Here is a 56,858-nt window from a genome sequence, read left to right on the forward strand (position 1 = left end):
GTGCCCGCCGCGCGCTCCCCGCCGGGTCCCGCCCCGCTGTCCGGGGCGCCGGGGCCCGCCTGTTCGCGGTCGGCCTCACCCACGGTGTCACTGGTCGTCACGCGGGCCATCGTAGGGATCGCGGGGGCGCTGTGCTCGGGCGCGTCGCCGCCGCTGCGAGGATGGGCGGGTGACTGGAACGCTCGTGCTCGCCGGCACCCCCATCGGCGACCCTTCCGACGCCCCGCCGCGACTCGCCGCCGAGCTGGCCGCCGCCGACATCGTCGCCGCGGAGGACACCCGGCGGCTGCGCAGGCTCACCCAGGCGCTGGAGGTGACGCCGGGCGGGCGGATCGTCTCCTATTTCGAGGGCAACGAGTCGGCGCGTACGCCCGAGCTGGCCGAGGCGCTGGCGGGCGGGGCGCGGGTGGTGCTGGTGACGGACGCGGGCATGCCGTCCGTCTCCGACCCCGGCTACCGGCTGGTGGCCGCGGCGGTGGAGCGCGGGGTGCGGGTGACGGCCGTGCCGGGGCCCTCCGCGGTGCTCACGGCGCTGGCGGTCTCGGGGCTGCCCGTGGACCGCTTCTGTTTCGAGGGGTTCCTGCCCCGCAAGCAGGGCGAGCGGCTGGCCCGGCTGCGGGAGGCGGCCGACGAGCGGCGCACCCTGGTCTACTTCGAGTCGCCGCACCGGGTGGCGGCATCGCTGGCCGCGATGGCACAGGTGTTCGGCGAGGAGCGCGAGGCGGCGGTCTGCCGGGAGCTGACCAAGACCTACGAACAGGTGCGGCGCGGCCCGCTCGGGGAGCTGACGCGGTGGGCGGCCGAAGGCGTCCGCGGCGAGATCACCCTCGTCGTACGGGGCGCCGAGGCGGCAGCGGCGGGCGCACCCGACGCCGCTGAGCTGGCGCGCCGGGTCGCCGTCCGCGAGGAGGCGGGCGAGCGGCGCAAGGAGGCCATCGCCGAGGTGGCCCGCGAGGCGGGTCTGCCCAAGCGGCAGGTGTTCGACGCGGTGGTCGCGCACAAGGACGCGGTGGTCGCGCACACGAAGGCGGAAGGGCCCCGGTAGCCCGGCGGGGGCCCCGGGCGGCCGGTGGCCCGTCTACTTGGCGGCACGGCGGCACGGCGGCACGGCGGCACGGCGGCCCGGCGGCACGGCGGCGCGGCGGCCCGGCGACCCGGCGACCCGGCGGCACGGCGGCCCGGCGGGTAAAACACCCGCGCGTTCAGGCATACGCGCAGGCAAAGGGAAGCCCCATGGAGCCCCCCGCACCTTGACGCTTGCCTCAAATCTCTCCAAACAGACAGAAAGCTCCGCCGGCTTTCCTTCCGGTGTGCTCGTAGGAGGAGTGCACTGGGGTGTGGGCGTACCACTCACCCTCCCCCGCCTTCGGCCGGGAGGTGCCCCGGGAAGGAGCTGCCATGAAGCGCGAGAGCGGCATCGACAAGGACATCGCCACCACCCGCCACGACACGGTGCGCGAGGCCTACTCGTTCGCCTGCATGCGGTGCGGGCACGGCTGGGAGCAGGACTACGAGATCCAGCACCTCGAGTACGCCGACGGCAGGCCCCTGATCGTGTACTACGCGGACGGCGAACGCGTCCCCTCGCCGCTCACCCGGCCCACGTGCCGTTTCTGCGACGGACACGTGGTGCGCATCATGCGCTCCGGGCGCGTCTCGACCGCGGACGCGGCGCTCCCCGGCCACTGGGAGCGGTGACACACCGGCGCCTTATCATCGCCGGTATGTCCCCCTCCGCGACCCCGAACACCACTGCGAACAGCGCCGCGAAGGCCCGGGCCGCACAGGCGCCCCCGCCGCCGCCCGAGCCGCTCACCCACCCGGTCGCGGACTCCCACACGCACCTGGACATGCAGGAGCCGTCCGTCGCCGAAGCCCTCGCGGCGGCGGCGGCCGTCGGTGTGACGACGGTCATCCAGGTCGGCTGCGATCTGGAGCGCTCCCGGTGGGCCGCCGAGACGGCCGCCGCCTGGGAGCCCGTCTGGGCCGCCGTCGCCCTCCACCCCAACGAGGCGCCACGGCTCGCCGCCGAGGGCGGGGACGCGCTGCTGGACGAGGCGCTGGCCGGCATCGAGGAACTGGCCGCGCTCCCCCAGGTGCTGGCGATCGGCGAGAGCGGCCTGGACTACTTCCGCACCGGCGAGGACGGCGTCGCCGCCCAGCAGCGCTCGTTCCGCGCCCACATCGAGCTGGCCAAGCGCACGAACAAGGCCCTGGTCATCCACGACCGCGACGCCCACGCGGACGTGCTGCGCATCCTTCAGGAAGAGGGCGCGCCCGAGCGGACCGTCTTCCACTGCTACTCGGGGGACGCCGAGATGGCACGCGTGTGCGCGGACAGGGGCTACTTCATGTCGTTCGCGGGGAACGTCACCTTCAAGAACGCGCAGCCGCTGCGCGACGCGCTCGCCGCGGCGCCGCCCGAGCTGCTGCTGGTGGAGACGGACGCCCCGTTCCTCACCCCCGCCCCCTACCGCGGCCGCCCCAACGCGCCGTATCTCGTTCCTGTCACCCTGCGGGCGATGGCGCGGACCAAGGACATGCCCGAGGAGACCCTGGCCCGCCATGTGGCCGCGAACACGGCGCGGGCCTTCGGGTACTGAGCGCACCGGCGTCCGGCCCGGCTCTTAGACTGTCGCAGTGAGCGCAGCCCCTTCCGATCCGCCGTCGGCCCCGTCCGAGGGCCAGGCCGAGCCCGCCTCCGACGCGTCGGCCGCCCCACGGGCCACCGGCCAGGCGGATCCCTTCGACCATCCCGCCGACTCCCTCGCCAACGGCGTGCTGCTCGGGCCCGCCGACGTGCGGGAGCTGGCCGGTGCGCTGGGCGTGCGGCCCACCAAGCAGCGCGGCCAGAACTTCGTCATCGACCCGAACACGGTGCGGCGCATCGTGCGCACCGCCCGGGTGAGCGCCGACGACGTCGTCCTGGAGGTCGGCCCCGGGCTCGGGTCGCTGACGCTGGCGCTGCTGCGGACAGCGGCACACGTGACCGCCGTCGAGATCGACGACGCACTGGCCGCCGCCCTGCCTGCCACCGTCGAGGCCCGGCTGCCCGAGCGCGCCGCACACTTCTCCCTCGTCCACCAGGACGCCCTGCGGGTGTCCCGGCTGCCAGGGCCCGCGCCGACCGCCCTGGTGGCCAACCTGCCCTACAACGTGGCCGTCCCCGTGCTGCTCCACCTGCTGGCCACCTTCCCCGGCATCGAGCGGACGCTGGTGATGGTGCAGTCCGAGGTCGCCGACCGGCTGGCCGCGGCGCCCGGCTCGAAGGTGTACGGAGTGCCGTCGGTGAAGGCCGCCTGGTACTGCGAGGTGAAACGGGTCGGCGCCATCGGACGGAACGTCTTTTGGCCCGCGCCCAATGTCGACTCCGGTCTCGTCTCGCTCGTGCGCCGCCCGCACCCGCCGCACACCACGGCAGGGCGCGAGGAGGTGTTCGCGGTGGTCGACGCGGCCTTCGCCCAGCGCCGCAAGACCCTGCGGGCCGCGCTCGCCGGCTGGGCGGGCTCCGGCGCCGCCGCCGAGGAGGCGCTGCGGGCCGCCGGAGTGTCCCCCAAGGCGCGCGGCGAGGCGCTGACCGTCGCGGAGTTCGCCGCCATCGCGGAGCACCGCCCCGGTGCCCGCCCCGCCGAGCGCCCCCTGTCCCGGCCTTCCGACAGCAACTGAGGAGCACCGCCCGTGTCCCAGCCAGCCGCAGCACCCGCCCGGACGGTCACCGTGCGCGTCCCGGCCAAGGTCAACGTCCAGCTGTCGGTCGGCGGGCTGCGGGCCGACGGCTTCCACCCGCTCGCCAACGTCTTCCTCGCCGTCGGCCTCTACGACTCGGTCAGCGCCACCCGCGCCGAGACGCCCCGGCTGACCGTCTCGGGACCCGACGCCGCACTCGTCCCGCAGGACCGCAGCAACCTGGCGGCGCGCGCCGCCCGGCTGCTGGCCCAGCGGCACGGCATCGAGGCGGCCGTCCACCTCCACCTCGCCAAGGACATCCCCGTCGCGGGCGGCATGGCGGGCGGCAGCGCCGACGCGGCGGGCGCCCTGCTGGCCTGCGACCGGCTGTGGGGCCTGGACACGCCGCGCGAGGAACTGCTCGCCCTGTGCGCCGAACTCGGCTCCGACGTGCCGTTCAGCTTCGCGGGCGGTGCCGCACTCGGCCAAGGGCGCGGCGAGGTGCTGACGCCGCTCGAGGTGGGCGGGGACTTCCACTGGGTGTTCGCCGTCGCGGACGGCGGACTGTCCACGCCGGACGTCTACCGCGAGTGCGACCGGCTGCGCGAGGCGGAGGGCACCGGGGCCGCCGACACCGACGTTCCCGAACCCGTCGCGTCCGAGGCCCTGCTGGCGGCACTGCGCGGTGGCGACCCGCAGGCGCTGGCCGCCACCGTGCACAACGACCTGCAGGCCGCCGCCCTGTCCCTGCGGCCCGCGCTGGCCGAGACCCTCACGGCGGGCCTGGAGGCCGGCGCCCTGGCCGGGCTGGTCTCCGGCTCGGGCCCGACCTGCGCCTTCCTGCTGCCCGACGCGGACTCCGCCGCCCGCACCGCCCACGCCCTCACCACCTCGGGCACCTGCCGCGCGGCCCGGCCGACCTCGGGGCCCGCACCGGGCGCGACGGTGGTGTGAGCGCCCGCCGTCCCGACGGCGTCACCGCCCACTGACGCCGACGGGCCGCACTGCCGTCAGGCCGCACTGCCGTCAGGCCGGGGTCACCGTGCGCAGTGCCCTCACCAGTGCCTGGGCGCGGGGATCGCTGGTGACCGAGCGGTGCAGGGTCCCGGTGACATAGCCGAAGGAGAGGGCGGACTCCGGGTCGGCGAAGCCCAGCGAGCCGCCGCGGCCCGGATGCCCGAAGGAGCCGGGGCCGAGCATCGGGCAGGCCGAACCGTGCAGCATGTAGCCGAGGCCGAAACGGGTGCCCACGATCAGCACCCGGTCGGGGCCCACCGCCTCCTGCGACCGTGCCTGGGTGAGCGTCGCGGGCGTGAACAGCCGGCGAACGCCCTCCCGCACGCTCCCACCGGAGCCGGAGTCCGTCCGGGAGCCGGCCGCATCGGCGGACTCGGCGGACTCGGCCGGCACAGGGCCCATCAGCGCCGCGTAGAAGGCGGACAGGGAGCGGGCCGTGGCGATGCCGTTCGCGGCGGGGAGTTCGGCCGCGCGGTAGGCGGGGGCGTTCTCGTCGGGCCGGGGCTCGACGGCGTCGAAGGCGCGGCGGGTGAGCGAGGACGGATCGGCGTAGGCGTCGGTCACCGCGCGCTTGGGCCGGGTCCGCAGCGTCCCCGGGGCGGGCTCCGGCGCCGTCAGCTCGGCGACCCTGGCCACCCGCCCGGAGGCGGCCACCTCCTCGGGCAGCCCGATCCACAGGTCGAGCCCCGCGGGGCCTGCGATCTCGTCGGCGAACCAGCGGCCCAGGCTGCGGCCGCCGCTGGCCCGGCGCACCAGTTCCGCCAGCAGCCAGCCGAAGGTGTGCGCGTGGTAGCCGTGCCCCTCCTCGGGGCGCCACTCGGGCGCCTGCGCGGCCAGCGCGCGCGGCCCGGCCGACGGGTCCAGCAGCTGCTCGGGGGTCAGCGGGACGTCCACGGCGGGCAGACCCGCACGGTGGGCGAGCAGATGGCGGACGAGGACGCGTTCCTTCCCGGCGGCTTTGAACTGCGGCCAGTACGCGCCGACGGGGGCGTCCAGATCGAGCTGGCCGCGCTGGTGCAGCAGGTGCGGGACCGCCGCGGCGAGCCCCTTGGTGGCCGAGCGGACGACGACGGCGGTCTCCTGGCTCCAGGGCGCGGCGCCGGGGTCGGCCGGATCGGTGCTGCCGCCCCACAGGTCGACGACCTTGCGGCCCTCGTGGTGCACGGCCACGGCCGCGCCCCGCTCACCGCGCTCGGCGAAGTTGCGTACGAAGGCGTCCCTGACGGGCTCGTACCCCTTCGCCACCGTGCCGTGCACCGTCACCGCCGTGCCCGCCGCCGCTGCCGGCGGACCGGGCACCGCCGTCGTTGAGTGAACGACCTTCGCCACGTCTGATTCGCTCCTGTCGCCTTGGGGGCGCCTGTCGCCTTGGGGCGTTGCCTGTCGCCTTGGGACGGTTTCGTGCGCCGCGCCCCCATGGTCCTACGCGCCCGCGGACGCTATGCGACGGGGGCTGTCACCGAACGGGGGTCGAAGCCGAAGGGCAGCTCCAGACGGTGCGCGCGCATCAGCTCCGTGTCCGCCAGCAGTTCCTGCGTGGTGCCGTCGGCCACCAGGACGCCGTCACCGAGGACGACGGAACGCGGACACAGCTGAAGCGCGTACGGCAGGTCGTGGGTGACCATCAGCACCGTCACCTCCAGCGCCCCGAGGAGATCGGCCAGCTCGCGGCGGGCCGCCGGATCCAGGTTGGAGGACGGCTCGTCCAAAACGAGGATCTCCGGACGGGAGGCCAGCACGGTGGCCACCGCGACGCGTCGCCGCTGCCCGAACGAGAGGTGGTGCGGCGCCCGGTGGGCGTGCTCCGCCATCCCCACCCGCTCCAGCGCCTCCTCGACCCGCTCTCGAAGCTCCGCCCCCCGCAGTCCCGCGGCGGCGGGGCCGAAAGCGACGTCCTCCTGCACGGTGGGCATGAACAACTGGTCGTCGGGGTCCTGGAAGACGATGCCCACGCGGCGCCGGATCTCCGCCAGGTTCGCGCGGGTGGCCGGCAGCCCGGCGACCGTGACCGAACCGGCACCCGGCGTCAGGATGCCGTTGAGGTGCAGCACCAGCGTGGTCTTGCCCGCGCCGTTGGGGCCGAGCAGGGCGACACGCTGGCCGCGCTCCACCGTCAGATCGACACCGAACAGCGCCTGATGGCCGTCCGGATAGGCGTAGGCCAGCCCCCGCACCTCCAGGGAGGGCACAGCGGCGCCGTCGGCGGGGTAAGCGGCACGGTTCACAGAGTCCATCCCGTCACACAGATCGCGAGAGCGGCGAGCGGCAGCGCCGCCGAGCGGGCCCACTGCGCGCCGGCCGCGGGACCGTCGCCGAGAGCGGGCGGCATGGTGCCGGTGTAGCCGCGGCTGAGCATCGCCAGGTGCACCCGCTCGCCCCGCTCGTAGGAGCGGATGAACAGCGACCCGGCCGACTTGGCCAGCACCGCCCAGTGCCGTGGGCCGCGCGCCTCGAAGCCGCGCGAGACGCGGACGGTGCGCATCCGGCGCATCTCCGCGCTGATGACGTCCGCGTAGCGCACCATGAACGTGGCGATCTGGCACAGCAGCGGCGGCATCCGCAGCCGCGCGAGCCCCAGCAGCAGCGCGTTCAGCCCGGTCGTCGAGGCGAGCAGCACCGACGCCGCCACCCCGAGCGTGCCCTTGGCGAGCACGTTCCACGCGCCCCACAGCCCCGACTCCGACAGCGACACTCCCAGCACGGTGACCCGCTCCCCCTCGGCGACCAGTGGCAGCAGCACCGCGAACGCCACGAACGGCACCTCGATCGCCATGCGCGTCAGCAGGTGCCGCGGCGGCACCCGCGAGACCGCGGCCACGGCCGCGAGCAGCGCCGCGTACGCGCCGAACGCCCACACCGCCTCGCGCGGCGTGACGACCACGAGGACGACGAAGCAGAAGACCGCCGCCAGCTTGCAGTGCGCGGGCAGCGCGTGCACGGGCGATCGCACGTCCTTGTAGAGCTTGTGCGCGTGTCCCGTACCCATCTCGCCGCGGCCCCGCTGCTCAGCGCTCGGCGGACACGTCGGCCGGCTGCTTGGCCTCCGCCGACACGCTCCCGTCGGCGCCTCGGCGCCGACGGCGCAGCACCACGAACACGCCCGAGCCCACCGCGAGGGTGGCGCCGGCTCCGATGACGCCCGCCAGCCCACCGGACAGGCGGCCGTTGGCGATGTCCTCGACGCCGTAGTCGGCCAACGGCGAGCCCTCGGCGGCGTGGTCCTCCGCCTTCTCGTCGATGCCGTTGTCGGCGGCGACCTTCTCCAGCCCGTCGGGGCTGGCCGACGCGTAGAAGCTCAGCCCGCCCGCGCACACGACGGTCACCGCCAGGCCGGCGAGCCAGAGGGAGCGGGCGGAACGGCGGGACGGGGCCTTCGCGGACGCGGGTGCGGGTTCCCGCGCGGGTGCGGTTGTTCGTTCCGGTGTGGGCGCGAGTGGGGAGGGGCGGAGTTCCAGGCGGACGGACAGGCGGTCACGGGCGGCGTACACCAGGTCGGGACGGACGGCCACCACCGCGCCCACCGTCGCCGCCGTGATCACGGCCTCGCCGACACCGATGAGCACGTGCACCCCCACCATGGCGGCGAACACCTTGCCCAACGACACGTCGGTCGTCCCGCCCAGCGCGTACAGAGCCGTGAACGCCACGGCGGCGGCCGACACGGAAACCAGAGCGGCGACGAACGACGCGACCGTCACCGCGGAACGCCTGCGCGGCAGCACCCGCAGCAGCGCGCGGAAGAGGCCGTAAGCGACCAGGACGGTCACCACACCCATGTCCGTGATGTTCGTCCCCAGCGCCGTCAGCCCACCGTCCGCGAACAGCACCCCCTGGAGCAGCAGCACGACGGACACGCACAGCACGCCCGTACAGGGGCCCACGAGAAGGGCGGCGAGTGCCCCGCCGAGCAGATGCCCACTCGTCCCGGCAGCCACCGGGAAGTTGAGCATCTGCACGGCGAAGATGAACGCCGCGACCAGGCCCGCCAGCGGCGCCGTCCGCTCCCCCGCCTCGCCGAGACCGCCACCGAGTTCGCGCCGGGCGCCACGCAGGGAGGCAGCGACAGCCACGGCGGCGAACACGCCCGTACCGGCCGAGACGGGGGCGTCGATGAATCCATCAGGCACGTGCATGGGGAGGCACCCCTTCTCACGACGGCACAGCCGGTGACGGCTCAGCTTTCTGAGAATAGCGCTCACATGCAAAGAACTTGCAAGAGGGAGAACAAGCAAAGAGAAGAAGTCCGACGCTGTGGCAGAGCTCACCAGGCCCCCCGGGTGACTGACCGGCCGTCCCACGCGTCTGACAGGGCGAAGGGGCAACCCGGCCCGAGCGATGAGCGGACCGGGAGTCCCCGACCCAGAGGAGCAGACGTGTCACAGGTCATCACCCGCACCGTGCCGGCCCAACTGATCACCCGGCCGCCCGCCACCCGTCCCCTGACACCCGCTCTTCGCTACGACTCGGCCGACCCGCTCGCCGTGCACCTCGTCTTCCCCGCCGACATATCCCTCGACGGCGAGGAGGTCACCTGGACCTTCTCCCGCGACCTCCTCGCCCAGGGGGCGTGCGGGCCCGCCGGGGAAGGGGACGTCCACGTGTGCCCCTTCGGGCAGGAGCGGACCGTGATCGAGTTGCACGCGGGGGAAGGGGTGGCCCTTCTGGAGTTCTCCAGTGCGGACCTGTCCGCGTTCTTGCAAAGGTCGTACGCGGTTGTTCCCGCTGGGTGCGAGAGTGGCTTCCTCGATCTGGAAGAGGGGTTTCGTTCTCTGCTCCGCGGAGTGTGACCTCCGCTCCTCCTGGGGCGGGCCCCCCATACCTCCCCCTTTACCAGTGGGGCCAGCCCACCCCCGAGTGGCTGCTCTCTCCCTGAGGGGCTCCGCCCCCCAGACCCCCGGCCCCTCGCCGGGGAGGCTTTGGGGCGGCGCTGCCCCCCAAAGGCCCCCCGCTACGGGGGCTCCGCCCCCCTAGGAACCCCCGCCAAGGGGCTCCGCCCCCAGGACCCCCACACAAGAGAGCACCACAGAACCTCAGTGCTGGGCCGACTCACGCTAGAGGGGAACTGGCTCTCCTCCAGGGGGCTCCTAGGGGGGGCGGAGCCCCCCGTAGCGGGGGGCAGTTGGGGGGCGGAGCCGCCCCAACGCCCGGCCGGCGAGGCCCGGGGGTTTGGGGGCGGAGCCCCCAACCACGGCCGAGGGCACCTCAGCGAAAGAAGGGGAAGACCATGTCGAGGGGGGCAGGGGGCGCAGCCCCGAGGCATCGGCGATGGCGAGGGCGTCATGTCACGACTTGCCGAAGGCCCCCGTGGCCCGAACCATAGGAGGGATGACCGACGACGCCGCCTACCTCCGCTACCCCCACCTGCACAGCAACCACCTCTGCTTCGTCGCCGAAGACGACCTGTGGCTCGCCGCGCTGCCCGCGGCGGGGGAACCGTCCGAGCGGGCGTGGCGGCTGACCGTCGACCGCACGCGCGTCGGCCATCCCCGCTTCTCCCCGGACGGGAGCCGCATCGCCTTCACCACGTGGCGCAGTCTCGACCCGGAGGTCCATCTGGTGCCGGTGGAGGGTGGCCCCGCGCGGCAGCTGACGTACTGGGGCGCCACGGACACGCGGGTGTGCGGCTGGACCCCGGAGGGTGACGTGCTGGCGGTGGCCTCGCACGGCGAACCGTTCGCGCACCGCGCCTGGTCCTACCGCATCCCCGTGGAGGGCCCCGACGGGCCGCCCGCAGGCCGTCCGGACGCCCCCTGTCCTGGCAGCAGGCTGCCGTGGGGGCCGGTCTCGGACATCGCCGTCGCCGAGCAGGAGGGCGAGCGGCGCACGCTGCTGCTGACGGGTACGCCTCCGCACGAGCCGGCGAGCTGGAAGCGGTACCGGGGCGGCGCCACGGGGCGGATGTGGTTGCAGGGCGAGCGGCTGCTGCCCGGCCTGGAGGGGCACCTGGACGCGGTGATGCTGGTCGGCGGGCGGGTCGCCTTCCTCTCGGACCACGAGGGCGTCGGCAACCTGTACTCCTGCCTTCCCGACGGCTCGGACCTGCGCCGCCACACCGATCACGACACCTTCTACGCCCGGCACGCCGCCACCGACGGGCGGCGGGTCGTCTACCAGTGCGCGGGCGAGCTGTGGCTGGTCGACGACTTCGCGCGGACGGCTCGCCCGCGCCGGCTCGACGTGCGGCTGGGCGGACAGCGCACCGGGCGGCGCCCCTACCAGGTGCCGGCGAGCGCGCACCTGGACGGGCTGGCCGTCGATCACACGGGGCGGGCGAGCGCGGTGGCGGTGCGCGGCAGCCTGTACTGGCTCACGCATCGCGACGGTCCCGCGCGGGCCATCGCCGACGCCCCGGGGGTGCGGTCGCGGTTGCCCGAGATGCTGGGCGGCACCGGCCGGATCGCCTACGTCACGGACGCGGACGGCGAGGACGCCATCGAGATCGCCGACCTTCCCCGCGCCTCCCGGCAGCGGCCCGCCTACCGGGTGGCCGGCGGGCGGCTCGGCCGGGTGCTCGAACTGGTGGCCGCTCCCTCGGGGGAGCGGCTCGCCGTCGTCGCGCACGACGGGCGGCTGCTGATCGTCGACGTTCCCGACCTCGACGAGGACACCTCCGCGCCCGAGGCCGCGATCACCGAGGTCGTACGGTCGCACAACGGGCCCGTGCACGATCCCGCCTTCTCCCCCGACTCGCGGTGGCTGGCCTGGGCGCACCCCGGGGTGGGGCGGTCGCTGTCCTGCATCAGGCTGGCGAAGGTCGCCGACTGGCAGGGGCCGGAGGCGGAGCGGACGATCCTCGACGTGACGGACGGGCGGTTCGAGGACGAGCAGCCCGTCTTCACCCGGGATGGGCGCTATCTCGCCTTCCTGTCCTGGCGCGGTTTCGATCCGGTCTACGACGTGCACACGGGTGATCTCTCCTTCCCGCTGGGCTGCCGCCCCTATCTGGTGCCGCTGGCGTCGGCGACGCTCTCACCCTTCGCGCTCACCCCGGAGGGCCGCCCCGCCGCCGGCGGACTCGACCCGCAGGACCGGGTGGGTGCGGGCGGTGACGAGGACGGGCCGGAGGTGACGGTGCTCGTGGAGGCGGAGGGCCTGGCGAACCGCGTGACGCCCTTCCCGGTGACCGCGTCCAAGTACACGGCGCTGTGTCCGGTGGCGGGCGGCGGGCTGATCTGGCTGCGCTTCCCCATCTCGGGCGCCCTGGGCGAGACGTTCGTCAACCCGGCCGACACCTCGGGCCGGCCCACGCTGGAGCATTTCGACCTGACCACCGCCAAGCGCACCGAGTTGACCAGCGACATCGACTGGTTCGCGCTGAGCGGCGACGGCACCCGGCTGGTCGTGGCCGACGAGGGGATACTCCGCGTCGTCCCGGCCGAGCAGCAGGCCGACTCCGACAGCACCACCTACATCGACATGCGCCGCGTCCTGCACGACGTCGATCCGGCCGCCGAGTGGCGGCAGGCCTACGCGGAGGCCGGGCGGCTGATCAGGGCGTACTTCTGGGATCCGGGCATGAGCGGGGTCGATTGGGACGCCGTCTTGGACCAGTACCGCCCGCTGGTCGAACGCGTCGCCTCGCCCGACGAGTTCGCCGACCTGCTGCGCGAGGTCCTCGGCGAACTCGGCACCTCGCACGCCTACGTCACCCCGGCGCGGCGCGACGAGGGCCCGCCGCACTACCAGCGGCCCATCGGCTTCCTCGGCGCCGACCTGATCCGCACCCCCGAGGGCGACTGGCAGATCGGCCGCATCCTGCCGGGCGACTCCTCCGACTCGCGCGCCCGTTCCCCGCTGGCCGCCTCACCCGTGCGCGAGGGCGCGCTGCTCACCCACGTCGACGCCCGCCCCGTCGACCTGCACAGCGGTCCCGCGCCGCTGCTGGCCGCGGCGGGCGGCACCACTGTCGAGCTGACCCTGGAGCAGGCGGGTCCGCGCCGGGTCGCCGTCGTCCCGCTGATCGACGAACGCCCGCTGCGCTACCAGGACTGGGTGGCCCGCCGCCGCGCGGTGGTCCGCGAGCTGAGCGGCGGGGAGTGCGGCTACCTGCACATCCCCGACATGGGCGGTTCCGGGTGGGCGCAGTTCAACCGCGACCTGCGCCTGGAGGTCTCCCGGCCCGCGCTGATCGTGGACGTGCGGGGCAACGCGGGCGGCCACATCAGCGAGCTCGTCCTGGAGAAGCTGACCCGCACCATTCTCGGCTGGGACCTCACCCGCAACGCCGAGCCCGTCTCCTACGCAAGCAACGCGCCGCGCGGGCCCGTGGTCGCCGTCGCCGACGAGGCCACCGCCTCCGACGGCGACATGATCATCGCCGCGTTCCGCCAGCTCGGCCTCGGCCCCGTCGTGGGCGCCCGCACCTGGGGCGGCGTCGTCGGCATGACGGGGCGGCACCGGCTCGGCGACGGCACGGTGATCACCGTGCCCATGAACGCGGCCTGGTTCGAGGGCTTCGGGTGGTCGGTCGAGAACCGCGGCGTCGACCCGGACATCGAGGTCCTGCGCACGCCCCTCGACTGGGCCGAGGGGCGCAGTTCCGTCCTGGGGACCGCCGTGACCACCGCGCTCGACCTGCTGGAGCGGCATCCCGCCCGCACGCCGCCCGGCTACGGGGACGTTCCGGACCGGTCGCGGCCGCCGTTGCCGCCTCGTCCCTGAGACGGCCGCCACCTCCGACACGATGCCCCTTTTGGCGCGGAATGCACTATTCGCACCGGCGTGCGAGGGTGGAAGGAGCCCTTCAGGACAACACCGAAGGAGTACCGATGGGCCTCGCAGACCAGTTCAAGGACAAGATGGGGCAGCTCCAGCACAAGGGCAAGGAGAAGAGCTCCGGTGAGAAGTCGTCCGACGACCGCGGACAGCAGGTCCGCGAGAAGGGCGAGGAGATGAAGGACAAGGCGCAGGACCGCGCGCAGGAGTGGCAGGAGAAGCGGGACAAGGGCAACCAGTAAGCCCTCGCACCGCTACCCCGCGCCCCTTCTCGTGACGGGTGCGGCCGGGCCCCCGGAGCCAGGCAGGCAGGGGGCCCGGCCCCCGTCGCCCGGCGCCCGGCGCCCGGCGCCCGGCGCCCGGCGAAGAGGGAAGCGAAAGCCGGCCCGAGGGCAGTACCGCTAGCGGGAGGCGCGGGACTTCTCGTCCGCCTCTCCGCCCGCCCCCACCAGGCCGGTGGCCACCCCGCCCGCCGCCTCGATGCGGCCCGCCACGGCCTTCATCTCGCGCTGCCCCAGCGGGCCCCCGATGAGCGACCCGAGATACCCGCGTATGCCCTGCATGCCGCGCAGCCACCACTGGCCGTACACGTGGGGCGAGCGGCGCTCGACGCCGTCGACGAGGCGGTCGACGGCGGGACCCAGCGGGTAGGTCTTGTTGGTGGGCCACGGCAGCCGCTGCCGCACGTCGCGCATCACGTCGTCGGCGTCGGCCCCGCGCACCATGTCGGTGTCGGTCCAGCTCAGGTAGCCGACGCCGACGCCGACACCCTTGTAGCCGACCTCGGCGCGCAGGCTGTGCGCGAAGGCCTCGACGCCGGACTTCGAGGCGCAGTAGGCCGTCATCATCGGCGCGGGCGTGATGGCCGCGAGTGAGGCGATCTGGAGGAAGTAGCCGCGGGACTCCGCCAGGACGGGCAGGAAGGCGCGTCCGGTGACGGCGCCCCCGATGAGGTTCACCTCGATGACGCGGCGCCAGGAGACGGGGTCGGAGTCCATGAAGGGACCGCCGGTGGCGACCCCCGCGTTGGCGACGGCGATGTCCACCTTGCCGAAGCGGTCCTTGACCTCGCGGGCGACCTCGGCCATGGCCTCGTGGTCGGTGACGTCGGCGTGCCAGTAGGCGGATTCGGTGTGGAGGGAGTCGCTGACCCGCTTCAGCTCGTCGGGCTCAAGACCGACGAGGGCGATCTTCGCGCCCCGTGCGGCCATCTTGCGGGCCAGCAGCGCGCCCACGCCGCGTGCCGCACCCGTGATGACGGCGACCTGTCCCTCGAGCCTGACCCGGGTCATGCGCTCTTCTCCTTCGTCGTGGCGGCGGCTGCGTGCGTGGCCGCGTCCGCGGCGGCGGCCGTGGCGGCGTGCGGGGCGACGGCAGCGGTGAGGTGGTGGCTGACGAGCCCGGCGAGCACCTCGCTGACCGTCTCCGGCTCCTCCAGCGGCGTCATGTGGCCGCGCCGCTCCAGGCGGTGGACGCCCGTGCAGTCGGGCAGCAGCGCGGCCATCCGGTGGGCGTGCGGGAGGGGGGTGAGCCGGTCGTGGGTGCCGATGACGACGGCGGTGGGCGCGTCCAGGTGCGGCACCTTGGCCGACAGGTCGAGCCCGGCGAGCACCCCTCCCCACGCGGCCCGTACGCCCGTCGGGCAGGCGTGCACGATGCGCGCGGTCGCCTCGACGGTGGCGGGTTCCGGCCGCGGGCCCAGCGTGCCGTAGGCGAGAGCTTTGCGCGTCAGCGCGGTGACCGGGCCGAGGGGGGCGCTGGAGCCGAGCAGTGCGCGGTGGGCGTGGTGGCGCAGCCGCTCGGAGCGGAACGGGATCACGCGCGCCTGTCCCGTCAGGTGCTGGGCGCCGGTGCTGCACAGCATGAGCGCGGCTGCGTGCGAGCGCAGTTGCGCGCGGCCCGCCGCCGCCATGAGCGTCATACCGCCCATGGAGTGGCCGCCGATGACGGCCTTCTCGCCCGGTGCGAGCGCGGCGTCGAGGACGGCGCACAGGTCGTCGGCGAGCATCGCGGTGCTGTAGACCGCGGGGGTCGCGGCGGCAGGGCTGCGGCCGTGCCCGCGCTGGTCGTAGACGACGACGCGGTGCCCCGTGGCGGTCAGTTCGCGGATGACCGGAGCCCAGAACAGGGTCGAGCAGGTCCAGCCGTGGGAGAGGACGACCGCGGGGTCGCTGTCGCGGCCGTGGATCTCGACGGGGAAGGTCACACCGTCCCCGGAGCGCGCGGTCACCTCGCGCGCCGGCGTGGGCGGCGCGTAGCGCCCCGTGAGTCCGTCGGTCGTGGTGGTCAGGCGGCTCATCGTGCGTCCTCCCGTGCGTGGCCCGGCATGTCCTCCGCCGTGTGGAAGGCGTGGGCGGCCGCACCCCTGCTGACGCTTCCGGCGAGCAGCGGCGCCTTGCGGCGCGCACCCGTCCTTCCGGCGCCGGACCGCCGCAGCACCTCGTACTCCTCCAGCCACACCTCCCGCGTGATCTTGCGGAACTCGGCCGTGGTGCCGGGCCACACGGCCACCGGGCGGCCCTGCGCATCCAGGTACCAGCTGGTGCAGCCGGTCTCCCACACGCTGGAGCTGATGCGTTCGCGCAGCTTGGCGTTGTAGGTGTGCTGGGCGATGGGCCGCACGTCAAGCGCCGCCTTGTCCCCGCCGCCGAGGGTGTCGAGCTTGCGCAGGTAGTCGACCAGGTAGTTGAGCTGGGCCTCGATGATCAGGATCATCGAACTGGTGCCCAGGCCCGTGTTCGGACCGATGACGAACAGGAAGTTGGGGAAGCCCGTCGTCGTCGTTCCGCGCAGCGCGTTCATGCCGTCCTCGGCCCAGGACTCGGCCAGCGTCTCCCCGTCAGCGCCCTTGACGAGATCGGCGACCGGCATGTCGGAGACGTAGAAGCCGCTGCAGAAGACGATCGCGTCGACCTCCGCCTCACGCCCGTCGGCGGAGACGAGCGTGTTGCCGCGGATCTCCTTGAGCCCGGAGTCGATGACGTGCGTGTTGGGCTGCGCGAGCGCCGGGTAGTAGTCGTCGGACACGAGCGTGCGCTTGCAGCCGACGCGGTAGTCGGGTGTCAGCTTCCTGCGCAGCCCGGGATCCTTGACCGCGCGCTTCATGTGCAGCGTGGAGAGCTTCTCCACGGCCGGCAGCAGCTTCGGGTACTTGGCGAAGACCTGGGTCTCCAGCTCGTGCACTCCCCACAGGGCGAGGCGGCGCAGCTTCTGGGTGGCCGGGAAGCGGGCGTGCAGCTTCTGCTCGGCCTTGGTGATGCGGCGGTCGTTGCGCGGCACCACCCAGGCGGGAGTGCGCTGGAAGACGGTCAGTTCGCCGACCACGGGCTGGATGGCGGGGATGATCTGGATGGCCGAGGCCCCGGTGCCGATGACCGCGACGCGCTTGCCGCGCAGGTCGTAGCCGTGGTCCCAGGTGGCCGAGTGGAAGACCTTGCCCTCGAAGGAGTCGAGGCCGGGGATGTCGGGCAGCTTGGGCTCGGAGAGCGGCCCCGTCGCGGAGACGACGACGTCGGCGGTCAGCGCACCCCGGGAGGTCTCCACCCGCCAGTGCAGCTCCTCCGCGTCCCAGGTCATCTGCTGGACCTCGGTGTCGAAACGGATGTGCTGGCGCAGCCCGAAGGTGTCGGTGACGCGCTCCAGGTAGGCGCGGATGTCCGGCTGGGGTGAGAAGCTGCGCGGCCACTCCGGATTGGGCGCGAAGGAGAACGAGTACAGGTGCGAGGGGATGTCGCACGCACACCCGGGATACGTGTTGTCGTGCCAGGTACCGCCGACGGCCCCCCTGCGCTCCAGGAGGACGAAGTCCGTCACCCCTGCGCGGCGCAGCCGCACGGCGGCTCCCAGGCCGCCGAATCCGGTGCCGATCACCGCCACCCGTACGTGCTCCTGCTCGTGCTCGGCCGCCATGCCGCCGCCTCCCGAGATCTGTCGCATCCGTGCGCTGAGCGCTGTGTGCCGTGTGCTGTGTGCCTTGTGCTGCGTGCTGCGTGTCGAGTGCTGCGCGCTGTGCGGTGTCGCACGCACCGCGAACCGCGCCAGTAATCACTGGCACGGTCTGAGAGTAGAGCAGCCGCATACTCATGGGTAGGGGGCGGCGGGGAGAAAGTTACCGGCGGTCGCACCGGGTCGCCGGACGGCGGGCGACACCTGGCTGCGGCCGCGCAGTCATGGCAGCCGAAGCCATGGCAGCCGCAGTCATGGCAGCTGGAGTCCTGGGCGGGCAGGGGCGGGCACGGCTCGCTGGTGGCGGGCGCGTTGCCGTAGTGGGCGGCCGGGGCCTTGGGGCGCTCGGACCGGCTGAGACCCCACCCCGCACTCGACCGCATGACGACTTCGCCCGGCGGGCGCTCTCGGACGTCTCAGCCGCGGCCCGCGGACGCCCCTTACAGGTCGAGGACGTCGGCCAGGTCGCGCAGACACTCTTCGAAGACGGGTTCCAGGTCGGAGTAGGCGAAGTCCAGCTGATGCAGGACCTCCATGCACAGCAGGCCGTAGAGCCTGGTCCAGCAGGACAGGAAGACGTGCGCGGCCTCGGGTGGCAGGCGCCCGTCGATGCCGGCGGAGTACGCGGTCAGCTGCTCGCGCAGTGACTCGGGAAGGTCGGCCAGTTCGGGCACCGGAAAAGGTCGCGTCCTCCACAGCTCGACCGTCAGGTCCAGCAGAACGTGTTCGAAACGCTGCCCGGCCTGGTGGCGGTCCGAGTCCGGCTGCCGGTTGGGCGGGGCGATCGGACTGGCGAAGATCCAGCCGAACTCGGCGGGGTGGGTGCTCGCCCAGGCGCGCATGGCTCGGCAGACCGCGAGGATGCGCTCGCCGACCGGCGCGGCGGCGTGGGCGTCACGGGCGTGTTCCATGGCGGTGGCCAACTCGTGGAAGAAGTCCGCAGTCACCGCGCCGACCAACGCGTCGTGGCCGGCGTAGTAGTGGTACAGGGCCGGGCCGCTCATGCCCACCTGCCTGGCGACGGCGTTGATCGTCACCGCAGCCGAGCCCTGCTCGACCAGGAGGTTGCGCGCCGCCGTATGGATCTCCTGGAGGGTCGCCCGGCGCAGCCTCTGCCGTCTGCTGCTGGCTTCTGCGGCCATCTCGCCCCTCCAGTCACTCCGTTGACCCTGCCGGTCGTTGGCTCGAGCCCTGCCGGCCGATGCCTTCGGGCCTGTTGGCCATTGGCGCCGGGCCCTGTGGACCGATGGCTTGGGGCCTGTTGGCCGTTGGCGCCGGGCCCTGTGGACCGTTCGCTCTGTTGACATCCTATGACACCTATGGTTCCTTATCATCTCTAAGCCAGCCTAGACCATCTAAGGAGTGGGTGTGGAGCACTGGTTGTGGATCCTTTTCGTGGTGTTGTTGCTCGTCACAGCCGTGTGGTGGGGGTTGTCCAGGTCCGCCCACGTCCGCCGCGACGCGCGCCGACCCCAGGACACGACGACCGCACGGGGGGCCCGGCGATGAAGGCGGTCATCGTGGGGGGCGGCATAGGCGGGCTGACCGCGGCCGTCGCCTTCCACCAGCGTGGCTGGCAGGTGGAGGTGCTCGAACGCGCTCCTGAATTCACCGAGATCGGGGCGGGTGTGTCACTCCAGCCCAACGGCCTGCGCGCGCTGGACACGTTGGGCCTCGGGGAATCCCTGCGTTCCGGCGGGCCGGCCGATCCGCCGGCGGGCATCCGCTGTGCGGACGGGCGCTGGCTGATCCGCAACGACATCGACGGCCTCAAACGCCGCTTCGGCCAGTGGGCGACCGTGCACCGGGCCGCCCTGGTCGACCTCCTGCGCGCGGCCGTGCCCGCGCAGGCGCTGCGAGCCGGGACCGAGGTGCGCGACGTGCGGCCCGATGGGACGGTCCGCCACAGCGGTGGCACCTCCACCGCGGATCTCGTGGTGGGCGCCGACGGCGTGCACAGCGCGACACGGCGTTCCCTCTGGCCGCACATTCCCGGCCCGCGCTACGTCGGGTACACCACCTGGCGTTTCCTCACGCCACCCCAGCCCATCGAGGGGAGCGTGGAAACATGGGGCCGGGGTGAGCGATTCGGGCACGTACCGATGCCGGACGGCCGCGTCTACTGCTACGCGCTGGCCAACGCCCCCTCCGGCTCCCGCACCCACCTGGACCGGCTGCGCGAACGCTTCGCGCACTGGCACTGTCCCATCCCCGAACTCCTGGCCCTCGCGGACGAGGACGCGGTGTTGCAGCACGACACGTACGAGCTGCCGGAATTGCCCGCCTACGTCTCCGGCACGGTGGCGGTGATCGGAGACGCCGCGCACGCCATGACGCCCAACCTGGGGCAGGGCGCCTGCCAAGCGCTCGAGGACGCGGTCACCCTCGCCGCGTCCGTGGACACTCTCGGCGTGGGTGCGGGGCTGCGGGAATACGACCGCGTCCGCAGACCGCGCACCCAGACGATCGCCCGCCGCTCCCGGCAGGCCGGCGCTCCCGCGCACTGGAGGTCCGCACCCCTGACCACCCTGCGCGACGCGGCTCTCCCCCTCCTGCCCCACGCCCTCCTCAGCCGCGCGGTCACCGACGCCTACACCTGGACGCCCTGACCCCCACCCCGGACGCCCTGACGCCCCGACGCTCTCGCACCCCACCCCCGACGCCCTGACAAGTCACCTTCGGGAAGACTCCCTCCGCCCGGCTCCGCGAAAGCGCGCCCCGGCTCCGCGAAAGCGCGCCCCGGCTCCGCGACAGCGCGCCCCGGCTCCGCGAAAGCGCGCCGTCCCCGGGACACAACGAACCACGAGAGGCCCTCCTCATGCCCCTCCCGCGCCTGCTGATCGCCCTTGTCGGAGCGATCACCACGGTCAGCGCCGTGCTCGCCGACCTCGTCATCCCCGACCTGGCGGCCCAGCACGCCTTCAACCCCGGCTGGCCGCCCCACGCCAAGTTCCACGACGCCCAGTACATGCTGATGACGGTGCTCCTCGGCCTCATCGGCCTGGCCCTCTCCCTCCGGCAGGGCCGCAACCCCCGCGGTCGGCTGTTGTGCGCCGCCGCGATCCTGGCCACCCCCTGGCTCAGCATGATCGGCGCACTGCTGTTCCCCGGCACCGCCACCTACGACCCGGAGTTCTCCACCCGAACGCTCTTCGTCCTCGGGGTGCACGGCCAGGTCGTCATGGCCCTCGTCCTCACCCTGGTCCTGCTTGCCGCGACAGCGGCGACACTGCGCACGCCCACACGCCCCACCACCGGACGACAAGCCGCCGACTGAACTCCGCCTCCCCCGAGGACGTGGACGGGGCGGAAGGCCGGCCGTGTGCAGCGCGGACAGGCCGGCGGCCGTCGGCCTTCGACCGGGGGATCCAGCAGGCCCCGCGAGCCTCTGCGCGAGCCTCTCGTTCGGACCCCGCCGGACCCGCTACCTGACCCAGCCGAATCCAAACGGAACACCCTAGGCTGTGGCACGTGGCGAGCGCGAACGAGCAACACACGACGGACGAGCCGGACAGCCGGCGCACCAGCCCCGCAGGCGGCGGATCCACCCCGCCCGAGCGGGAGTTCCGCGCCCACGAACTGGCAGCAGCGGCCGGCATCACCACCCGCACGCTTCGCTTCTACCGCGAACGCAAACTGCTTCCGCCGCCGCGCCGCGAGGGCCGCATCGCCTGGTACGACGCACACCACCTCGCCCGGTTGCGCAGCATCACCGCGCTGCTCTCACGCGGCCACACCCTCGGCGGCATCGCCGACCTGCTCGACGCCTTCGAGAAGGGCCGCGACGCCCGTTCCGCCGCCGAGGTCATGGGCCTGGACTCCGCCGTGGTCACCCCCTTCTCCGAGGAGACCCCCGTCCGCCTCACCCCGGAGGAACTCGCCGACTACTTCCAGGGCCAGGTGACCGTCGACAACCTGGCCGCCTCCCTGGACATCGGCTACGTCGCCATCGACGGCGACGAGTTCGTGCACACCAGCCGCCGTCTGCTCGACGGGTCGGCGGAACTCGTCGCCAAAGGCATCCCCCTGGCCGACGTACTGGAGGCAGGACGCGCACTGCGTGAGCGCACCGACGAGATCGCCGCCCTCTTCGCCCGCCTCTTCCGCACCCACCTTCTCCCCCGCCAGGAGAGCAGCGACCCGGCCGCCCTCAACGACCTCCTCACCCGCGTCGCCCCCTCCGCCAGACAGATCGTCGAAGCCGAACTGGGCCTCGCCCTGGACCGCCGGGTACGGGCGGAGCTGGAGGATTGGCTGAGTGACCACCGCACGGAGCGGGAAGAGCGCGACCGCGCGGACGGATCCGAGAGCTAGGCACTTCCCCGTTGGGGACGGACCGCTACCGGGGTAGAAGGCACGTCGGGAAGGGCCGCTGGACCGGCAGTGGGGCGTCAGGACGCCCCGGGCCTCCGGGGCGGCCACGACGTCAGGGAAATCAGGGACGTCCGGGGCGCCAGGGACATCCAGGACGCCAGGGACGTCCGGAGTGTTCAAGGCATCGGCACCATCAGGGGCCGAAGTCGACCGTCACCGGAGCGTGGTCGCTCCACCGCTCCGTGTGGGTGGCAGCACGCTCGACGTACGCCTTCAGCGCGCGCTCCGCCAGCCCAGCCGTGGAGACGTGGTAGTCGATGCGCCAGCCCGTGTCGTTGTCGAAGGCCCGCCCCCGGTACGACCACCACGAGTAGGGCCCCGCCACCTCGGGGTGCAGCGAGCGGACCACGTCCGTGTAGCCGCCGTCCTCGGGGTCGAACACCCGCGAGAGCCAGGCCCGCTCCTCGGGCAGGAACCCCGAGTTCTTCTTGTTGCCGCGCCAGTTCTTCAGGTCGGCCTCCTGGTGCGCGATGTTCCAGTCACCGCAGACCAGTACCTCACGCCCGGACGCCGCCGCCCGCTCCCTGAGGTCACACAGGTAGGGCAGGAAAGCCGTCATGAAGCGTTCCTTCTCGTCCTGCCGCTCCGTACCGACCTCGCCCGAGGGCAGGTAGAGGCTGGCGACGGTCACGCCCGGCAGATCGACCTCCACGTAACGCCCTGAGGTCTCGAACTCGGAGACACCGAACCCCACCCGTACGGCGTCAGGCTCGCGCCGCGTGAGCAACGCCACACCCGACCGCCCCCTGGCCGACGAGGGCGCCCAGAACGCGTGCCAGCCCTCGGGGGACCGGACCGCCTCCGGCAGCTGCTCGGGCTCCGCCCTGACCTCCTGGAGGCAGATCACGTCCGCTTCCGTGGCCGCAAGCCACTCCACGTAGCCCTTCTTGGCCGCGGCCCGCAGCCCATTGACGTTGACCGTGCTCACCTTGCGCAAAACGTGCTCCCCGTGGATTTCCGGACTACCCGCACCCTACGTGGCAGGCCCCGGCCCCCACGGGGCAGGAGCTCCGGCCCGTGGCCGCTGACGCCCGCGGTGGTCACGGTGTCCGCTTACGATTCCCGTATGCAGATCGTTCCCGTCCCCTTCGACCACCCGGACGCACGGAAACTCAACGACCTCGTGCTCCAGGAGTACACGCAGCGCTACGGCGACCCGGAAGGCGACGCGACCCCGCTGGCGCCGGCGATGTTCCGGCCCCCGCGCGGCCTGTATCTCCTGGCCTACGACGACGAGCAGCAGCCGGTCGCCACGGGCGGCTGGCGGGCCATGGGCGCCCCCCGCGCGGCGGGCGACGGCGGCGGTGACGAGGGCGATGCCGACGGGGACGGGGAGAACTACGCGGACGGTGACGCCGAGCTCAAGCGCATGTACGTCGTGCCCGAGGCGCGTGGACGCGGACTGGCGCGGCGCATCCTCGCCCTGCTCGAAGACGATGCCCGCGAGGCGGGGCGGACGCGCATGGTGCTGGAAACCGGCGTGCACCAGCCGGAGGCCATCGCCCTGTACACCTCTTCCGGCTACGGACCTGCGCGCGAGAAGTTCGGGCACTACCGGTTCCACGAGGAGAGCCGGTGCTTCGAGAAGTCACTGGGCGGCCCTCCTTCGGGCACCCGGTCCTCTGTGTGAACCCGGTTCGTTGACCTGATGCGTTCACCCGGGGCGTCAGCCTTCTTCGGGAACGTGGTCCACGGTGGGCGTCTCCGGCTCGCCCCTGGCGAACTCCGCCGCCACCGCGATGCCCAGATCCTCCATCGAGGCCGCCCGCACAGAGCCCTTTTCGGCGTCCCCCAGGGCAGCGGTCAGGGCGCGCCCCGGCGGCATCTCGATCCAGCGCCGCGCGCCGCTCTCCCGCAGCGTCGTGACCACCTCCGTCCAGCGCACGGGCAGGGCGACTGATCTGGCCAGATCGTCGAAGACCCCGTTCGCGTCGCCTGTCAGGCACTTCCCGCCGGTGCACGTCACGTACGGCAGCTCGTGCGGGCGGCGCCGCACGGTGGCCAGATGCTGTGCCATGCGGATGCCCAGGTCGTGCGGGGGCTCCTCCGCGCGCTCCAGCAGTTCGGCGCGGATCCGGACCGCCCGCAGTGCCTCCGAAAGAGTGAGCAGCCCAGCGGCGACGGCGGCGGCGAAGACGCCGGCCCCGTGTCCCGCCACCACACCGGGCCGCACCTCCTCGTCCTCCATGAGCGCGCGAGCCCCGGCCACACCGGCGATCAGCAGGCAGACGTGCCGTGCCACCTCGGAGGAGGCCAGCGCGTCGGCGGTGTCGAGTTCCGCGACCCCTCCGGGGTGCTCGCACTCGGCCTCGGCCAGTACGGTCGCCGACGCGGCGGTGTCGGGCAACCGGTGCAGCGTGCCCGGCCGCAGTGAGCCGGGACCGGGGAAGAGGAACGCGACGTTCATGCGGCCACCCTTTCTCTCCCGGCCCCGCTATGCCAGCCACCCCTCCCACACACCCTGTCCCGGCCCCCCTCTCGTCGCCCTGTCCCCTCATCGTCCCTCGGGCGGCCGCCGCTCCGTCGCCCCGCCAGGTGTTCCTACGCCCTGACCGCCACCCCACCGTCCCACCGTCCCGCCGTCCCGCCGCCGCCCGCTGCGGATGCCGAGCGTCCACGGAACGTCGATGGTGGGCGTATGACGGAATACATCGTGTTCGCCGATTTCACCGAACGCGGCACCCAGGCGGCGCTGCGTGCGCTCGACAGGCTGGAGGCCGCGCACCGCGCCGGAACGGTCGCGCTGCGCGAGGCGCGCGTGATCGGCCGGGACGCGGAAGGGGCGGCGGAGATCGTCGGCGAGGTGGACAACACCGGCACGGCCACGGGGTTCGCCGTGGGCGGTCTGATCGGTGCCCTCGTGGGGCTGATGGGCGGCCCTGCGGGGGCGCTGCTGGGATTCGGCGCGGGCGGCCTCATCGGCGGCGGACACGACGCGCGGCGGGTGATCGAGACGAACGAGGGCCTGGAGGAGTTGACGGCGGAGATCCCCCCGGGCAGCACCGTGGTGGTGGCGGACCTCGACGAGGAGTCCACCGATCCGGCCGACGCGGCTCTGGGGCCCGGAGTGAGCCGCTACCTGGCTTCCCGGGTCCGCAGGGACCTGGAGGACACACTGTCGAGTCCGCAGGTACCGCAGAACGCGTCGGACGCCCCCACGGGGCCGATCACCGGACACGAGGCCGGCCCCTCGGGGGAGGGCGAAAGCGCGCGGGAGAGCGGCAGGGAGGAGCATTGGTGGCGGCGATAGCACGGAAGGAGCAGAGCATGGGCCTGGCGTGGGGCGTACTGATCGTTTCGGGGTGCCTGGAGACCCTGTGGGCGACGGCTCTCGAGGCGTCGAAGAACTTCAGCCGCCTGTGGCCCTCTCTCCTCTTCCTCGTCGCCCTCGCCGCCAGCATGGCGGGACTGTCCTACGCCGTGTCGCAGATCCCCCTCGGCACGGCGTACGCGGTGTGGGTGGGGATCGGCGCGGTCGGTACCGCGCTCTACGGGATGGCGGTGCTGGGCGACGCGGCGACGGTGGGGCGGCTGCTGTGTCTGCTGCTCATCGTCGGCGGAGTGGTGGGGCTGAAGCTGCTCCACTGAGGCCGCCACGGCGCGACGGAGACGACTGCGGCGGGCGACGGAGCGCCCCTGTCGGCGTGCCCTGCCGAGGCAGTCCGCCACGGTGGCGCAGGCGGCCTTCTCCGCCAGAGGTCACACCATTTTTGCGGGTTCTTTACATGTCCCTGCCAGCTCATTAGGTTGACGCCCGCGCACCACCGTCCCGCCCCTCTCCAGCCAGGGGACCGGCGGACGGCAGCCGGCTGCTGTCCCGCCTCGCCCGCCCGCCGCCCCACTCCGAAAGGCAGGCCCATGACCCCCACACGCCGTGCTCTCACCGCGCTCCTCGGGACCGCCGCAGCCGCCGCTTTGACGCTCACCGGAGCGGGAAGCGCACAGGCGGCTGCGGGAGCGTCCCCCACGGACGTGTCCCGCAGCTCCGCGCCGCCCGCCGCAGCGGCCCCCCAGCTCCTCGCCAAGCTCACGCACGCGCAGGCCACCGCCAAGTTCCGTGGCGCGGGCGTCACCTGGACCTCCAGCGGCGGCTGTTCGGACCGCAACACCCCGACCTGCACCTCGTTCGACGGACTGCGTTCACAGACGGCGGACGGAGCGATCACCCTGAAGAGCGCGTCCGGCTGCGCCGTCCGTCTCACCGGCGGGACGGAGACGGGCCACGCCTCCGGCACGTACAGCCACTGGAACGGCTACAAGCTCGACATGTCGCTCTCCAGCTGCCTCGACAACTACATCACCGGCACCTTCACCTCCATCGGCGGTTCGAAGTGGAAGTCCGGCTCCGGAAACGTCTACTACCGCGAGGGCAACCACTGGGACGTCACCTACTACAACTGCGGCGGCTGCTAGCCCTGCCGGGGATCGCCGCCAAGCGCTCTGCGCACTGTGCGCACCGTCCGCACAGTGCGCAGAGTGGACGCTGTCGCCCGTTGCACGCTGAGCGCACTGTCGCCCGTTGTGCGCTGTGCGCACTGTCGTCCGTTGCACGCTGAGCGCGCCTGTAGAGCCGGCGCGTGACCCGCGCGCGACCGTCCCGACAGCACAGCGGCGCTCGTGCGCGCCCCGGGGTGCCTCTCTCCTCGCAGCGCACCCCCGGCACTCTCACGGCTGCGCCCGGTAGAGGGCTGTCCCGAAGGAGGCGGTGACCCGGACGGTCTCGGGCAGCGCGCTCACGCGTGCCCGCAACGCGTCGGGTTCGACGTGGCGTGCGGAGGGCCCCATGAGGACGAGGTTTTCCACGTCCTGCCGCGACAGCTCGACGGTGTACTCCAGGGCTTCCGTGCGCTCCCTCGTGAAACGTGCGGTCAGGGTGCGCTCCAGGCGCTCTTCCTTCTCCGGGTCGATCTCCAGCAGGCCCAGCCGCTCCCGTAGTTCGGTCAGGTGCCGCGGGGTCGGTGTCACGACGAGCAGGGCTCCCCCAGGGCGCAGCACCCGGTGGAACTCAGCGCCGTTGCGTGGGGCGAACACGTTGAGGACGACGTCCACCCGCCCGTCACCGACGGGGAACGGCCGCCAGACGTCCCAGCTCGCCGCGCCCGCCCGGGGATGCGCCCGCGCGGCGCGGCGCAGCGCGTACTGCGACGTGTCCAACGCCAGCCCCACGGCGCCCGGCAGCGCGTCCAGCACGGCCGCGAGGTAGTGCCCCGTACCGGCCCCCGCGTCGAGAACCGTGCTCCCCTCGGGCAGGCCCAACGAGGCAGCGGTCCGAGCGAGAGCTTCCGTGAGCGGCCCGTAGTGCCCGGCGGCCAGAAAGCCGGTGCGGGCCCCCACCATGTCCGCGCTGTCCGCGTTGACCGTGCGCTTCACGCCGGACAGCAGGCTGACGTATCCCTGGCGTGCCACGTCGAAGGTGTGCCGTTCGGAGCACCGCAGCGACCGCTCCGTCACATCGAGCGGCCCCCGGCAGACGGGGCACCGGACGACGCTGCCCGCCAGCGCCTCCCACGGACGACGCCAGGCGCTGACGTCACGGCGGGCGGTTTCCTGGCCGGCGATCGGCGGTTCGGACATCGGGGCTCTCTCGGACAGCGGACGGCCTGCCAGGCTACCGCCGCGGTCGCCTACGCCCACCGCCGCATGTCCCCGCCCTCCGCCGCGCGCCCTCGGAAACCGCCACCCCCTCGGACACCGCAAGGGAAGTGTGGACGCACGGCGAGGACCGTACGGGAGCGTTGCGAGGGGGCTACGGGCGCTGCCGGATTTCTCCGGCCTCCCCCTGTGGACGGCCGCGCGTCGTTGCGGAGAACCGGTCCGCCGCCTCGCCCCGCAGCCTGCCCGGCGGCAGGGCGCGCCCGAAGGCGACGAGCAGCAGATCCTGTGCCGCCCCGCTGACCGGCGTACCGGAAGCGGCACCGTAGGACCATTCCACGTCGTCCGCGCGCAAGGAGACGCCCGTGACGTCGGCACCGAAGAATCTCAGGCTCCTCGGCGTCACACCCTCCAGCAGCAGGCGGACGCGCTCCAGGGGAACGCGCCGCTCGTGCCCCAGCGCGACGGTGATGTCCAACCCGTGCACCACGTCGTGCCCGAGGGCCGCCGTCAGCCCGCCCACGGGCGGCGTCCAGGGGTGGCGGGCGTTGTCCCGCAGAGCCGCCGCCAGCTCCCCCTCGCTCATGGCGGCGGCGTCCCGACGGGCACACCTGTCGGTCATCCGGTGCAGTCGGCCGCGTGCCCGGAGGAGTTCGCGCAGCACCTGTCCGCGCCTTGTGCGGAATCCGAACGACATGTGGGCGGCCACTTCACGCACGCGCCACCCCTCGCACAGCGAAGGTGCCTTCCACTGCTGTTCCGTCAGCCCGTCCAACAGTGCGGCGAATTCCACGCGTTCGTTTGCGATCGCACCCCTGATGTCCACGTCGCTCCTGCCTCCCTGTCGACCCGTTGTGCCGTCCCCTCCCCAGCCTGGGTGGCCTCCGCCTATAAGTCCAAGAGAGGCTTCTTCTCCATCTCAAAAGCACCGGTTATGAGCTGTCTAGCCTGTACCCCATGGACCTACGTCAGCTCCAGCTCTTCGTCGCCGTCGCCGAGGAGGGCAGCTTCACCCGTGCCGCTGCCCGTCTGCACCTGGCCCAGCCGGGCGTCAGCGCCCGCATACGTCAGCTCGAACGCGAGTTGGGCCACGTGCTGCTGGACCGATCCGCCACGGGCCGACCCGGCACCGGCCGCTCCGGCGGCACCACTCGCGCGGGGGGGTCGGTGACACCCACCCAGGTCGGCGAGGCCGTACTGCCGTACGCGCGGGCCGCCTTGGAGGCCGCCGAGAACGTCCGGCACGCCGCGGACGCCTTCACCGGGCTGCTGCGCGGCCATGTCACCGTCGGACTCGTCTCCGGTGCGACGGACGCCCGTGGCAGGTTCGACATCGCCTCCGTACTGGCCGACTTCCACAACGAACACCCGCACGTGGAGATCGCACTCACCGAGGACACCTCGGACCGCATGCTGCGCGCACTGCGCCACGGCACACTCGACATCGCGGTGGCCGGACTGCCTGACGGAGGCCCTCCGCCGGGCACCGACGCGGACCTCGTGGTCGACGAGCCGGTCGTCGTCGCCGTCGCGCCCCACGACCCGCTGCTGTCGGAACCCGGGCCCCTGCGCTGGACTGCCCTGCGGGACCGCCCCCTGATCAGCCTCCCCCGCGGAACGGGCCTGCGGGGAGTGCTGGAACAGGCATGCGCGCAGGCGGGGTTCCAGCCGCGGGTCGCCTTCGAGGCAGCGGCTCCGCCGCTGCTCGCGCAGCTGGCCGCGCGCGGGCTGGGTGTCGCCGTCGTGCCGGCCATGCCGCCCGAGGCGGCGTCCTCCCTCGGCCTGCACACCCTGCGGCTGACCCCGGAGCCCCGCGCCCGGATCGGCCTCACGTGGCGCGCCGGAGGCCCCGCGAGCCCCGCGGCCCGCGCACTGCTGGCACCCCTGCGGGCCGCGCTCACCTCACCGCGCGCGGACGGCGGACCCGACGCCATGGAGGAGTGGGCGCGGTGAGGTGCTCCCCGACACAGTGAAGGCACGCGCATCGACGAGGCCTGCCCTGCGAGGACGAGCTGCGTGACGCACTCGGCAGCCCCGGCAGCTCCGGCAGCTCCGGCAGCTCCGGCAGCTCCGGCAGCTCCGGCAGCTCCGGCAGCTCCGGCAGCTCCGGCAGGGAGGCGAACGAGGAGCGCCCGGACGTGTGTCGCTGGTTCCCTCCTGGCAGAAGGAGACCTGCTGGCAGTCGGGGATCTTCTGGGCAGACGGGGATCTCGAACAGATCGACGGCCCTGCCTGCCACCGGCGCAACCACGGTGCCGCTTGGCCCGGCCGGCTCGGAACCCTCCCAAGGGGTTCCGAGCCGACCACGGGAGTGCCCGCGCGACCTCAGTCGCCGATCCCGGCGTACTCCTCGATGAGCTCCACGGCGCGCCGCGTACCGCCTTCAGCGCGCGCCTGGGTACTCAGTTCGGCGGAACGGCGTGCGACCTGTGGAGCGTCGGCGAGGGCGGTCAGGGCCGCGCGCAGCAGCTCGGGAGTGGCCTCCTCGGTGTCGATCCGCCGGGCGACCCCCAGGGATACCAGTCGGTCCGCGTTGTCGAACTGCTCCGCTCCCTGCGGTACGGCGATCATCGGCGTCGCGGTCAGCAGTCCCTCCGCGCTGCCTCCCATCCCGGCGTGCGTGACGAAGGCGTCGGCCTGTTCCAGGATGGCCAACTGCGGCACCCACGAGTGCACTTCCACGTTGTCGGGAACGGGCCCCAGCTGTGCCGGCTCCGTGTACTTGCCGATCTGCAGCACGACGTGCCAGCCGGGCAGCCCGCCGAACGCCGCCACACAGCGCCGGTAGAACTCCGGCTGCCGGGTGTACGCGGAGCCCAGCGACACCAGCAACACCCGTTCGGCACCCTCCGGACGCTTCCAGGATCCGCGCGCTCCTGGAGCACCGAAACAGGGACCGACGAAGTCGACACGGCCGCTGTCCACCTCGTCGGCCTTCGGCTGCATGACGCGGGGGATCAACGCCAGCGCCCGCGGAGGGAGGCTCATGTACGTGGCCACGTCCGTCGTGGCGGCGCCGCAACCTGCCAGCCAGGAGGCGTATTTGGCCCGGTAGGCGTCGGCGCCCGGCAGTGCCCACAGGTGCGCACCGACGTCGTCCTGATAGCTGTCCCAGGCGACGAACGTGGGCGAGAGCTGCATCATGGGGCGGCTCTGCGCCTCGGCCAGTGCCCGCGTCGCCATGGCGCCGATGTCGTGCAGGTAGAGATCGGGACACTCCTGGTCGTAGAGCGAACGCAACTGCGGCAGCGCCGCGATCGAGTCGTCGAGGAAGACCTCCATGGCGGCGATGGGGTCCTTCGGCCACGTGTTGTCCGCCACGGGCAGCGTGGAGCGGTACGGCAGGAACTCCGCGCCGGTGGAGGCCACCAGTTCGGCCACGGCCGGGTCGTTGGCATACGTCACCCGGTGGCCGCGCGCGACGAGCGCCCTGACGACCTCCAGGCTGGGCAGCACATGGCTGACGGCCGGGATGCCGATCATCGCCAGATGACCGGGCCGGGCGGCGGGAGGGAACGCGGGAAGGTCACGGGGTGCCTCGGCTTGCGGATTCCGGGAAGCCCGGGAGGCCGGAGAGGCGGCGGAGGCCTGGGACACACGCGGGGTACGGGTCATGAGTGCTCACTCGTTTCAGGTCTACGGGTCTCCGTCACGGCACCCGACGGCACACGGCTGCACAGGCCGGGCCGTCGCCTGACAGGGGCATACCTGTGGTGGGGTGCTGTTGTGACGGAATGGACACACTCAGCGGGCCGGAGTGCGAAAACACGCCCGGCGCGCCGTTGCGGGACGGGGCGTCGCCCCGCGCGCGTCAGCCGTAGATCTGATGGAAGTACATGAGCCTCACTCTAATGCCGCAGCGGCCGGCCCCGCAGGGATTAACCGCGAGCTGACAACCGCATGCTCATAAGTCTGAGTACTGCGAACAGGGGTTTCCGCTGGCTGGAGTAGTCGTTGACGAGTTGTGACCGAAACGGTCGTATCCGTCCATCCCAGCCGGTCACCGCGGGCGACGACTGGTCGCCACGTACGGCACGGGGCCGCCTGCCGGGAACCGCTACCCGACAACGCGTGCGCGGATCGGACCGCTCCCCGGCACCGTCGTCTGAACCTGCCCTCACAGAAGAGAGTTCAGTCTTGTCCGAGACGTCGCACACGTACGCGTCCTACACGCCCCGTGAACCGGACGCCGGCCTGCCCGGGCCGCGCAAGCCACCCTTCGTGGACGTGCACGCGGCGTACGGGGAGGGGACTTCCGCGTTCATGCACGACGCCTCCCCCCGTGTCGGCACGGCGGCGGGCCTCACCGACACCGGAACCCTCGGCCTGACCCGTTTCTCCTCGCCGCACCCCGAGCGCGACGAGTACCGGGAGCAGGCCGAGCACCCCGATCTGGAGACGGAACTCGCCCGTTTCCTCGACACGGTCGAACAGCAGTCCCTCGCCGACACGGAGGCCGCCCTCACCCGGGCAAGACACCGCAAGGACGGCCCCCTCGACCGAGTGAAGCAGCAGCACCGGTCCGACTTGACCTGGCGGCGCGTCCTGAGCGCCTTCTCCATCACCCTCACCGCGATGATCGTGCTCCTGGTGAGCTTCCTGGGCGCCAAGGCGTCCTACCCCTCCCTCTACGGCCTCGCCCAGGAGTCCGCGCCCCCCGGCGTCGCCCACGCCTGGCCGCTGCTGATCTACGCCCCCTGGGTCGCCGCCACACTGTCGATCCTGCGCACCCGCGCCTACCGCCGCCGCACCGTGCACTCCTGGCTCGTCGTCCTGTTCTTCGCCGCCGTCGCCTCACTGCTGTGCGTCGCCGACGCGCCCGCCACCCCGGCGGGCATCGCGGTGGCGGGCCTTCCCCCGATCACCGCACTGCTCTGCTTCCACCAGCTCGTCCGGCAGCTCGACCTGCCGCCCGTGCCGGCCGTGCCCTCACGGCACGCCCGGCCGCCCAAGGGCACCAACCGCCACCGCTCTGCCGGCTGACCGGCCCAGCGGCCGGCGCACCGGCCGCACCCCGCCGGACGCCCTGTGCGCACCGGCTGCCCGTGGCGCCGAGCGCCAACCCTCCGCCGGACGGCGGGACGGTCCCACCGTCCCGCCGTCTGTGCGTGCGGGCGCACTTCTCCTGTCACTCTCGCCCCGGACTGAACGTCCCCGCAGAGAGCGCTGAACGTCCCCGCAAAGAGCGCTGAACGTCCCCGCAAAGAGCGAAAAGGCTGGGACGCGCAGCGCAACTGGTGCGCATTGCCGACGGCCGCGAGGGTGCCGCCGCACGTCGCTGCCGCACAACGCGAAAGAGCCCCTGCCGGATAACTCCGACAGGGGCTCTTTCGTGCGGTGGACCTGAGGGGATTTGAACCCCTGACCCTCTCGTTGCGAACGAGATGCGCTACCGGACTGCGCCACAGGCCCTTGCGACGGATGAAACTCTAGCATCCTCGTCGGGCCGGGAGGAAATCCGTTCCCTCGCTGGTCACGAGGGCTGCCGTGAGCGGGGCTCGGCGGCGGCCGCACGGAGGATCACTCGTTGGCGGCGCGAGGGCGGTCCTCGTCCTCGTACTGGTCGAAGAGCGGGGTGCGGTCCCGGTCGTGGTGGTGACGGGGACGGGCGGAATCGGCGTCGTGTGGGTCGCCGTCCACAGCCTGTGGGTCGGCGGCCGAGGCGGTACTCGAGCGGGCGGAGCTCCAGGCGTCCGGTGCCTCCAGGTCGACTCCGCGCGTGGCGCGGGGGGCGACGGGGGCGCTCACGTACGTGGGCAGCGGCACCGGGACGGGCTCCCAGCCTTCACCGTCCGAGGAGTCACGCTCCCGGGCGCGCTGCTGGTCGACCCACTCGGCGTGGTCGGTCTGCTCCACCAGGGCACGCCGTTCGGCGGCCCCCTGCTCCTCACGGACACGCGCCGCCTCCTCACGGACACGCGCCCCCTCATCGCGGGCGCGGGCCGCCTCCTGCCGGGCGTCCCTGCCGCCGGACGCGGTCGCGCCACCCTGACGGCGGGCGTGCCCGGAGGCGTCCGCCGCCTGGTCCGGTGAGCCGTCCCCGGGGCGCCTGCCCTCGGGCCCCTGACCGTCGTGCCGGGCGCGGGCCCCCTCGGGTCCTGGGCCGGTCCGAGGGTGCGCGGCCGCGGGGTGGCGCGAGTCCCGCCCCGCGGAGTGTGCTGCACGGGCCGGGAGGCCAGGCTCGGTGTCGGCTTCCCAGGCTTCCGCCCGGCGGTGTCCGTCCGGAGCGACGTCCCCGTCGCGGCGGCGCCGCGCGTGCAGCGTGCGGGCTGCCTCTTCTGCCTGACGCCGGTCCATCGCGACGGCGAACCTGCGTCGCTCCTGAATGCGCAGATAGGCGATGTAGATGCTCAGCAGGAGGGCCGGGACGGCGGGAACCCACAGGAGGGCGAGACCGCGCACGGCGGCGAAGACGCTGCCGACGGTGAAGGCCAGGAACAGCAGCATCGTCGTGCGGCGCCGCCGTGCGAGCAGCTTCGCACGCTTGGCCTGTCGGGCCCGGCGGCCCGCCAGTGCGGCGGCTCGCGCCTGCGCGGACTGCTCGCGGGACAGCTGTCCGGCGCCGTTGCCGACACCCTGCTGCTCGCCCCCGCGGACGGAGTCGTCGCTCTCCGGGGCGTCCCCCGCGCCGCTGTGTTCGGGGCCGCCATGCGCGGGATCACCGCTGTCGTGGCCGGAGGGGGAGGGCGGGGCGGACGGTCCAGGGTGGTCGTGGCCTTCCTGTGCGACGCGTCCTTCCGGGCGCGCGGCACCGCGCGGGCCGGCGTGCGCCTGGCCGACGCGCTGAGCGCGCGCGGACGCGTCGTGCGCGTTGCCGCGCTGAGCGTATGCGTGCACCTCGGTCGGCGCTTCGGAGCCGGGTGCGCCCACCATGGTCTTGGGGTCGGCGAAAGCCCGGACGTCCACCGACTCGTCGGCGGCGTCCGGGTCGTTCCGGTACGCGTCCCCGTCGTAACCGTCGTACGCGCCGGCAGAACCGGCACCGGCCTGCGGCGCGTACGGGTCGTCCGCCTCCCACCGCTCGCGCACCCGGCGCCGCTCGGCGTCGCGCGCGTAGCGGCGCTCCATGCCGGCCTTGCCGGACAGCAGCCGGATGGCGGTGCTGAAGCGTTCCGTCGGACGTGCTTCGTTCAGCTCGTCCTGTCGGCGAAGCCACATCGGCACCAAGTAGGCGGCCCAGGCCCCGACGATGACTGCGTAGATGAGGCCACTGCTGCTCACCCTCACACGGTAGAGGGGATCGCGTGAGCCCATCTGCCAAATAGCCCGGTGTGTCGCACGATCTGGCTGATCTCTCCACCTTTTTTTGTGATTGCTGGCCCGGGCGGCAAGGAAATGGGCGATTAATACCGGGAGGTGGCTTTCCGCGCCACAATTCGAACGTCTATTTCATTTCCGAGGAGTGACCGGGCCGCGAGCGGCGCCACCGGGTCAGAAGTCCCTCGGGAACCTCCTCCGCCGTCAGTGCGAACACCAGGTGGTCCCGCCAGGCGCCGTCGATGTGCAGATAGCGCGGCCGCACACCCTCTTCCCGGAAGCCCAGTTTCTCCACGACCCGTCTGCTGGGCGCGTTCTCAGGACGGATACACACCTCGATGCGGTGCAGCCCCACGGAGCGGAAACAGTGGTCCACGGCGAGCGCCACCGCCGTCGGCATGACCCCCCGCCCGGCGACACCGCGGTCGATCCAGTAACCGATATGACCCGAACACATCGACCCCCACGTGATGCCCGCCACGGTGAGCTGGCCGACCAGCCTGCCCTCGTACTGCACGACGAAGGGCAGCATCCGCCCCGCCTGCGCCTCGGCGCGCAGGTGGCGCACCATCTGGCGGTAGGTGGGACGCCGCGGCGGCAGGTGGCCTGGCGGAGGCGGGGGGATCGTCGCCTCCCAGGGGCGCAACCAGTCGCGGTTGCGCTGGTTCACCTCCCGCCAGGCACGCTGATCGCGCACCTTTATCGGGCGGAGGGCCGTGGGACCGTCCGCCAACTCAGCCGGCCACGGCGCGTTCAGCGGTGGTCGTCCCCTCTGGGGTCGCCGGGCCGTTGGGACGCGCTCGGCTCGGTGGACGTTTCGGTGTGGGCGTGCTGCGGGTGGTCGCCGCCGTGGATCTGGTCGACGGCGTGCGGCAGAAGGTCCGCCAGGACGGCGAGTCCGTCCTTCACGCCTCCTGTCGAGCCCGGGAGGTTGACGATGAGGGTGCTGCCCGCGACACCGGCCACACCGCGCGACAGGGCGGCTGTGGGGACCTTCGTGCGGCCCTCCGCACGGATGGCCTCGGCGATACCGGGGATCTCGTAGTCCAGCAGCGAGCGGGTCACCTCTGGGGTGCGGTCGTTCGGGTTGATGCCGGTACCGCCCGTGGTGAGGACGACCGCGTACCCGTCCCGTACGGCCTCCCTCAGTGCCTGTCCCACGGGTTCTCCGTCCGGCACCACCCTCGGCCCGTCCGTGGCGAACCCCATGGCCGTCAGCCCCTCCACGAGCAGCGGACCGCCCTTGTCCGCGTACACCTGGGCGGCCGCGCGGTTGGAGGCCGTCACGGCGAGAGCCCGGTGGGACGGTTTTCTCGCGCCCTGGTGCCCGTTCCCGGCGGCGTGCTCTCCGGGGCCCTCGGCCGCGTGTCCGGTGCCGCCCGACGTGTGTGCGGCGCCGCCGTGTCCGGCTGTCGTCATGCGTCGCCCTCCTCCCCGGTGAGCGGCGGGCGTGTCCAGTCGCCGGACTTGCCGCCGCTCTTCTCCTGCACCCTGACGTCCGTGATCGTCGCAGCCTTGTCGACGGCCTTCACCATGTCGATGACCGTCAGACCGGCGACCGTCACCGCGGTGAGCGCCTCCATCTCGACGCCGGTGCGGTCGGTGGTCCTCACCCGGGCGGTGATCTCCACCGCGTCGTCGGCGACCGCCAGGTCGACCTTCACCCCGGAGACCGTGAGCGGATGGCACAGCGGGATGAGTTCAGGGGTCTTCTTGGCTCCCATGATTCCGGCGATCCGGGCGGTCGCCAAAGCGTCGCCCTTGGGCACGCCCTCACCGCGCAGCAGTGCGACCACCTGCGGGGAGACCAGCACCCGTCCGGTGGCGCGGGCCGTCCTCGCGGTGACGTCCTTCTCCGACACGTCGACCATCCGGGCGGCCCCGGACGTGTCGAGGTGGGTGAGGTGCTGCTGGGGGCTGGTCATGGTTCTCCCGGTCCTGTGCTGTGCCCAGACACGGTACCGGCAGGGGCAAGGGCCGTGTCCGGCGCGTCAGTCGAGGGGAACGACCGTGACCTCGCGCCCCGGCACCACCCTGCTCGTCTTCTCCGGGATGTCGATGAGGGCGTCGGCCTGCGCGAGAGCGGCGATCAGGTGGGAGCCCGAACCGCCGACCGGGCTGACGCTGCCCATTTCCTCGTCCTCCGCGGGCGGCGTGTAGGCGCCACGCAGGAACTGCCGCTTGCCCTCCGGCGACGTCAGTTCCGACTCCCCGGACAGACGGGCGCTCACGCTGGGGCGTCGGACGGGCTCCTGTCCCATCAGGGCGCGCACCGCGGGACGGACGAACAGTTCGAAGGAGACGTACGCGCTCACCGGGTTGCCGGGAAGCGTGAGGATGGGCGTGCGGTCGGGGCCGATGAGGCCGAAGCCCTGGGGCTTGCCCGGCTGCATCGCGAGCCTGCGGAACTCCACCGCGTCCGAGGCGCCGTCCGCCTGCTCGCCGTCCTCGTCCCCGCCGAACGCCTCTACCCGCGAGAGCGCTTCCTTGACGACGTCATAGGCCCCGACGCTGACCCCGCCGCTGGTCACGAGGAGATCGGCGCGGATGAGCTGGTCCTCGATGGTCGAGCGGAGCGTGTCCGCGTCGTCGGCCACCGCGCCCACCCGGTAGGGGATGGCTCCCGCCGCGCGGGCCGCGGCCGTCAGGACGAAGCTGTTGGCGTCGTGGATCTGACCGGGGCCCAAGGGCTCCCCCGGCGAGACGAGTTCGCTGCCGGTGGAGAGCACCACCACGCGGGGGCGGGGGCGGACGGTCACCGCGCCGCGTCCGATGGCCGCCAGGAGGCCGACCTGCGCGGGGCCCAGCACCGTGCCCGCCCGGAGCGCGACCGTGCCAGGGCGGACGTCGCTGCCCTTGGCCCTCACGTGCTGGCGCGGGACGACGGGGCGGTGGACGCGCACCTGTCCGGATGCGTCCTGCGGGGCGCTGCTGTGAGCCCGCATGGCGTCCGCCGGGCCGCTGCCCGTACCGCCGTCGGTCCACTCGACCGGGACGACGGCCTCGGCTCCCGGTGGCAGCGGTGCGCCGGTCATGATGCGGGCCGCCTGTCCCGGCGACACCGTGGGCAGTCCCGCACTGCCGGCCGCGATGTCACCGATGACGCCGAGCACCGCCGGGAACTCCTCGCTCGCCCCCTCGACGTCGGCGATCCGTACGGCATAGCCGTCCATGGAGCTGTTGTCGAACGGCGGAAGGGCCGCCGGGACGATCACGTCTTCGACCAGGACGCACCCCTGCGCGTCCAGCAGGTTCAGCTCGATGGGTTCCAGCGGACGGATGCTGCGAAGGATGTCTTCCAGATGCTCGTCGACGGACCAGGTCTTGCTCAAGGCTTACATCTCCTCGGTGACGTAACCGCGCAGCCACTCCCGGAACTCCGGGCCCAGGTCCTCACGTTCGCATGCGAGTCGGACAATGGCTCGCAAATAGTCTCCCCGGTCGCCGGTGTCGTAGCGGCGTCCGCTGAAGACTACGCCGTGCACAGGGCCGCCCAGGGACTCGTCGGCGGACAGTGCCTGCAGGGCGTCGGTGAGCTGGATCTCGCCGCCCCTGCCGGGCTGCGTCTTGCTGAGGACGTCGAAGACCGCCGGGTCGAGCACGTAGCGGCCGATGATGGCCAGATTGCTGGGGGCCTGCTCGGCGGAGGGCTTCTCCACCAGGTCGGAGACGCGGACGACGTCGCCGTCCGAGGTGGGGCTCGCCGCGGCGGCGCCGTACAGGTGAATGCTGGACGGGTCGACCTCCAGCAGGGCGATCACGCTTCCGCCGCGCTCCTCCCGGACCTGCAGCATGCGGGCGAGCAAAGGGTCGCGCGGGTCGATCAGGTCGTCGCCCAGGAGGACGGCGAAGGGCTGGTTGCCGACGTGCGGCGCGGCGCACAGGACGGCGTGCCCGAGCCCTCGGGGGTCGCCCTGGCGGACGTAGTGCATGGTGGCCAGGTCGCTGGACTCCTGCACACGGGCGAGCTTCCCGTCGTCGCCCTTGTCGCGCAGGACCTGTTCCAATTCGTAGTTGCGGTCGAAGTGGTCCTCAAGCGGCCGCTTGTTGCGGCCGGTGACCATGAGGACGTCGGACAGCCCTGCTGCCACGGCCTCCTCGACCACATACTGGATCGCGGGCTTGTCGACGACCGGAAGCATCTCCTTGGGGGTGGCCTTCGTCGCGGGGAGGAAGCGGGTGCCCAGGCCGGCGGCGGGGATGACCGCCTTGGTGATCCGCGTGCGGGGAGAAGTCATGTCCCGCACCATAACCGCTCAATTGAACCGAAAGATAAGGGTCCGCATGGTTTCCGTAAGGTTTGTTGCGTTTTGCGAACCCGGGAGGGGTGAGGCGCGTGATGGGCGAGCCGAGGACCGTCGGCAACAGTAGGAAGCGCGAGTTGCGTCGCACAGTCCTCGCGGTGAGGAGGACGTTGCCACCGGATGACCGCCAGGCAGCCGCCGAGGAGCTGGCACGGCGTGTCCTGGCTCTCGACGAGCTCGCCGCGGCACGCACGGTCGCCGCCTACGTCTCGGTGGGAACGGAACCGGGAACGGGCCCCCTGCTCCGAGCTCTGGACGCACGCGGCGTACGGGTGGTGCTGCCGGTTCTGCAGGCCGACAACGACCTCGACTGGGCCCCCTACGAGAGCCCCGCCGCACTCGCCCCCGCGGGACGAGGCCTGTGGGAGCCCACCGGTCCGCGCCTCGGGCCCGAGGCGGTCATCCGGGCCGACGCGGTGCTGCTGCCCGGCCTGGCCGTCGACCGGCGCGGGCTGCGGCTCGGCCGGGGTGCGGGATGCTACGACCGCGTACTCGCCCGGCTGGCGGCCTCAGGCGCGCACCCGGCCTGCGCGGTGCTGCTGTACGACGGTGAGGTCGTCGACCACATCGACGGCGAGGCGCACGACCGCCTCGTACGGACAGCCGTGACGCCGGCTGGAGTGCACCGCCTCGGTGAGGAGTAGGGCGCCACCCACCTTCCAGGTCGGCCCCGACCGGTCGCGGAACCGGGTCGGGGCCGTACAGGGGCCTCAGGGCCGTGCAGGGGCGGCGCCCCGGATCTCAGGGCGTGAGGGCCATCTGGTCATCGGTGGCCTTGGCGACCGCCTTCTCGCTGTAGGGCCACTTGAGGAACTCTCCCCTGGCCCACTTGTCGGTCTGATCGGTGTAGTGCGCGTTGTAGGCGTGCCCGGAGGCTCCCGTCAGGTTGATCCACCGGGAGTTGTCCAGATCGCTGAGGTCGACGACCATCCGCATCGACGGCACCCAGGTCACGTCGTACCCGCCGGCCGCGTTCCAGCCGGTCGCGTTGACGGCCGCCTCGCCCCCGCTCAGGTCCCAGGGGCCCCGGTTGAGGAGCCACTGCACGACGCCGGGGCCCTCGGTTCCGAGAGTCTGGTTCTTGAGCATCAGCCGGTGCAGCCTGCCCCAGCTCCAGGTGTCGATGTCCTTGCCGAGCTTGGAGGTGAGCTCCCAGCGGGCGTCCTTCATGGCGTGGCCCAGCAGGTCGTCCCGGTTCTTGTCGCCGTCTCGCCGCACGGTGCCGCGCGTCTTCCACCAGTCGCTGTCGGGCTTCTTGAGCAGCTTGCGCACCACCTCGAACCAGCGGTCACCGCCGTCGGGCTGCGCGGTGTCGGCGGAGCGCCGGCCACACTCGCGTACCAGGCGTTCCTCGCCGCTGAGGTCGTCGACGGGCCCCGAGTCGTCGGACGGTGCCACGTAGAGGCAGTCGCCCTTGACCCGCAGTTCCTTGGGGAGCTTGTCCCCGAAGGCGAGCTTGAGGAGGTTGCGCCAGACGGCGTTGAAGTAGGCGGCCGGTGCCGAGTCGGAGTCCTGGGTGTAGTCCCAGCCCTCCAGCAGCTTCTGTGCCTCCCGTACGTACGGGTCCTTGACGTCGATCTTCAGCAGGTAGGGCACCAGCAGCTTGGCGATCTCGCTGCTGTTGTCCATCTGCATGCTCTCCATGTCCTTGAGGGAGATCTTCCCCCCGTCCTTGATCTTCGACTGGATGAGGTCGTTGATCCGCTGGCTGCGCGCCCCGTAGCCCCAGTCGTCCGTCAGCAGGTAGGGATACTTCTCGCGGTCCACGACGGCCTGGTTGGCCGTCACGACGTAGCCACGATCGGGGTTGTACTCCCACGGCAGGGCGCGCTGGGGGATGTATCCCTTCCAGCGGTAACGGGGATCCCAGCCGGGGGCGGGGTAGCGCCCGTCGCCCTTTCCGCGTACGGGGATGCGTCCGGGCGCCTGGTAGCCGATGTTGCCCTTGGTGTCGGCGTAGATGAGGTTCTGTGAGGGAACGGCGAAGTCGCGTGCCGCCTTGCGGAACTCGGAGAAGTCCGACGCCTCGTTCAGATGGAAGACCGCGTCCATGGTCTTCGACGGCTCAAGAGCGGTCCACCTGAGGGACACCGCGTAGCCGCTTCCCCGGTCGGGCGCCGCGTTGCCGACGGGTGACTTCTCCCCGACCTTGCGCAACTCCTTGTCGCGGTCGGAGATGACCGGCCCGTTGTTGGTCTCCCTGATGGTGATGGTGCGGTCCTTGCCCCCGGCGACCTTGATGGTCTCCTCGCGGGTGCGGTACGGCACCTCCTTGCCGTCGTAGAGGTAGTGCCCGTCGCTGACCTTCTCCAGGTAGAGGTCGGTCACGTCGGCGCCCAGGTTGGTCAGGCCCCAGGAGATGTCCTGGTTGTGGCCGATGACCACGCCGGGCATGCCGGAGAAGGTGAAGCCCGAGACGTCGAAGGGGCAGGACTTGTCCACCGAGCGGCAGTGCAGGCCCATCTGGTACCAGACCGAGGGGAGCTGCGGAGCGAGGTGCGGGTCGTTGGCGAGCAGCGGCTTGCCGGTGGTCGTGTACTTGCCCGAGACGACCCAGGAGTTGGAGCCGATGCCGCTGCCGTTGGGACCCAGCAGTCCGGGAATCTTGTCCAGCTTCTTCGCCACCGTGCCCAGCTGGGTGCTCGCGCCCTGAGTGGCCTCACCGGCCGACTGGGCGCCGTTCGCGGCGCCGGACCCACCGGAGGGCACCCCACCCTCTCCCATGCCGCCAGACGGGCTCTGAGCGCCGCCTGAGCCGGGCTGACCGGCGTCGGTGCCGGTGCCGACCCCGTTCGCCGCGCCCTGGCCACCGGTCTCGTCCGCCTCGGCCTTCGGGTCGAACTCCTTGGAGACCGGGTCGACCGCGCCGTGATCGACGATCGGCTTGTTCCGGTCGTACGGGTACTCCGGGTACAGCTGCTCGATCTCGTCCTTGTCCAGGCGGCTGATCATCAGCGCCCGGTCGACCTCGTCGGACATGTTGCCGCGCAGGTCCCAGGCCATGGCCTTGAGCCAGGCGACCGAGTCGACGGGGTCCCAGGGCGCGGGCTTGTAGTCCTTGCCGTCCAGGTCGAGAGCCGCGTACTCGACGGAGAGCGCGGAGCCCTCGTGGTCCTCGAGGTAGGCGTTGACGCCCGCGGAGTAGGACTTGAGGAATTCCTTGGTCCGGTCGGGCAGTTGCTTGTACTCCTTCTCGGCCACCCTGCGCCAGCCGAGGGTGCGCAAGAACGCGTCGGTCTCCACCTGCCCCGCGCCGAACATCTCCGAGAGCCGGCCCGAGGTCATGTGGCGGCGCACGTCCATCTCCCAGAAGCGGTCCTGGGCCTGCACGTACCCCTGGGCGAGGAAGAGATCCTCGGAATTGTCCGCATAGATCTGCGGAATGCCGCTACCGTCCCGCTTCACACTCACCGGCGCCTCGAGAGCCTTGAGTTTGAGGGTGCCGGTCGTCTGCGGGAAGGAGTCGCGCACGGTGCTGACGCCCCAGTACGTGCCACCGCCGATGCCTGCCACGAGCAGCAGCACGACGACGATCACGATGAGGCGGGCGCGTCGCGAGGTCTTCTTGGCGGGCATCGCTGTCCTTCGAGGGGCAGGGTGAACCTTGACTGAGGGGACCGGACGGGCTCGGTCCGTACGGAGCAACCATAGGCCGCCCCTCGTCACGCCCGGACAGCGAGTCACCAACTACGGATTCCGCCGACGGCTTGTTCAAGCGATGGTAAATTGTTAGCTACCCAAACGAACTAGAGACTTCCGGACACTCGTCCGGGAGCCACCCACCCCCATGGGCAGTGCGTTAAGAACACGTCAGGAAAGCGTCAGGAGGACGTCAGAAACCGCACTCGCACCCGCTCGCGCCCCCAAGGAGCAAGCCCCGGAAGAGAGGACCGTGCCCTGACCGTCGACAGCCTCAACCAGCTACTGCTCTTCAGCGCCCTCGTACTGCTCGTCGCCGTCGCGGCGGTCCGCCTCTCCTCCCGCAGCGGGCTGCCCAGCCTGCTCGTCTACCTCGGGATAGGTGTCGCCATAGGGCAGGACGGCATCGGTTTCGGATTCTCCGACGCCGAGCTGACACAAGTCCTCGGATACGCCGCCCTCGTGGTGATCCTCGCCGAGGGCGGACTCAGTACGAAGTGGAACGACATCCGACCCGCCGTGCCGGCGGCGGCCGTACTGTCCACGTTCGGTGTGGCGGTCAGCGTCGCCGTCACGGCCCTGGCCGCGCACTATCTGGTCGGCCTCGCATGGCAGGCCGCACTCCTGATGGGCGCCGTGGTCTCCTCCACGGACGCCGCCGCCGTCTTCTCCGTCCTGCGCAGGGTGCCCCTGCCCAAGCGCCTCACCGGGATCCTGGAGGCCGAGTCCGGCTTCAACGACGCCCCTGTCGTACTGCTGGTGGTCACCTTCTCCTCGTTCGGTTCCCAGCACCACCCCTGGTACTTCCTGCTCGCAGAGATCGCCCTGGAACTCGCCATCGGCCTCGTGGTGGGCCTGGTGGTGGGCAAGCTGGGCGAGTTGGGGATGCGCCATGTGGCACTTCCGGCCTCCGGCGTCTACCCGATCGCCGTGATGGCACTGTGCGTCCTGGCCTACGCCGGCGGCTCCATGGCGCACGGATCCGGCTTCCTGGCCGTCTATGTCGCCGCGCTCATCCTGGGCAACGGAAAGCTCCCGCATCGCCCGGCGGTACGAGGATTCGCCGACGGGGTGGCCTGGATGGCGCAGATCGGGCTCTTCGTCCTGCTGGGGCTCCTGGTCACTCCGCACAACCTGTGGAAGGACTTCTGGCCGGCGGTACTCATCGGCCTGGCGCTCACCCTGGTCGCCCGGCCGCTGTCGGTCTTCCTGTGCCTGAAGGTGTTCAAGCTGCCCTGGCAGGACAAGGTGCTGCTCTCCTGGGCGGGGCTGCGGGGCGCGGTGCCCATCGTGCTCGCGACCATCCCCATGGTCGCGGACGTCGAGGACAGCCAGCGCATCTTCAACATCGTCTTCGTCCTGGTCGTCGTCTTCACCGTCCTCCAGGGGCCCACGCTGCCCTGGCTGGCCAGGACGCTCCGCCTCAACGAGAGGGACGAGGCGGACGACGTGGACATCGAGTCCGCCCCGCTGGAACGGCTGCGTGGTCATCTGCTGTCGGTTTCCATCCCGCCCTCCTCCCGGATGCACGGGGTGGAGGTCACCGAACTGAGGCTCCCTTCGGGCGCGGCCGTCACCCTGGTGGTGCGCGACGGCACCAGCTTCGTACCGCAGCCCTCCACGGTGTTGCGGCACGGTGACGAGTTGTTGGTCATCGCCACCGATCAGGTGCGCGACTCCGCCGAACGGCGCCTGCTGTCCGTCAGCCGCGGCGGCAAGCTCGCCGGGTGGCTGGGCGGTCCCGGAGGGAGCACGGCACTGCGGAGGTAGCGCCCCGTTCGTACACGGGGCGTGGTGGCGCGTTCGCGGGCGTTCGGTGGGAACGCGGGCGTTCGGTGGGGACGCGGAATGACCGGACGGGGCCCTTCGTGTGCCGTCGGCAGGGGTGCGGGCGAACCGGACAGGGGCCCCCTTGCGTGCAGCCGGTAAGGACGCGGGCGAAGCGCACCGGGGTCCGTTTTTTGTGCCCCCGCCGGCGTGGAAGCCGGCAACCGGACGGGCGATGGCGGGGGCGCCGGAGGTGGGTACGCGGGTGGTCCGGGGGTGGGTGATCTGAGCGCGCGTTCACCGAGAACCGATCTCGGCCGTTATCCTCATACCGGACAGGACAGTTTTACCCGACTCTGCCTGAAGCAGAGCTGGCGCGACCGCTCGGCGGCCACGGTCCGGATCGCCCACCCCGCACCGGACCGGGTATCTACCCCGGTCCTGCGCGAGAGGACAGCTCTCGGCGCGTCACCCTGAACGCGCTACCAGGCGGCAGAAAGGCCCGGCCGTGGAATCCCCGGCCACCAACACCGACCACGCAAGGACGCGCAAAGCGAACCAGGCACACCGCGAGCGGCACGACGAGCAACGCTCCGACCGCTCCGAAGGCGCCACCGAACGCCCCGGATACGGGCAACTCCTGCGCACGGAGGGGGCCTGGTCCTTCCTCCTGCCCGGATTCCTGGCCCGCCAGCCCTACGCGATGCTGACCATCAGCATCGTCCTGCTGGTCGAGCACACCACCGGCTCCTTCGGTCTCGCAGGCGCCGTCTCGGCGACCGCAGGCATCGCCATGGCCGTCATCGCACCGCAGAGCGGCAGACTGGCCGACCGGTTCGGACAGGGCGCCGTCCTCTTCCCGCAGGTGTTCCTGCACGCTCTCACCATCGCCGCCCTGATCGCGGTCGCCGTGCTGGACGCCCCACTGTGGGCACTGTTCGTCGCAGCCGTACCCGCGGGTGCGACAGCACCGCAGATCAGCCCCATGGTGCGTGCCCGGTGGGCGGCGCGCCTGCAGGGCACGCCCCTGATGACCACGGCCGCCGCCTTCGAGTCGGTGACGGACGAATTCACCTTCGTCGTGGGACCCGTACTGGCGACGGCCCTGTGCACCGGAGTGCATCCGGCCGCCGGGCTCGTCGCGGAGGCCGCCGTCTCACTCGTGGGCGGGCTGGTCTTCGCCGCCCAGCGCCGCACCCAGCCCGCCTCTGCCCGGGCCGGCGGCACGGGCGGCAAGGACACACCCGTCCAAGGAGCGGCCGGCACCACCTCATCCGCGCTGGCCGTGCCCGGAGCGCGGGTGCTCGTGGCGGCGGTCCTCGGTATCGGCATGGTCTTCGGCGGCATGCAGGTCTCGCTCACCGCGTTCACGGAGTCGATCGGGCGGCCCGGCATCAACGGCGTCATGTACGGGGCCTTCGCCGCGGGCAACATGCTGGCAGCCGTCGCGGTGGGCGCGATCCGGTGGAAGCGGGGGCCGCAGACTCGGCTGCTCGCCGCCTACCCGGCCCTGGTGCTGGCCGCCGCACTGGTCGCGGTCGCCGCACAGCTGGGGCCCTGGGCCGTGCTGCTGGGCGCCCTCGGGACACTGGCCGGGCTGTGCGTGGCACCCTGCATGATCACCTGCTTCACACTGATCGAGACGCTGGTCCCGGCGGGAGCCCGTACGGAGGCCTTCACCTGGCTGACGGGCGCGGTGGCGCTGGGGCAGGCGGCAGGGTCCACGGTGGCCGGGCAGCTGGCCGACCACTCGGGCGCCGGTGCGGGCTTCCTCGCACCGTTGGCCGGCACGGGCCTCGCGCTGCTGGTATTGCTCGCCTTCCGCGAGGCGCTCCATCCACCGCACGGCAGCCTGGTCGCGGCGCGTGGGCTGGGTCACCGAACGACGGCCCCAGTGGACTGACGCGCGGGAATGCTGCACTATGGAGCGTTGTTAGCACTCAATACGTGAGAGTGCCAGGAGGAAGAACGTGCCGACGTATCAGTACCAGTGCACCGACTGCCGCGAGGGCCTCGAGGTGGTGCAGAAGTTCACGGACGACTCGCTGACCGTGTGCCCCAGCTGCGAGGGACGCCTCAAGAAGGTGTTCTCGGCCGTCGGCATCGTCTTCAAGGGCTCCGGCTTCTACCGCAACGACAGCCGCAGCTCCTCGTCGAGCAGCAGCTCCTCCTCTTCCGGCTCCTCCTCGGACTCGTCCGGCAAGAGCGACGGTGACTCCAAGAGCTCGTCGGACTCCTCGTCCTCCAGTTCCTCCTCGTCGTCGGGCTCGTCGTCCTCCGGCTCTTCCTCGTCGGAGTCGAAGTCCTCCGGCAAGAGCGACAGCAAGAGCAGCGGCAGCAAGAGTTCGGCGAAGGCGGGCAGCTCGAGCTGAAGCGGCTCGCCGGGACACCGGCGTCCGCTTCCGTCCGCGAGCCCCACGAACGAACCGTTCACGGGTCCGACCACAGGCGTCACCGGCCCGTTCTCCTCCCTGCCCACCGGCGGCGCGTCCCCTTAGGGTGACCGCATGAGCGAACAGGCAGAGATCGGCGTCATCGGCGGTTCCGGGTTCTACTCCTTCCTCGACGACGTCACAGAGGTCACCGTCGAGACGCCTTACGGGCCGCCGAGCGACTCCCTCTTCCTGGGGGAGACCGGCGGCCGCAAGGTGGCGTTCCTCCCCCGGCACGGCCGTGGCCACCATCTGCCTCCCAACCGCATCAACTACCGCGCCAACATGTGGGCACTGCGCTCCGTGGGAGTCCGGCAGATCATCGCCCCCTGCGCGGTCGGCGGTCTGCAGCCTGAGTACGGGCCCGGCACGCTCGTCATCCCCGACCAGCTCGTGGACCGCACCAAGACGCGGCAGCAGTCGTTCTTCGACGGGGAAACCCTGCCCGACGGCAGTGTGCCCAACGTGCTGCACATCACCTTCGCCGACCCGTACTGCGAAGCGGGGCGCCAGGCCTCGCTGGGCGCGGCCCGTGACCAGGGCTGGCAAGCGGTGGACGGCGGCACGATGTGCGTCATCGAAGGCCCGCGCTTCTCCACCCGTGCCGAATCGCGCTGGCACGCCGCACAGGGCTGGTCTGTCGTCGGCATGACCGGGCACCCCGAAGCCGTACTCGCCCGCGAGCTGGAGCTCTGCTACTCCTCACTTGCCCTCGTCACTGACCTCGACGCGGGCGCGGAGGCAGGCGAGGGCGTCTCGCACGAGGAAGTCCTGCGGGTCTTCGGCGAGAACATCGACCGTCTGCGCCAGGTCCTCTTCGAGGCCGTCCGCGAGTTGCCCACCGGCAGCGACCGCAAGTGCGAGTGCGGCACGGCGCTCGGTGGGCAGGAACCCGGCTTCACCCTGCCCTGAGGACCGCCCAGGTTCCCTGCCGACTGCCCGCCGACCACCGCGCGTTTCCTTCGGCGTCGAGTCGCCTCGCCTCTGATCGCGGCCTCGCGCCGAGTGGCGGCCTCGCAGCGTCCCGCCGGCTCGCGGTTCCGGGGGCGCGGCCCGGGACCGCGCGCGCCCTCGACCCGGCAGCCCACCACCCTCCTCATACGGGTGAGCAAGTTGTCCACAACCGGTAGGTAATCCACAGATTCCGGGGATGCTCAGCGGATTCCGACGAACGGATTCACCGTGAGGCGACGAGGGCCGCGACCACGCGGTCCTCCCCTGAAGGCTGGTGGTGAGCATCGTGTCCCGACCCCGGAATCCGTTCTCGCAGCGCTTCCCCCCACGCACACGGCCGCGGACGCCGGTGCCCGATTTTCCCCCGGTGCGCGCCGGGCGTGGCCGTCGGCCGTCTCGGGGCGCGCTCGGCCGCCGCAGAATCTTCTCGGCGGCGCTGGCCGTCTCCGCGGCCGGGCTGGCCGCTGTCGCCGGCGGCTCCACACCCGCCGACGGGACCGACGGAGGCCAAGGCTCCGGGAAGGAAGATCGCCCGGGCGTCGCCAAGCGTCCCGGCACTGAGAAATCCGTCACGGAACGAGGCGCAGCCGCGTCCCCCGTCTCCGCGCCGGTCCGCATCGCCGATCCGGCGACGGTCCGTCTCCTGAGCCCCGGAGACCGCGTGGACGTGCTGGCGAGCGGCTCGAAGGGAGACGCCGCCCGCATCGTCGCCACCGGTGCCCGAGTGGCTCAAGTGCCGAAGACCGGCGACACTGTCTCGGGCGACGGGGCCGAGGGCTCACTGATCGTGGTCGTCGTGCCACGGCGCACCGCGGCCGCGCTGGCCGGCGCCGCAGCCGAGTCGCGGATGGCGGTGACGCTGTGCTGAGCTTCCGGGCGCCCGCCTTCGCACCCGCGCGCCGGGGCAGTGCCTGCATGAGCCACCCTCTTCGAGGGCAGGCGAATGGCCGGTCCCGCCCGCATGCGCTCCCCTGGGGTCCGTGTGCCCTGGGTCTCCCGCTCGCAGTCAGCATCGTCATTTGGTTCCGGAAGAGGCAGTTCGTTGAGCAACGCACCCGCACCCGCCCCCGAGAAGAAGGGCCTACTGGCAGGCTTCAGGGAATTCCTGATGCGCGGCAACGTGGTCGAACTGGCCGTTGCCGTCGTCGTGGGAGCAGCCTTCAGCAAGATCGTCGACTCTGTCGTCAAGGGGTTCATCAATCCGCTGGTCGGAGCGATCGGCACCAAGGACCTGGACAAGTACCAGTCGTGCCTGAAGGGCCCGTGCGAGACCAGCCCGGCGGGCGAGGTGATCAGGGGCGTCCCGATCAACTGGGGCCCCGTGCTGAGCGCCACGCTGACCTTCGTGATCACCGCAGCCGTCGTCTACTTCCTGATGATCCTGCCGATGAACAAGTACAAGGAGCGGCAGCTGGCGAAGGCGGGCCCGGTGGAGGTGCCCAAGACGGAGGTCGAGCTGCTGACGGAGATCCGCGACGAGCTGGTCGCCCAGCGGTCCGGCACGAGCGCCCTGGACGGCACGGGCGGCCCCGGCCCCCACGACGCCTCGGCGGCGGACGCAGGCGGCTCGCAGGCGTCCTCCGGCGCCGGGCCGGACGCCTCGGTGGGCTCACAGCGCGACGGTGGCGTCAGTACGCAGAAGTAGCGGCGCAGCGCCGCAGGGCGCTGCGGGCGCGGTGCCGCCTGCTGCTGCGGCGGGGCTTCGCCCGGCTGACGCGGTGGCGCCGTCGGCCCCTCGACGAGCCGGGGGCGTTGTCCCCGCGCGGGCCAGGTGGGCCCCCGGTGCCCGAGCCGCGGCGGCCTCGGCCGCGCGCCCCGGCTCAGAGGTGGTGGGGCGGCTTCTCGTCGAGGAAGCGAGCCAGCTCGGCGTCGCTTCCCTGGGCCCCTCCGGCGGTGCCCTCGCCCCACCCGCGGTCGGTGTCGTCGCTGGACGGACGGCTCAGGGGGTCGTCGAAGACCAGCGACGCCGCCGCGTCGCGCGGCGTCGGTCGTGCGGAGGGCTGCGGATCGGAACTCATGGCTCAAGCGTACGGCGGCCGCCCGCCCTTCCTGGTATGGATGCCGGATGGGACCTCAGGACTCACAGGAACCGACCGCCCCCGCGACGATCTCCCCCGCGACCGGCGCGCGGGACGCCCTGACCGACGTGCGGGACCTGCGCGTGGGTCACGCGCAGCGGACCGACGACGGCTGGCTGACCGGCACGACCGTGGTGCTTCCAGCGCGGGAGGGAGCCGTCGCGGGAGTGGACGCTCGGGGAGGGGCCCCGGGGACGCGCGAAACCGACGCTCTGGATCCGCGGAATCTGGTGGAACGCGTCCACGCGGTCGTCCTGAGCGGGGGCAGCGCGTTCGGGCTGGACGCCGCCTCGGGCGTGATGAGCTGGCTGGAGGAGCAGGGCCGCGGCGTGCCCGTGGGCACCGACCCCTCGCAGGTGGTACCGGTGGTACCGGCTGCGGTGATCTTCGACCTCGGCCGGGGAGGCCGGTGGAGCGCCCGGCCGGACGCGACGCTCGGCAGACAGGCGGTGGAGGCCGCCGGCGGAACACAAGCGGGAGCCGCGCTCCCGCAGGGCTGTGTCGGTGCGGGGACCGGAGCTGTGGTCGGGGGTCTCAAGGGCGGAATCGGCACAGCGAGTGCGCTGCTGCCGTCGGGGGCCGTGGTCGCCGCCCTGGTCGTCCTGAACGCGGCCGGGTCGGCGACGGATCCGGCGACGGGGGCGCTGTGGGGAGAGCTGCCCGGCAGCCTGCACCACCTGCCCACCCATTCCGCTCACGTGGAAGCGGAGCGCCGACGCGCGGCGGCGCAGGAGGAGACCGTTCGGCGGTCGGCGGGAAACCTCAGGCCGGCCCTGAACACGACGCTGATGGTGGTCGGGACCGACACGACGCTCACCCGGCCGCAGGCACAGCGGCTGGCGGGCAGCGCCCACGACGGTCTGGCACGGGCGGTGCGCCCGATACACCTGATGCACGACGGCGACGCGGCCTTCGCCCTGGCGACCTGCGAGCGGGGGCTGGGGCAGGGCGAGTTCAACGAGGTGCTGACCGCGGGAGCCGAGGTGGTGAACCGGTCCGTGGCCAAGGCGGTGCGGGCCGCGAGCGGTGTCGACGGACCGGGCGGGGTCTTTCCCGCGTATGGCGATCTCTACGGCGCGCACACCTGTGGAGGGCGCTCGGAGTCCGCCTGACGGAACTGAAGGTTGCCGTGGGTGCGGCGGCGCAGCGCGCGGAAGCGGCCGTACGGGGATGGCTGGCCGCGAGGGCGTCGATGCCCCCAGTACGGCGGTTGGCGCGCGGGCTGCACCGGGCCGACGAAGGCCGGCGGGCCGAGGGGTCCGGCAACAGGAGCGGAATGGCTGCCTCGCGAGGGCACCGGAAGACCGGGGAGGCGCGAGGGAGCGAAAACGCGAAGGCGGAAGGAGCCCAAGCCATACGGGTGCCGCCGCGGGGCAGTTGAGAGCCCCGGCGCTCGGGGGAAGCACCGGGGCTCGTCGAGGGGGCAACGACGTCGGCAGCTCGGGGAGCCGGTGTCTCGGCGGCTCGGGGAGCCTGTGTTACGCCGCCTCGTCGAAGCCCGTGTCGTGGGCCATCTTCTTCAGTTCGAGCAGCGCGTGCTTCTCGATCTGGCGGATGCGCTCACGGGTGAGGCCGTGCTGCTTGCCGACCTCGGTCAGCGTGCGCTCCCGCCCGTCGACCATGCCGTAGCGGGCCTTGATGATCGAGGCAGTGCGCTCGTCGAGCCTGCTGATGAGGTCGTCGAGCTCTTCCCGGCGCAGCACCGTGAGCACGGACTGCTCCGGCGAGTCGGCCGAGGTGTCCTCCAGCAGATCGCCGAACTGGGTCTCGCCCTCGTCATCGACCGACATGTTCAGGCTGACCGGGTCGCGGGCCCAGTCGAGGACGTCGGTGACGCGCTCGGGCGTGGAGTTCAGCTCCGCCGCGACCTCGGAGGGCTCCGGGTCCCGGCCGTGCTCACGATTGAACTCGCGCTGCACACGGCGTATGCGGCCCAGCTCCTCGACCAGGTGCACAGGCAGCCGGATCGTGCGGGACTGGTCGGCGATGGAGCGGGTGATGGCCTGGCGGATCCACCACGTGGCGTAAGTGGAGAACTTGAATCCCTTGGTGTAGTCGAACTTCTCCACAGCGCGCACGAGTCCGGCGTTGCCCTCCTGGATCAGGTCCAGCAGGGGGAGGCCGCTCCGTGGATAACGCCTGGCCACGGCGACCACAAGACGGAGGTTGGAGCGGATGAAGACATCCTTGGCCCGCTCCCCCTCGGCGACGACCGCTTCCAGTTCCTCACGGTTCGCGGTCGCGCTGGCCGAGTCGTCGGCGACGGGCGCCTCGAGCCCGTCCAGGATGCGCTTGGCGTAGACACCCGCCTCGATGGCGAGGGAGAGCTCGACTTCCTTCTCAGCGTCCAGCAGCGGAGTCCGGGCGATCTCGTCGAGATACATGCCGACCAGGTCACGGTCCGCGACTTCGCTGCCGGCGGCGCGAACACTGCTTGCCGTGTCGGAGACACCCTTGGTGTTCTCCTGACGACGGGCGACGGCACGGGTTGCCATGCGTGCTCCCTTGCGAGTGGACTTGAAACTTTGGCCTGGTGGCTGGCTCGGACACTCCCCGAGTGCCCGCCTTGCGTAAATCTCAACGGCTGGAAACCGGACTAAATTCCCAACTCGCGCAACATTTTTCGGATCATGCAGTACCCTGTGCCGCTACTCACCCGATCCGAATAGTCACAGTACGGATTCACGCCTGGTCGGAGGGGGTGCGGAACACCTCGGGCAGTTCTTCCGTTGCCGCGCGCGGCTGCTGCACGGGCGTTCGCCCTCGTCCGCCCGTCACCTGTCTAGACGGTTGTCGTCCGTTCTTGGTTGCGTGGCCTCGCACTGGTGGTCGCTCCCGCCCCTCCAACGGCGTCCTGTGCACTCCGCTCACCGGGATGGGGGCCTCCCGCTTCCGCGGGTGACAGGCGGGACAGACCCCGCCACCTCGCACTCGTGAAAGGCCACGCCTCGCAGCGGAGGAGACCCCGGCCCGTCCCGCCCCGCACACGCGGAGAGGCCCCCGCACTCTTCCGGGCGCGGGGGCCTCAGGGGGCTCGTGCAGTCGCAGTCTGCCGGTCAGTGCATCGCGACCAGTACCGGCTCAGGCTCGCCGTCAGGGCTGTCGCCCGCGGCCTCGCCCTCGGACGGGGCGGCGGAAGCCGAGCCGCTCTGTCCACGGGCGTTCACGAAGACCGCGACGATCGCTGCCGACACGAGCAGGATGCCGACGGCCCACCAGATCGCCGAGGTGTAGCCGTGCACCATGGCTTCCAGCTTCAGCATCTGCTGCGCCGGCTTGCTGGTGGCCTCGGCGACGTGCGAAGCCACGAAGGAGGTGGTGGCACTGGCGGCGATGGTGTTCAGCAGCGCCGTACCGATCGCGCCTCCCACCTGCTGCGAGGTGTTGACCATCGCGGAGGCGACACCCGCGTCGCTCGACCGGACACCGTGCGTGGCCAGGGACATGGCGGGCATGAACGCCGTTCCGAGACCGAGGCCGAGCAGTATCTCGGCGGGCAGAATCAACGCGGGGTAGGAACTGTCCACCTCGAGCTGGGTCAGCAACAGCATGCCGAGCGCCGCGACCAGGAAACCGGGCATCATCAGGAGACGGGAGGGAACGCGGGTCATCAGCCGCGCCCCGATCTGCGTCGACCCGGTGATCATGCCGGCCACCATCGGCAGGAAGGCCACACCGGTACGGACCGGCGAGTACCCCTTGACCACCTGCAGGTAGTAGGTCAGGAACAGGAAGAGCCCGAACATGGCGATGGTCGCCAGGCCCAGCGACAGGTAGACCCCGCCCCGGTTGCGGTCGGTGACCACGCGCAGCGGCAGCAGAGGTGCCCGGACCTTGGACTCGACCAGCGCGAAGGCGATCAGCAGGACGGCGGAGGCGACGAAGACGCCGATGGTGCCGCCGTCACTCCAGCCGTCCGTCTCCGCCCGGGTGAACCCGTACACGAGCGAGACCAGACCGAGCGTGGAGAGGAAGACCCCGGGGATGTCGAGAGCGGAGCGGTTGCGGGTCTCGGCCGGTTCCCGGATGACACTGAGGGCACCGAGCGCGGCGATGACCGCGAACGGAACGTTGACGTAGAAGGTCCAGCGCCAGTCCAGGTACTCGGTGAGAACACCGCCGAGGATCAGCCCGATGGCACCGCCGCCTCCGGCGATGGCGCCGTAGATGCCGAACGCCTTGGCGCGCTCCTTGCCGTCGGTGAACATCACCGCCAGCAGCGAGAGAGCGGCCGGGGCGAGCAGCGCGCCGAAGGCCCCCTGCAGGGCTCGGGCCGCGAGCATCATCACCTCGCCGGTGGCGGCTCCTCCGAGAGCCGAGGCCGCCGCGAACCCGACGAGTCCGGTCACGAAGGCGCGCTTACGGCCCCACATGTCGGCGATACGACCGCCGAAGAGCAGCAGGCCACCGAACGCCAGGGCATAGGCGGTGATGACCCATTGCCGGTTGGCATCGGATATGCCCAGGTCGGACTGGGCTGAGGGAAGCGCGATGTTCACGATCGTCGCGTCGAGGACGACCATGAGCTGCGCGATGGCGATGAAGGCCAGGGCCTTCCATCTCCGTGGGTCCAGGCCGGTCTGCACGGCGGCCGGGGCGGCTGATTTTGGCATGGATGTATCCATCTCTTGGTGCTGAGTATGAAAAAACGGTCAGTGACGTGGTGAGCGGTGAGCAGATCGAGCCCAGAGGCCCCATGCGCAGTCGTGACGGACAGAGGAGAAGTGCGCTACCGCGAGGCGGTCTTCCCGTACGCCGTCGGTCGTCTGCGAGCTGACGGACCCGCGCGCCCGTGGGGCGGCGGCGAGACCGGAGGTCGGATCTGGTGTGGTCTGGGCGGTCGGAAGTCGGAGTACTGACTCGGAAGGGAAGCGGAAGTAAGCGGTGCTGCTCGGATCAGTCGCCCTGGCGGATCAGTGGTCTTCTCGCAGCTCCTCCAGCGTCGCGGCGTGGCCCGGGAGTTCGGACCTGGCAGGGGCGCGCAGTCCGTCGATGTAGAGCTGCACGTGACGTTCGACGAAGCGCTCGATCCGCCCGCATCCGACCCCCGGCAGAGGTCGGGTGAGCTGGCTGAGCGCGACCATGACGTCGCCGACGTCGATGTCGGTCCGCACCTCTCCCGCCCGCTGGGCTCGCCGGATCAGCTCCTCCGTCAGCCCTTCCACCCGCTTACGTGCTGCGAGGCACTGCGGCTCCGTGGGGTCGAAGCGGCCGGAGAGCATCGGACAGAGCGCGCCGATGCGCTCCTCCACTGCGGCGAACACGAAGCGACGCAAGGCCTCGAAGGGGTTCTCCTCCTCGGTCAGTGCCTGCTGTGCGCGGTTCGCGATCCGCTCGGTCACGGCGTGCATCACACCGTGTACGAGGTCGTCCCGGTCGGGGAAGTGCCGGTAGAGGGTCGCATTGCCGACCCCGGCCGTGCGAGCGATTTCATCCAGGGACGCGTCCGCACCGTGGATGACGAACGCCTCGCGGGCAGCCGCCAGGATGCGCTCCCGGTTACGTGCGGCATCAGCACGCCCCCTGTGCGCGGCGCCGCCGGCAACGCGCTCGGTACCGGCGCACTTCGTCGTGGCGGTGGGGCTGCCCATCCTGGCTCCTCGCTCCTTCCGGGACGGCCGATGCCGTCGCACGCGATCCCGCTGGTGCCGCGGTGACACCCGCGGGTGTGGCGGGGTCCCCGATACGGGGACCGATTCCCCGTTTGCCGGAGACGGTGATGTAAACGGGGACGCGATCCCCGGTTATTTCCCTGACTCCTGTGACGCGCATCACTTGGACGCGCTGTCTCGGCGGTGCGGCACGGACGGGAGGGAGACAGGGAGGGGGCAAAGCCTTCTCCGCAGCTCCGGACGCCACTGGACTGGACCCATGAAGTTCCGCGCGGCGTCTGGTCCAGATGGCCTCCACGCTGCGACCATGTGCTGCCGCGTCCAGCGGTGTCCCCCACATGCACCCCGTGCACATCCCACCAGTGCCCCTGCACTCAGTGCAGCCAGCCCGCACACGTGAGGAGCGTTCCGATGCAGCAGGAGCCCACCACCCGCAGACGCGTCATCGCTGCCGCGGCGGGCGTCGCGGCGGCAGTCGGTGCCACGGCCCCCTCGGCATCGGCGGCGTCGACGACTGCCTCGTCGGCCGCCAGCCTCGCGGGCCACTCGGGAGCCCCCGGATCCTCTCCCCACGGATCGCCGTCCGCCATCCGCGCCCGCGCGGCGGCCCTGCTGCGCCGCATGAGCCTCGAGGAGAAGATCGGGCAGCTGTTCGTCGTCGAGATCTACGGGCAGACGGCGGAGACCGAGCACGCCAGGAACCGCGAGCTCTACGGAGTCTCGACCCCCGAAGAGGTGATCGAGAAGTACCGTCCGGGCGGCGTCATCTACTTCGACGCGCGTCGCGGCCCGGACAACGTCCGTGAGCCGCGCCAGATCGCGCGGCTGTCCAACGGGCTGCAGCGGGCCGCCGTGCGGGGCGGCGCCCGCGTACCCCTCCTGGTCTCCATCGACCAGGAGGGAGGCAGCGTCGTCTACCGGATGCTGGAGCCCGCCACCCAGCTCCCCGGCAACATGGCGCTGGCCGCGACCCGGTCCACGCGTGACGCCTACGACAGCGCCGACATCATCGCCGACGAACTCGCCGCCGTCGGCATCAACCAGAACTACGCACCGGTCGCGGACGTCAACATCAACCCGGAGAACCCGGTCATCGGCGTGCGCTCGTTCGGCTCGGACACGGACCTGTGCGTCGAGTTCGTCTCCACGGCCGTCCGCGGATACCACCACGGCGGTGTCGCCAGCGCGGCCAAGCACTTCCCCGGCCACGGGGACACCGATGTCGACAGCCACACGGGGCTTCCGGAGATCACACACACGCGCGAAGAGCTGGACCGCATCGATCTGCCGCCGTTCCGGGCCGCCATCGGGCGCGGAGTCGACACGATCATGACGGCCCACATCGTCGTCCCCTCACTCGACCCCTCCCGGGTTCCGGCGACCATGTCGCAGCCGATCGTGACCGGACTGCTGCGCGAGGAACTGGGGTTCGACGGACTCATCGCCACGGACGCCCTCGACATGGGCGGTGCCACCGCCGACTTCCCTCCCGACGTCGCCCCCGTG

General features: G+C 72.0%; 51 protein-coding genes and 1 tRNA gene (2 of these 52 only partly in view). 26 read left to right on the top strand and 26 right to left on the bottom strand.

Features of this window, described 5'->3' with window-relative positions; all coding sequences use genetic code 11:
- Positions 1–110, bottom strand: partial view of a dolichyl-phosphate-mannose--protein mannosyltransferase gene (locus tag MMF93_RS13900; protein ID WP_242751600.1) — the 5' end (the start) only. 1,687 nt of this gene lie to the left of the window's left edge; the window shows 110 of its 1,797 coding nt (coding positions 1–110); its start codon is at positions 108–110; its stop codon lies off the left edge, out of view.
- Between the two features lie 59 nt (positions 111–169).
- Between MMF93_RS13900 and rsmI the strand changes: the two genes are divergently transcribed.
- The 5 genes from rsmI (at position 170) to MMF93_RS13925 (ending at position 4,620) form a co-directional block, all read left to right on the top strand.
- Positions 170–1,045, top strand: a complete 876-nt coding sequence (gene rsmI / locus MMF93_RS13905) for a 16S rRNA (cytidine(1402)-2'-O)-methyltransferase (RefSeq protein ID WP_242751601.1) — start codon at positions 170–172, stop codon at positions 1,043–1,045.
- 353 nt (positions 1,046–1,398) lie between these two features.
- Entirely contained in the window at positions 1,399–1,698 is a 300-nt protein-coding gene (locus MMF93_RS13910; protein WP_423835420.1) for a hypothetical protein, read from the top strand.
- A gap of 26 nt (positions 1,699–1,724) precedes the next feature.
- Entirely contained in the window at positions 1,725–2,603 is an 879-nt protein-coding gene (locus MMF93_RS13915) for a TatD family hydrolase (RefSeq protein WP_242751602.1), read from the top strand.
- A gap of 175 nt (positions 2,604–2,778) precedes the next feature.
- Positions 2,779–3,666, top strand: coding sequence for a 16S rRNA (adenine(1518)-N(6)/adenine(1519)-N(6))-dimethyltransferase RsmA (gene rsmA, locus MMF93_RS13920; protein WP_242757552.1), 888 nt, complete (start codon positions 2,779–2,781; stop codon positions 3,664–3,666).
- A 12-nt stretch (positions 3,667–3,678) separates the two neighbouring features.
- Positions 3,679–4,620, top strand: coding sequence for a 4-(cytidine 5'-diphospho)-2-C-methyl-D-erythritol kinase (locus tag MMF93_RS13925; protein WP_242751603.1), 942 nt, complete (start codon positions 3,679–3,681; stop codon positions 4,618–4,620).
- Between the two features lie 72 nt (positions 4,621–4,692).
- Here the strand turns inward: MMF93_RS13925 and MMF93_RS13930 are convergent, their stop codons facing one another.
- The 4 genes from MMF93_RS13930 to MMF93_RS13945 all read right to left on the bottom strand — a co-directional run bounded on the left by MMF93_RS13930 (position 4,693) and on the right by MMF93_RS13945 (position 8,816).
- The gene (locus MMF93_RS13930) at positions 4,693–5,946 is read right to left on the bottom strand and encodes a serine hydrolase domain-containing protein (RefSeq protein ID WP_242757553.1); all 1,254 of its coding nucleotides are present in this window, start codon (positions 5,944–5,946) and stop codon (positions 4,693–4,695) included.
- Positions 5,947–6,122: 176 nt separating this feature from the next.
- The gene (locus tag MMF93_RS13935; RefSeq protein WP_242751604.1) at positions 6,123–6,917 is read right to left on the bottom strand and encodes an energy-coupling factor ABC transporter ATP-binding protein; all 795 of its coding nucleotides are present in this window, start codon (positions 6,915–6,917) and stop codon (positions 6,123–6,125) included.
- On the bottom strand, positions 6,905–7,669 hold the full coding sequence (gene cbiQ, locus MMF93_RS13940) for a cobalt ECF transporter T component CbiQ (RefSeq protein WP_242751605.1): 765 nt from the start codon (positions 7,667–7,669) through the stop codon (positions 6,905–6,907). Before cbiQ ends, MMF93_RS13935 begins: the two co-directional genes overlap by 13 nt.
- A 19-nt stretch (positions 7,670–7,688) precedes the next feature.
- On the bottom strand, positions 7,689–8,816 hold the full coding sequence (locus tag MMF93_RS13945) for an energy-coupling factor ABC transporter permease (RefSeq protein ID WP_242751606.1): 1,128 nt from the start codon (positions 8,814–8,816) through the stop codon (positions 7,689–7,691).
- Positions 8,817–9,056: 240 nt separating this feature from the next.
- Here MMF93_RS13945 and MMF93_RS13950 point away from each other — a divergent pair, with 240 nt between their 5' ends.
- The 3 genes from MMF93_RS13950 to MMF93_RS13960 all read left to right on the top strand — a co-directional run bounded on the left by MMF93_RS13950 (position 9,057) and on the right by MMF93_RS13960 (position 13,640).
- Positions 9,057–9,470 (top strand): SsgA family sporulation/cell division regulator, encoded by a 414-nt coding sequence (locus tag MMF93_RS13950; RefSeq protein WP_242751607.1) that lies wholly within the window; start codon positions 9,057–9,059, stop codon positions 9,468–9,470.
- A 538-nt stretch (positions 9,471–10,008) separates the two neighbouring features.
- Positions 10,009–13,344 carry a S41 family peptidase gene (locus tag MMF93_RS13955; RefSeq protein ID WP_242751608.1) on the top strand — a complete coding sequence of 1,112 codons (3,336 nt, stop codon included), beginning with the start codon at positions 10,009–10,011 and terminating at the stop codon, positions 13,342–13,344.
- A 107-nt stretch (positions 13,345–13,451) separates the two neighbouring features.
- Positions 13,452–13,640: a hypothetical protein gene (locus MMF93_RS13960; protein WP_114024529.1), complete on the top strand. Its 189-nt coding sequence runs from the start codon at positions 13,452–13,454 to the stop codon at positions 13,638–13,640.
- Positions 13,641–13,799: 159 nt separating this feature from the next.
- On the opposite strand, the gene MMF93_RS13965 is transcribed toward MMF93_RS13960, so the two are convergent.
- The 4 genes from MMF93_RS13965 to MMF93_RS13980 all read right to left on the bottom strand — a co-directional run bounded on the left by MMF93_RS13965 (position 13,800) and on the right by MMF93_RS13980 (position 18,485).
- Positions 13,800–14,690, bottom strand: coding sequence for an SDR family oxidoreductase (locus MMF93_RS13965; RefSeq protein ID WP_242751609.1), 891 nt, complete (start codon positions 14,688–14,690; stop codon positions 13,800–13,802).
- Positions 14,687–15,697 carry an alpha/beta fold hydrolase gene (locus MMF93_RS13970; RefSeq protein ID WP_242751610.1) on the bottom strand — a complete coding sequence of 337 codons (1,011 nt, stop codon included), beginning with the start codon at positions 15,695–15,697 and terminating at the stop codon, positions 14,687–14,689. The genes MMF93_RS13965 and MMF93_RS13970 overlap by 4 nt, the downstream gene beginning before the upstream one ends.
- On the bottom strand, positions 15,694–17,307 hold the full coding sequence (locus tag MMF93_RS13975) for a flavin-containing monooxygenase (RefSeq protein ID WP_242751611.1): 1,614 nt from the start codon (positions 17,305–17,307) through the stop codon (positions 15,694–15,696). Before MMF93_RS13975 ends, MMF93_RS13970 begins: the two co-directional genes overlap by 4 nt.
- A gap of 476 nt (positions 17,308–17,783) precedes the next feature.
- Positions 17,784–18,485, bottom strand: coding sequence for a TetR/AcrR family transcriptional regulator (locus tag MMF93_RS13980; RefSeq protein ID WP_242751612.1), 702 nt, complete (start codon positions 18,483–18,485; stop codon positions 17,784–17,786).
- A 363-nt stretch (positions 18,486–18,848) separates the two neighbouring features.
- Between MMF93_RS13980 and MMF93_RS13985 the strand changes: the two genes are divergently transcribed.
- From MMF93_RS13985 to MMF93_RS13995, 3 genes are all read left to right on the top strand, one after another.
- Positions 18,849–19,952 (top strand): FAD-dependent monooxygenase, encoded by a 1,104-nt coding sequence (locus MMF93_RS13985; RefSeq protein ID WP_242751613.1) that lies wholly within the window; start codon positions 18,849–18,851, stop codon positions 19,950–19,952.
- 209 nt (positions 19,953–20,161) lie between these two features.
- Positions 20,162–20,620, top strand: a complete 459-nt coding sequence (locus tag MMF93_RS13990) for a DUF6640 family protein (RefSeq protein WP_242751614.1) — start codon at positions 20,162–20,164, stop codon at positions 20,618–20,620.
- 194 nt (positions 20,621–20,814) lie between these two features.
- The gene (locus MMF93_RS13995) at positions 20,815–21,657 is read left to right on the top strand and encodes a MerR family transcriptional regulator (RefSeq protein WP_242751615.1); all 843 of its coding nucleotides are present in this window, start codon (positions 20,815–20,817) and stop codon (positions 21,655–21,657) included.
- A 193-nt stretch (positions 21,658–21,850) separates the two neighbouring features.
- Here the strand turns inward: MMF93_RS13995 and MMF93_RS14000 are convergent, their stop codons facing one another.
- Positions 21,851–22,654: an exodeoxyribonuclease III gene (locus MMF93_RS14000; protein ID WP_242751616.1), complete on the bottom strand. Its 804-nt coding sequence runs from the start codon at positions 22,652–22,654 to the stop codon at positions 21,851–21,853.
- Positions 22,655–22,783: 129 nt separating this feature from the next.
- Between MMF93_RS14000 and MMF93_RS14005 the strand changes: the two genes are divergently transcribed.
- Entirely contained in the window at positions 22,784–23,347 is a 564-nt protein-coding gene (locus MMF93_RS14005) for a GNAT family N-acetyltransferase (RefSeq protein WP_242751617.1), read from the top strand.
- A gap of 36 nt (positions 23,348–23,383) precedes the next feature.
- Here MMF93_RS14005 and MMF93_RS14010 read toward each other — a convergent pair whose 3' ends face one another.
- Complete coding sequence (locus MMF93_RS14010) at positions 23,384–24,124, bottom strand: ACP S-malonyltransferase (protein ID WP_242751618.1); 741 nt, start codon at positions 24,122–24,124, stop codon at positions 23,384–23,386.
- A gap of 231 nt (positions 24,125–24,355) precedes the next feature.
- On the opposite strand from MMF93_RS14010, the gene MMF93_RS14015 reads away from it, so the two are divergent.
- The 3 genes from MMF93_RS14015 (at position 24,356) to MMF93_RS14025 (ending at position 26,130) form a co-directional block, all read left to right on the top strand.
- The gene (locus tag MMF93_RS14015; protein ID WP_242751619.1) at positions 24,356–24,967 is read left to right on the top strand and encodes a DUF1269 domain-containing protein; all 612 of its coding nucleotides are present in this window, start codon (positions 24,356–24,358) and stop codon (positions 24,965–24,967) included.
- Between the two features lie 17 nt (positions 24,968–24,984).
- Positions 24,985–25,305 carry a DMT family transporter gene (locus MMF93_RS14020; RefSeq protein WP_274709539.1) on the top strand — a complete coding sequence of 107 codons (321 nt, stop codon included), beginning with the start codon at positions 24,985–24,987 and terminating at the stop codon, positions 25,303–25,305.
- Between the two features lie 270 nt (positions 25,306–25,575).
- Positions 25,576–26,130: a hypothetical protein gene (locus tag MMF93_RS14025; protein WP_242751620.1), complete on the top strand. Its 555-nt coding sequence runs from the start codon at positions 25,576–25,578 to the stop codon at positions 26,128–26,130.
- Positions 26,131–26,382: 252 nt separating this feature from the next.
- Here MMF93_RS14025 and MMF93_RS14030 read toward each other — a convergent pair whose 3' ends face one another.
- Positions 26,383–27,291 carry a putative RNA methyltransferase gene (locus MMF93_RS14030; protein WP_242751621.1) on the bottom strand — a complete coding sequence of 303 codons (909 nt, stop codon included), beginning with the start codon at positions 27,289–27,291 and terminating at the stop codon, positions 26,383–26,385.
- Between the two features lie 172 nt (positions 27,292–27,463).
- Entirely contained in the window at positions 27,464–28,135 is a 672-nt protein-coding gene (locus MMF93_RS14035) for a maleylpyruvate isomerase family mycothiol-dependent enzyme (RefSeq protein ID WP_242751622.1), read from the bottom strand.
- Between the two features lie 131 nt (positions 28,136–28,266).
- Between MMF93_RS14035 and MMF93_RS14040 the strand changes: the two genes are divergently transcribed.
- Entirely contained in the window at positions 28,267–29,262 is a 996-nt protein-coding gene (locus MMF93_RS14040) for a LysR family transcriptional regulator (protein WP_242751623.1), read from the top strand.
- A gap of 372 nt (positions 29,263–29,634) precedes the next feature.
- Here MMF93_RS14040 and MMF93_RS14045 read toward each other — a convergent pair whose 3' ends face one another.
- Positions 29,635–30,792, bottom strand: a complete 1,158-nt coding sequence (locus MMF93_RS14045) for a macrolide family glycosyltransferase (RefSeq protein ID WP_242751624.1) — start codon at positions 30,790–30,792, stop codon at positions 29,635–29,637.
- Between the two features lie 654 nt (positions 30,793–31,446).
- Between MMF93_RS14045 and MMF93_RS14050 the strand changes: the two genes are divergently transcribed.
- Positions 31,447–32,292, top strand: coding sequence for a DUF2637 domain-containing protein (locus MMF93_RS14050; protein ID WP_242751625.1), 846 nt, complete (start codon positions 31,447–31,449; stop codon positions 32,290–32,292).
- A 355-nt stretch (positions 32,293–32,647) separates the two neighbouring features.
- Here MMF93_RS14050 and MMF93_RS14055 read toward each other — a convergent pair.
- From MMF93_RS14055 to galU, 7 genes are all read right to left on the bottom strand, one after another.
- Positions 32,648–32,721: transfer RNA gene (locus tag MMF93_RS14055), tRNA-Ala, on the bottom strand.
- 108 nt (positions 32,722–32,829) lie between these two features.
- Positions 32,830–34,530, bottom strand: a complete 1,701-nt coding sequence (locus MMF93_RS14060; protein ID WP_341483260.1) for a gephyrin-like molybdotransferase receptor GlpR — start codon at positions 34,528–34,530, stop codon at positions 32,830–32,832.
- Positions 34,531–34,693: 163 nt separating this feature from the next.
- A complete protein-coding gene (locus tag MMF93_RS14065; protein WP_242757555.1) occupies positions 34,694–35,323 on the bottom strand; it encodes a GNAT family N-acetyltransferase in 630 nt (209 codons plus the stop codon).
- Positions 35,320–35,985 carry a MogA/MoaB family molybdenum cofactor biosynthesis protein gene (locus MMF93_RS14070; RefSeq protein WP_341483261.1) on the bottom strand — a complete coding sequence of 222 codons (666 nt, stop codon included), beginning with the start codon at positions 35,983–35,985 and terminating at the stop codon, positions 35,320–35,322. Before MMF93_RS14070 ends, MMF93_RS14065 begins: the two co-directional genes overlap by 4 nt.
- Positions 35,982–36,491 carry a cyclic pyranopterin monophosphate synthase MoaC gene (moaC, locus tag MMF93_RS14075; protein WP_242751627.1) on the bottom strand — a complete coding sequence of 170 codons (510 nt, stop codon included), beginning with the start codon at positions 36,489–36,491 and terminating at the stop codon, positions 35,982–35,984. Before moaC ends, MMF93_RS14070 begins: the two co-directional genes overlap by 4 nt.
- A 66-nt stretch (positions 36,492–36,557) precedes the next feature.
- Positions 36,558–37,898 carry a molybdotransferase-like divisome protein Glp gene (glp, locus tag MMF93_RS14080; RefSeq protein WP_242751628.1) on the bottom strand — a complete coding sequence of 447 codons (1,341 nt, stop codon included), beginning with the start codon at positions 37,896–37,898 and terminating at the stop codon, positions 36,558–36,560.
- A gap of 3 nt (positions 37,899–37,901) precedes the next feature.
- Complete coding sequence (galU, locus tag MMF93_RS14085; RefSeq protein ID WP_242751629.1) at positions 37,902–38,804, bottom strand: UTP--glucose-1-phosphate uridylyltransferase GalU; 903 nt, start codon at positions 38,802–38,804, stop codon at positions 37,902–37,904.
- 101 nt (positions 38,805–38,905) lie between these two features.
- Here galU and MMF93_RS14090 point away from each other — a divergent pair, with 101 nt between their 5' ends.
- A complete protein-coding gene (locus MMF93_RS14090) occupies positions 38,906–39,514 on the top strand; it encodes a 5-formyltetrahydrofolate cyclo-ligase (protein WP_242751630.1) in 609 nt (202 codons plus the stop codon).
- A gap of 97 nt (positions 39,515–39,611) precedes the next feature.
- Here MMF93_RS14090 and MMF93_RS14095 read toward each other — a convergent pair whose 3' ends face one another.
- Positions 39,612–42,446 carry a penicillin acylase family protein gene (locus MMF93_RS14095; RefSeq protein WP_242751631.1) on the bottom strand — a complete coding sequence of 945 codons (2,835 nt, stop codon included), beginning with the start codon at positions 42,444–42,446 and terminating at the stop codon, positions 39,612–39,614.
- A 321-nt stretch (positions 42,447–42,767) separates the two neighbouring features.
- Between MMF93_RS14095 and MMF93_RS14100 the strand changes: the two genes are divergently transcribed.
- The 6 genes from MMF93_RS14100 (at position 42,768) to mscL (ending at position 49,307) form a co-directional block, all read left to right on the top strand.
- On the top strand, positions 42,768–44,279 hold the full coding sequence (locus MMF93_RS14100) for a potassium/proton antiporter (RefSeq protein WP_242757557.1): 1,512 nt from the start codon (positions 42,768–42,770) through the stop codon (positions 44,277–44,279).
- A 637-nt stretch (positions 44,280–44,916) separates the two neighbouring features.
- A complete protein-coding gene (locus MMF93_RS14105; protein ID WP_242757558.1) occupies positions 44,917–46,179 on the top strand; it encodes an MFS transporter in 1,263 nt (420 codons plus the stop codon).
- A gap of 67 nt (positions 46,180–46,246) precedes the next feature.
- Positions 46,247–46,648, top strand: coding sequence for an FmdB family zinc ribbon protein (locus tag MMF93_RS14110; protein WP_242751632.1), 402 nt, complete (start codon positions 46,247–46,249; stop codon positions 46,646–46,648).
- 135 nt (positions 46,649–46,783) lie between these two features.
- Positions 46,784–47,620, top strand: coding sequence for an S-methyl-5'-thioadenosine phosphorylase (locus MMF93_RS14115; RefSeq protein WP_242751633.1), 837 nt, complete (start codon positions 46,784–46,786; stop codon positions 47,618–47,620).
- 409 nt (positions 47,621–48,029) lie between these two features.
- Positions 48,030–48,530: a hypothetical protein gene (locus tag MMF93_RS14120; RefSeq protein ID WP_242751634.1), complete on the top strand. Its 501-nt coding sequence runs from the start codon at positions 48,030–48,032 to the stop codon at positions 48,528–48,530.
- Positions 48,531–48,746: 216 nt separating this feature from the next.
- Complete coding sequence (gene mscL, locus MMF93_RS14125; protein WP_423835601.1) at positions 48,747–49,307, top strand: large conductance mechanosensitive channel protein MscL; 561 nt, start codon at positions 48,747–48,749, stop codon at positions 49,305–49,307.
- A gap of 175 nt (positions 49,308–49,482) precedes the next feature.
- Here the strand turns inward: mscL and MMF93_RS14130 are convergent, their stop codons facing one another.
- The gene (locus MMF93_RS14130) at positions 49,483–49,680 is read right to left on the bottom strand and encodes a hypothetical protein (RefSeq protein WP_242751635.1); all 198 of its coding nucleotides are present in this window, start codon (positions 49,678–49,680) and stop codon (positions 49,483–49,485) included.
- 47 nt (positions 49,681–49,727) lie between these two features.
- Here MMF93_RS14130 and MMF93_RS14135 point away from each other — a divergent pair, with 47 nt between their 5' ends.
- A complete protein-coding gene (locus MMF93_RS14135) occupies positions 49,728–50,852 on the top strand; it encodes a P1 family peptidase (protein ID WP_242751636.1) in 1,125 nt (374 codons plus the stop codon).
- Between the two features lie 366 nt (positions 50,853–51,218).
- On the opposite strand, the gene MMF93_RS14140 is transcribed toward MMF93_RS14135, so the two are convergent.
- The 3 genes from MMF93_RS14140 to MMF93_RS14150 form a co-directional block, all read right to left on the bottom strand.
- Positions 51,219–52,235 carry a sigma-70 family RNA polymerase sigma factor gene (locus MMF93_RS14140; protein WP_114020180.1) on the bottom strand — a complete coding sequence of 339 codons (1,017 nt, stop codon included), beginning with the start codon at positions 52,233–52,235 and terminating at the stop codon, positions 51,219–51,221.
- Between the two features lie 561 nt (positions 52,236–52,796).
- Entirely contained in the window at positions 52,797–54,353 is a 1,557-nt protein-coding gene (locus MMF93_RS14145; protein WP_181860751.1) for an MFS transporter, read from the bottom strand.
- Between the two features lie 300 nt (positions 54,354–54,653).
- On the bottom strand, positions 54,654–55,331 hold the full coding sequence (locus MMF93_RS14150) for a TetR/AcrR family transcriptional regulator (protein ID WP_242751637.1): 678 nt from the start codon (positions 55,329–55,331) through the stop codon (positions 54,654–54,656).
- 432 nt (positions 55,332–55,763) lie between these two features.
- Here MMF93_RS14150 and MMF93_RS14155 point away from each other — a divergent pair, with 432 nt between their 5' ends.
- Positions 55,764–56,858, top strand: the 5' portion of a protein-coding gene (locus MMF93_RS14155) for a glycoside hydrolase family 3 protein (protein ID WP_242751638.1). 777 nt of this gene lie beyond the right edge of the window; 1,095 of the gene's 1,872 nt are visible here — the first part of the coding sequence; its start codon is at positions 55,764–55,766; its stop codon lies beyond the right edge, outside the window.

Source organism: Streptomyces tubbatahanensis (genome assembly GCF_022699385.1).
Classification (GTDB): domain Bacteria; phylum Actinomycetota; class Actinomycetes; order Streptomycetales; family Streptomycetaceae; genus Streptomyces; species Streptomyces diacarni.

Coding starts and splice junctions, on each gene's coding strand:
- MMF93_RS13910 (WP_423835420.1), top strand. CDS start 1,399: ATGAAGCGCGAGAGCGGCATCGACAAGGACATCGCCACCACCCGCCAC.
- MMF93_RS13915 (WP_242751602.1), top strand. CDS start 1,725: ATGTCCCCCTCCGCGACCCCGAACACCACTGCGAACAGCGCCGCGAAG.
- MMF93_RS13935 (WP_242751604.1), bottom strand. CDS start 6,917: ATGGACTCTGTGAACCGTGCCGCTTACCCCGCCGACGGCGCCGCTGTG.
- cbiQ (WP_242751605.1), bottom strand. CDS start 7,669: ATGGGTACGGGACACGCGCACAAGCTCTACAAGGACGTGCGATCGCCC.
- MMF93_RS13945 (WP_242751606.1), bottom strand. CDS start 8,816: ATGCACGTGCCTGATGGATTCATCGACGCCCCCGTCTCGGCCGGTACG.
- MMF93_RS13955 (WP_242751608.1), top strand. CDS start 10,009: ATGACCGACGACGCCGCCTACCTCCGCTACCCCCACCTGCACAGCAAC.
- MMF93_RS13960 (WP_114024529.1), top strand. CDS start 13,452: ATGGGCCTCGCAGACCAGTTCAAGGACAAGATGGGGCAGCTCCAGCAC.
- MMF93_RS13965 (WP_242751609.1), bottom strand. CDS start 14,690: ATGACCCGGGTCAGGCTCGAGGGACAGGTCGCCGTCATCACGGGTGCG.
- MMF93_RS13970 (WP_242751610.1), bottom strand. CDS start 15,697: ATGAGCCGCCTGACCACCACGACCGACGGACTCACGGGGCGCTACGCG.
- MMF93_RS13975 (WP_242751611.1), bottom strand. CDS start 17,307: ATGGCGGCCGAGCACGAGCAGGAGCACGTACGGGTGGCGGTGATCGGC.
- MMF93_RS13980 (WP_242751612.1), bottom strand. CDS start 18,485: ATGGCCGCAGAAGCCAGCAGCAGACGGCAGAGGCTGCGCCGGGCGACC.
- MMF93_RS13985 (WP_242751613.1), top strand. CDS start 18,849: ATGAAGGCGGTCATCGTGGGGGGCGGCATAGGCGGGCTGACCGCGGCC.
- MMF93_RS13990 (WP_242751614.1), top strand. CDS start 20,162: ATGCCCCTCCCGCGCCTGCTGATCGCCCTTGTCGGAGCGATCACCACG.
- MMF93_RS14005 (WP_242751617.1), top strand. CDS start 22,784: ATGCAGATCGTTCCCGTCCCCTTCGACCACCCGGACGCACGGAAACTC.
- MMF93_RS14010 (WP_242751618.1), bottom strand. CDS start 24,124: ATGAACGTCGCGTTCCTCTTCCCCGGTCCCGGCTCACTGCGGCCGGGC.
- MMF93_RS14015 (WP_242751619.1), top strand. CDS start 24,356: ATGACGGAATACATCGTGTTCGCCGATTTCACCGAACGCGGCACCCAG.
- MMF93_RS14020 (WP_274709539.1), top strand. CDS start 24,985: ATGGGCCTGGCGTGGGGCGTACTGATCGTTTCGGGGTGCCTGGAGACC.
- MMF93_RS14025 (WP_242751620.1), top strand. CDS start 25,576: ATGACCCCCACACGCCGTGCTCTCACCGCGCTCCTCGGGACCGCCGCA.
- MMF93_RS14030 (WP_242751621.1), bottom strand. CDS start 27,291: ATGTCCGAACCGCCGATCGCCGGCCAGGAAACCGCCCGCCGTGACGTC.
- MMF93_RS14040 (WP_242751623.1), top strand. CDS start 28,267: ATGGACCTACGTCAGCTCCAGCTCTTCGTCGCCGTCGCCGAGGAGGGC.
- MMF93_RS14045 (WP_242751624.1), bottom strand. CDS start 30,792: ATGATCGGCATCCCGGCCGTCAGCCATGTGCTGCCCAGCCTGGAGGTC.
- MMF93_RS14070 (WP_341483261.1), bottom strand. CDS start 35,985: ATGACGACAGCCGGACACGGCGGCGCCGCACACACGTCGGGCGGCACC.
- moaC (WP_242751627.1), bottom strand. CDS start 36,491: ATGACCAGCCCCCAGCAGCACCTCACCCACCTCGACACGTCCGGGGCC.
- galU (WP_242751629.1), bottom strand. CDS start 38,804: ATGACTTCTCCCCGCACGCGGATCACCAAGGCGGTCATCCCCGCCGCC.
- MMF93_RS14090 (WP_242751630.1), top strand. CDS start 38,906: ATGGGCGAGCCGAGGACCGTCGGCAACAGTAGGAAGCGCGAGTTGCGT.
- MMF93_RS14095 (WP_242751631.1), bottom strand. CDS start 42,446: ATGCCCGCCAAGAAGACCTCGCGACGCGCCCGCCTCATCGTGATCGTC.
- MMF93_RS14115 (WP_242751633.1), top strand. CDS start 46,784: ATGAGCGAACAGGCAGAGATCGGCGTCATCGGCGGTTCCGGGTTCTAC.
- MMF93_RS14130 (WP_242751635.1), bottom strand. CDS start 49,680: ATGAGTTCCGATCCGCAGCCCTCCGCACGACCGACGCCGCGCGACGCG.
- MMF93_RS14135 (WP_242751636.1), top strand. CDS start 49,728: ATGGGACCTCAGGACTCACAGGAACCGACCGCCCCCGCGACGATCTCC.
- MMF93_RS14140 (WP_114020180.1), bottom strand. CDS start 52,235: ATGGCAACCCGTGCCGTCGCCCGTCGTCAGGAGAACACCAAGGGTGTC.
- MMF93_RS14145 (WP_181860751.1), bottom strand. CDS start 54,353: ATGCCAAAATCAGCCGCCCCGGCCGCCGTGCAGACCGGCCTGGACCCA.
- MMF93_RS14150 (WP_242751637.1), bottom strand. CDS start 55,331: ATGGGCAGCCCCACCGCCACGACGAAGTGCGCCGGTACCGAGCGCGTT.